Origin of the sequence: Roseovarius sp. (genome assembly GCF_048262375.1) — a bacterium.
In the GTDB taxonomy this organism is placed as follows: Bacteria; Pseudomonadota; Alphaproteobacteria; order Rhodobacterales; family Rhodobacteraceae; genus Roseovarius.
Genome location: NZ_JBLXFE010000013.1, coordinates 1 through 56,390, shown reverse-complemented (window position 1 = coordinate 56,390; position 56,390 = coordinate 1). Strand labels below are relative to the sequence as shown.

At 59.9% G+C, this 56,390-nt stretch carries 56 protein-coding genes and 1 tRNA gene (1 of these 57 running past the window's edge); 31 read left to right on the top strand and 26 right to left on the bottom strand.

The genetic code is table 11. The features are described from left to right. The 10 genes from ACN0SW_RS14260 to eutB form a co-directional block, all read right to left on the bottom strand. Positions 1–1,413 carry the 5' portion of a GMC family oxidoreductase gene (locus ACN0SW_RS14260; protein WP_417728594.1) on the bottom strand. The gene continues 210 nt to the left of window position 1, outside the view, so only the first 1,413 of its 1,623 coding nucleotides appear in the window; its start codon is at positions 1,411–1,413; the stop codon falls past the left edge of the window. A 127-nt stretch (positions 1,414–1,540) separates the two neighbouring features. Then, entirely contained in the window at positions 1,541–2,731 is a 1,191-nt protein-coding gene (locus ACN0SW_RS14255; protein WP_417728593.1) for an ABC transporter permease, read from the bottom strand. 5 nt (positions 2,732–2,736) lie between these two features. Further along, positions 2,737–4,401, bottom strand: a complete 1,665-nt coding sequence (locus tag ACN0SW_RS14250; protein ID WP_417728592.1) for an ABC transporter permease — start codon at positions 4,399–4,401, stop codon at positions 2,737–2,739. Positions 4,402–4,502: 101 nt separating this feature from the next. Then, positions 4,503–5,618 (bottom strand): extracellular solute-binding protein, encoded by a 1,116-nt coding sequence (locus ACN0SW_RS14245; protein WP_417728591.1) that lies wholly within the window; start codon positions 5,616–5,618, stop codon positions 4,503–4,505. A gap of 111 nt (positions 5,619–5,729) precedes the next feature. After that, positions 5,730–6,839 (bottom strand): ABC transporter ATP-binding protein, encoded by a 1,110-nt coding sequence (locus ACN0SW_RS14240; protein WP_417728590.1) that lies wholly within the window; start codon positions 6,837–6,839, stop codon positions 5,730–5,732. A gap of 228 nt (positions 6,840–7,067) precedes the next feature. Beyond that, positions 7,068–8,438, bottom strand: a complete 1,371-nt coding sequence (locus tag ACN0SW_RS14235; protein WP_417728589.1) for an aspartate aminotransferase family protein — start codon at positions 8,436–8,438, stop codon at positions 7,068–7,070. A 79-nt stretch (positions 8,439–8,517) separates the two neighbouring features. Further along, positions 8,518–9,993 carry an NAD-dependent succinate-semialdehyde dehydrogenase gene (locus tag ACN0SW_RS14230; protein ID WP_417728588.1) on the bottom strand — a complete coding sequence of 492 codons (1,476 nt, stop codon included), beginning with the start codon at positions 9,991–9,993 and terminating at the stop codon, positions 8,518–8,520. A 110-nt stretch (positions 9,994–10,103) separates the two neighbouring features. Beyond that, positions 10,104–10,577 carry an Lrp/AsnC family transcriptional regulator gene (locus tag ACN0SW_RS14225; protein WP_417728587.1) on the bottom strand — a complete coding sequence of 158 codons (474 nt, stop codon included), beginning with the start codon at positions 10,575–10,577 and terminating at the stop codon, positions 10,104–10,106. Then, entirely contained in the window at positions 10,574–11,563 is a 990-nt protein-coding gene (locus ACN0SW_RS14220) for a cyclodeaminase (RefSeq protein ID WP_417728586.1), read from the bottom strand. The genes ACN0SW_RS14225 and ACN0SW_RS14220 overlap by 4 nt, the downstream gene beginning before the upstream one ends. Next, a complete protein-coding gene (gene eutB / locus ACN0SW_RS14215; protein WP_417728585.1) occupies positions 11,553–12,554 on the bottom strand; it encodes a hydroxyectoine utilization dehydratase EutB in 1,002 nt (333 codons plus the stop codon). Before eutB ends, ACN0SW_RS14220 begins: the two co-directional genes overlap by 11 nt. Before the next feature lie 166 nt (positions 12,555–12,720). Here eutB and doeA point away from each other — a divergent pair, with 166 nt between their 5' ends. Then, on the top strand, positions 12,721–13,905 hold the full coding sequence (gene doeA, locus ACN0SW_RS14210; RefSeq protein ID WP_417728584.1) for an ectoine hydrolase DoeA: 1,185 nt from the start codon (positions 12,721–12,723) through the stop codon (positions 13,903–13,905). Positions 13,906–13,953: 48 nt separating this feature from the next. Here the strand turns inward: doeA and ACN0SW_RS14205 are convergent, their stop codons facing one another. Together ACN0SW_RS14205 and ACN0SW_RS14200 are read right to left on the bottom strand one after the other, a co-directional pair. Next, complete coding sequence (locus tag ACN0SW_RS14205) at positions 13,954–14,904, bottom strand: MBL fold metallo-hydrolase (RefSeq protein ID WP_417728583.1); 951 nt, start codon at positions 14,902–14,904, stop codon at positions 13,954–13,956. Position 14,905: 1 nt separating this feature from the next. Further along, positions 14,906–15,820, bottom strand: a complete 915-nt coding sequence (locus tag ACN0SW_RS14200) for an MBL fold metallo-hydrolase (RefSeq protein ID WP_417728582.1) — start codon at positions 15,818–15,820, stop codon at positions 14,906–14,908. A 136-nt stretch (positions 15,821–15,956) separates the two neighbouring features. On the opposite strand from ACN0SW_RS14200, the gene ACN0SW_RS14195 reads away from it, so the two are divergent. Then, the gene (locus ACN0SW_RS14195) at positions 15,957–16,847 is read left to right on the top strand and encodes a substrate-binding domain-containing protein (protein WP_417728581.1); all 891 of its coding nucleotides are present in this window, start codon (positions 15,957–15,959) and stop codon (positions 16,845–16,847) included. Positions 16,848–16,865: 18 nt separating this feature from the next. Here the strand turns inward: ACN0SW_RS14195 and ACN0SW_RS14190 are convergent, their stop codons facing one another. The 5 genes from ACN0SW_RS14190 to ACN0SW_RS14170 form a co-directional block, all read right to left on the bottom strand. Then, positions 16,866–17,693 (bottom strand): substrate-binding domain-containing protein, encoded by an 828-nt coding sequence (locus ACN0SW_RS14190; protein ID WP_417728580.1) that lies wholly within the window; start codon positions 17,691–17,693, stop codon positions 16,866–16,868. A 25-nt stretch (positions 17,694–17,718) separates the two neighbouring features. Then, a complete protein-coding gene (locus ACN0SW_RS14185; RefSeq protein ID WP_417728579.1) occupies positions 17,719–18,489 on the bottom strand; it encodes an ATP-binding cassette domain-containing protein in 771 nt (256 codons plus the stop codon). Beyond that, entirely contained in the window at positions 18,482–19,189 is a 708-nt protein-coding gene (locus tag ACN0SW_RS14180) for an ABC transporter permease (RefSeq protein ID WP_417728578.1), read from the bottom strand. Before ACN0SW_RS14180 ends, ACN0SW_RS14185 begins: the two co-directional genes overlap by 8 nt. 73 nt (positions 19,190–19,262) lie before the next feature. Continuing rightward, positions 19,263–19,964 (bottom strand): class I SAM-dependent methyltransferase, encoded by a 702-nt coding sequence (locus ACN0SW_RS14175; protein WP_417728577.1) that lies wholly within the window; start codon positions 19,962–19,964, stop codon positions 19,263–19,265. Next, complete coding sequence (locus ACN0SW_RS14170) at positions 19,957–21,084, bottom strand: CaiB/BaiF CoA transferase family protein (protein ID WP_417728576.1); 1,128 nt, start codon at positions 21,082–21,084, stop codon at positions 19,957–19,959. The genes ACN0SW_RS14175 and ACN0SW_RS14170 overlap by 8 nt, the downstream gene beginning before the upstream one ends. Positions 21,085–21,237: 153 nt before the next feature. On the opposite strand from ACN0SW_RS14170, the gene ACN0SW_RS14165 reads away from it, so the two are divergent. The 12 genes from ACN0SW_RS14165 to ACN0SW_RS14110 all read left to right on the top strand — a co-directional run bounded on the left by ACN0SW_RS14165 (position 21,238) and on the right by ACN0SW_RS14110 (position 34,266). Continuing rightward, complete coding sequence (locus tag ACN0SW_RS14165) at positions 21,238–22,173, top strand: LysR family transcriptional regulator (RefSeq protein WP_417728575.1); 936 nt, start codon at positions 21,238–21,240, stop codon at positions 22,171–22,173. 85 nt (positions 22,174–22,258) lie between these two features. After that, positions 22,259–23,443, top strand: coding sequence for an acyl-CoA dehydrogenase family protein (locus ACN0SW_RS14160; protein WP_417728574.1), 1,185 nt, complete (start codon positions 22,259–22,261; stop codon positions 23,441–23,443). A 9-nt stretch (positions 23,444–23,452) separates the two neighbouring features. Further along, the gene (locus ACN0SW_RS14155; protein ID WP_417728573.1) at positions 23,453–24,271 is read left to right on the top strand and encodes an FAS1-like dehydratase domain-containing protein; all 819 of its coding nucleotides are present in this window, start codon (positions 23,453–23,455) and stop codon (positions 24,269–24,271) included. Positions 24,272–24,311: 40 nt separating this feature from the next. Then, a complete protein-coding gene (locus tag ACN0SW_RS14150; RefSeq protein WP_417728572.1) occupies positions 24,312–24,629 on the top strand; it encodes an ArsR/SmtB family transcription factor in 318 nt (105 codons plus the stop codon). A 46-nt stretch (positions 24,630–24,675) separates the two neighbouring features. After that, positions 24,676–25,725 carry a permease gene (locus ACN0SW_RS14145; protein ID WP_417728571.1) on the top strand — a complete coding sequence of 350 codons (1,050 nt, stop codon included), beginning with the start codon at positions 24,676–24,678 and terminating at the stop codon, positions 25,723–25,725. Beyond that, positions 25,722–26,555: a transglutaminase domain-containing protein gene (locus tag ACN0SW_RS14140; protein ID WP_417728570.1), complete on the top strand. Its 834-nt coding sequence runs from the start codon at positions 25,722–25,724 to the stop codon at positions 26,553–26,555. Before ACN0SW_RS14145 ends, ACN0SW_RS14140 begins: the two co-directional genes overlap by 4 nt. A 149-nt stretch (positions 26,556–26,704) precedes the next feature. Further along, the gene (locus ACN0SW_RS14135; protein ID WP_417728569.1) at positions 26,705–27,733 is read left to right on the top strand and encodes a BMP family protein; all 1,029 of its coding nucleotides are present in this window, start codon (positions 26,705–26,707) and stop codon (positions 27,731–27,733) included. A 1-nt stretch (position 27,734) separates the two neighbouring features. Continuing rightward, on the top strand, positions 27,735–29,282 hold the full coding sequence (locus ACN0SW_RS14130) for an ABC transporter ATP-binding protein (protein WP_417728568.1): 1,548 nt from the start codon (positions 27,735–27,737) through the stop codon (positions 29,280–29,282). After that, positions 29,272–30,321 (top strand): ABC transporter permease, encoded by a 1,050-nt coding sequence (locus ACN0SW_RS14125; protein ID WP_417728567.1) that lies wholly within the window; start codon positions 29,272–29,274, stop codon positions 30,319–30,321. Before ACN0SW_RS14130 ends, ACN0SW_RS14125 begins: the two co-directional genes overlap by 11 nt. A 3-nt stretch (positions 30,322–30,324) precedes the next feature. Next, complete coding sequence (locus tag ACN0SW_RS14120; RefSeq protein WP_417728566.1) at positions 30,325–31,269, top strand: ABC transporter permease; 945 nt, start codon at positions 30,325–30,327, stop codon at positions 31,267–31,269. Beyond that, complete coding sequence (locus ACN0SW_RS14115; protein WP_417728565.1) at positions 31,269–32,546, top strand: amidohydrolase family protein; 1,278 nt, start codon at positions 31,269–31,271, stop codon at positions 32,544–32,546. The genes ACN0SW_RS14120 and ACN0SW_RS14115 overlap by 1 nt, the downstream gene beginning before the upstream one ends. Before the next feature lie 97 nt (positions 32,547–32,643). Then, positions 32,644–34,266, top strand: coding sequence for a mucoidy inhibitor MuiA family protein (locus ACN0SW_RS14110; protein WP_417728564.1), 1,623 nt, complete (start codon positions 32,644–32,646; stop codon positions 34,264–34,266). Positions 34,267–34,269: 3 nt separating this feature from the next. Here ACN0SW_RS14110 and ACN0SW_RS14105 read toward each other — a convergent pair whose 3' ends face one another. After that, entirely contained in the window at positions 34,270–35,091 is an 822-nt protein-coding gene (locus ACN0SW_RS14105) for an ABC transporter permease (protein WP_417728563.1), read from the bottom strand. 134 nt (positions 35,092–35,225) lie between these two features. On the opposite strand from ACN0SW_RS14105, the gene cysQ reads away from it, so the two are divergent. From cysQ to ACN0SW_RS14080, 5 genes are all read left to right on the top strand, one after another. Next, complete coding sequence (gene cysQ / locus ACN0SW_RS14100) at positions 35,226–36,023, top strand: 3'(2'),5'-bisphosphate nucleotidase CysQ (RefSeq protein WP_417728562.1); 798 nt, start codon at positions 35,226–35,228, stop codon at positions 36,021–36,023. Position 36,024: 1 nt separating this feature from the next. After that, entirely contained in the window at positions 36,025–36,825 is an 801-nt protein-coding gene (locus ACN0SW_RS14095; protein ID WP_417728561.1) for a 3-deoxy-manno-octulosonate cytidylyltransferase, read from the top strand. A gap of 194 nt (positions 36,826–37,019) precedes the next feature. Next, positions 37,020–37,913, top strand: coding sequence for a UTP--glucose-1-phosphate uridylyltransferase GalU (galU, locus tag ACN0SW_RS14090; protein WP_417728560.1), 894 nt, complete (start codon positions 37,020–37,022; stop codon positions 37,911–37,913). Between the two features lie 21 nt (positions 37,914–37,934). Beyond that, a complete protein-coding gene (gene galE / locus ACN0SW_RS14085) occupies positions 37,935–38,918 on the top strand; it encodes a UDP-glucose 4-epimerase GalE (protein ID WP_417728559.1) in 984 nt (327 codons plus the stop codon). Positions 38,919–38,954: 36 nt separating this feature from the next. Beyond that, on the top strand, positions 38,955–39,986 hold the full coding sequence (locus tag ACN0SW_RS14080) for a glycosyltransferase family 2 protein (RefSeq protein ID WP_417728558.1): 1,032 nt from the start codon (positions 38,955–38,957) through the stop codon (positions 39,984–39,986). Here the strand turns inward: ACN0SW_RS14080 and ACN0SW_RS14075 are convergent. Together ACN0SW_RS14075 and ACN0SW_RS14070 are read right to left on the bottom strand one after the other, a co-directional pair. Beyond that, positions 39,983–40,576: an HD domain-containing protein gene (locus tag ACN0SW_RS14075; RefSeq protein WP_417728557.1), complete on the bottom strand. Its 594-nt coding sequence runs from the start codon at positions 40,574–40,576 to the stop codon at positions 39,983–39,985. The genes ACN0SW_RS14080 and ACN0SW_RS14075 overlap by 4 nt on opposite strands. A 30-nt stretch (positions 40,577–40,606) precedes the next feature. After that, positions 40,607–41,527, bottom strand: a complete 921-nt coding sequence (locus ACN0SW_RS14070; protein WP_417728556.1) for an FkbM family methyltransferase — start codon at positions 41,525–41,527, stop codon at positions 40,607–40,609. Between the two features lie 155 nt (positions 41,528–41,682). Between ACN0SW_RS14070 and ACN0SW_RS14065 the strand changes: the two genes are divergently transcribed. From ACN0SW_RS14065 to ACN0SW_RS14050, 4 genes are all read left to right on the top strand, one after another. Next, a complete protein-coding gene (locus tag ACN0SW_RS14065) occupies positions 41,683–41,997 on the top strand; it encodes a hypothetical protein (protein WP_417728555.1) in 315 nt (104 codons plus the stop codon). A 69-nt stretch (positions 41,998–42,066) separates the two neighbouring features. Continuing rightward, positions 42,067–43,455: an adenosylhomocysteinase gene (gene ahcY, locus ACN0SW_RS14060; protein WP_417728554.1), complete on the top strand. Its 1,389-nt coding sequence runs from the start codon at positions 42,067–42,069 to the stop codon at positions 43,453–43,455. A gap of 30 nt (positions 43,456–43,485) precedes the next feature. Further along, positions 43,486–43,977 (top strand): DUF922 domain-containing protein, encoded by a 492-nt coding sequence (locus tag ACN0SW_RS14055; protein ID WP_417728553.1) that lies wholly within the window; start codon positions 43,486–43,488, stop codon positions 43,975–43,977. 172 nt (positions 43,978–44,149) lie between these two features. Then, positions 44,150–44,491: a DUF2853 family protein gene (locus ACN0SW_RS14050; protein WP_417728552.1), complete on the top strand. Its 342-nt coding sequence runs from the start codon at positions 44,150–44,152 to the stop codon at positions 44,489–44,491. 59 nt (positions 44,492–44,550) lie between these two features. On the opposite strand, the gene ACN0SW_RS14045 is transcribed toward ACN0SW_RS14050, so the two are convergent. Beyond that, on the bottom strand, positions 44,551–45,027 hold the full coding sequence (locus ACN0SW_RS14045; RefSeq protein ID WP_417728551.1) for a MarR family winged helix-turn-helix transcriptional regulator: 477 nt from the start codon (positions 45,025–45,027) through the stop codon (positions 44,551–44,553). A gap of 247 nt (positions 45,028–45,274) precedes the next feature. Between ACN0SW_RS14045 and ectA the strand changes: the two genes are divergently transcribed. The 4 genes from ectA to ACN0SW_RS14025 are packed head-to-tail and all read left to right on the top strand — an operon-like array spanning position 45,275 to position 49,007. Beyond that, on the top strand, positions 45,275–45,793 hold the full coding sequence (gene ectA, locus ACN0SW_RS14040) for a diaminobutyrate acetyltransferase (RefSeq protein ID WP_417728631.1): 519 nt from the start codon (positions 45,275–45,277) through the stop codon (positions 45,791–45,793). Positions 45,794–45,843: 50 nt separating this feature from the next. Next, complete coding sequence (ectB, locus tag ACN0SW_RS14035) at positions 45,844–47,136, top strand: diaminobutyrate--2-oxoglutarate transaminase (RefSeq protein WP_417728550.1); 1,293 nt, start codon at positions 45,844–45,846, stop codon at positions 47,134–47,136. Between the two features lie 5 nt (positions 47,137–47,141). Beyond that, positions 47,142–47,534, top strand: a complete 393-nt coding sequence (locus tag ACN0SW_RS14030) for an ectoine synthase (protein WP_417728549.1) — start codon at positions 47,142–47,144, stop codon at positions 47,532–47,534. A gap of 36 nt (positions 47,535–47,570) precedes the next feature. After that, positions 47,571–49,007, top strand: a complete 1,437-nt coding sequence (locus ACN0SW_RS14025) for an aspartate kinase (RefSeq protein WP_417728548.1) — start codon at positions 47,571–47,573, stop codon at positions 49,005–49,007. Between the two features lie 218 nt (positions 49,008–49,225). Here the strand turns inward: ACN0SW_RS14025 and ACN0SW_RS14020 are convergent, their stop codons facing one another. Genes ACN0SW_RS14020 through tsaD form a run of 4 tightly spaced genes read right to left on the bottom strand, consistent with a single transcriptional unit; the run spans position 49,226 to position 51,964 of the window. Next, the gene (locus ACN0SW_RS14020; protein ID WP_417728547.1) at positions 49,226–49,645 is read right to left on the bottom strand and encodes an EVE domain-containing protein; all 420 of its coding nucleotides are present in this window, start codon (positions 49,643–49,645) and stop codon (positions 49,226–49,228) included. Next, entirely contained in the window at positions 49,645–49,914 is a 270-nt protein-coding gene (locus ACN0SW_RS14015) for a YciI family protein (protein ID WP_417728630.1), read from the bottom strand. Before ACN0SW_RS14015 ends, ACN0SW_RS14020 begins: the two co-directional genes overlap by 1 nt. After that, positions 49,914–50,870: an NAD(P)H-dependent glycerol-3-phosphate dehydrogenase gene (locus tag ACN0SW_RS14010; RefSeq protein WP_417728546.1), complete on the bottom strand. Its 957-nt coding sequence runs from the start codon at positions 50,868–50,870 to the stop codon at positions 49,914–49,916. The genes ACN0SW_RS14015 and ACN0SW_RS14010 overlap by 1 nt, the downstream gene beginning before the upstream one ends. Then, the gene (gene tsaD / locus ACN0SW_RS14005) at positions 50,867–51,964 is read right to left on the bottom strand and encodes a tRNA (adenosine(37)-N6)-threonylcarbamoyltransferase complex transferase subunit TsaD (RefSeq protein WP_417728629.1); all 1,098 of its coding nucleotides are present in this window, start codon (positions 51,962–51,964) and stop codon (positions 50,867–50,869) included. The genes ACN0SW_RS14010 and tsaD overlap by 4 nt, the downstream gene beginning before the upstream one ends. 73 nt (positions 51,965–52,037) lie before the next feature. Here tsaD and ACN0SW_RS14000 point away from each other — a divergent pair, with 73 nt between their 5' ends. The 4 genes from ACN0SW_RS14000 (at position 52,038) to ACN0SW_RS13985 (ending at position 55,680) form a co-directional block, all read left to right on the top strand. Beyond that, positions 52,038–52,772: a uroporphyrinogen-III synthase gene (locus ACN0SW_RS14000; RefSeq protein ID WP_417728545.1), complete on the top strand. Its 735-nt coding sequence runs from the start codon at positions 52,038–52,040 to the stop codon at positions 52,770–52,772. Positions 52,773–52,820: 48 nt separating this feature from the next. Continuing rightward, positions 52,821–54,068, top strand: a complete 1,248-nt coding sequence (locus tag ACN0SW_RS13995; RefSeq protein WP_417728544.1) for a COG4223 family protein — start codon at positions 52,821–52,823, stop codon at positions 54,066–54,068. Positions 54,069–54,087: 19 nt separating this feature from the next. Then, positions 54,088–55,560: a heme biosynthesis protein HemY gene (locus tag ACN0SW_RS13990; RefSeq protein ID WP_417728543.1), complete on the top strand. Its 1,473-nt coding sequence runs from the start codon at positions 54,088–54,090 to the stop codon at positions 55,558–55,560. A 44-nt stretch (positions 55,561–55,604) separates the two neighbouring features. Next, positions 55,605–55,680, top strand: a tRNA-Thr gene (locus ACN0SW_RS13985). Between the two features lie 302 nt (positions 55,681–55,982). Here ACN0SW_RS13985 and ACN0SW_RS13980 read toward each other — a convergent pair. Continuing rightward, the coding region (locus tag ACN0SW_RS13980) for a DUF2478 domain-containing protein (RefSeq protein WP_417728542.1) at positions 55,983–56,390 on the bottom strand (408 nt) is incomplete at its 5' end.

Sequence of the window (56,390 nt, the reverse complement as noted above, 5' to 3'; positions counted from 1 at the left end):
ATAGATCGTGTCGGCGCGGGCGCGTATATCCGCCTCAAGCGCCGCATCAGACCAGTCATGCGGATGCAGCCGCGTCTTGCGCCACGGATCCAGCGCGGGGGCACGCAGGATCGCATCCATCTGCCGCGCACCACGCATCATCAGTGTCAAGTCGCGATGGTCACTCAGGAACGCAGGATCAATAAGCGGCGCATCTGCGGCTCGTCCGGAACGCAGCGTAACCCGCCCCCGGCTATGGGGACGCAGAACGCAGATGTGACACGAATAGCCCGGTTTGAAATGCAGGGTGCGCAAGTGATTTTCGACAATGCCAATCACGAAATGCAATTGCAGGTCAGGGCGCGTCATGGTGGCAGATGAACGCAGAAACGCGCCCGCCTCGGCATAGGGCGTTGCGAATTGGCCTGTTCCCGTTTTGCGCCATTTCAAGGCCGCCTTGCCCAACTGCCAGATGCCTTTGGGACCGAGGCTGACGACATCATCGCGTTTCGAGGTCTCTGCCAGAATATAATCAAGGTGATCTTGCAGGTTTTTACCCACGCCGGGCAGTTCGTGGACAACGGGAATGGCATGTGCCTGCAGGTCCTCTGCGGGACCAATACCAGAGAGCATAAGGAGCTGCGGCGAGCCAAAGGCGCCGCTGCTGAGAATGACCTCTCGCCGGGCGTGCACCTCTTGCACGCGGCCCCGGTGACGATAGCGCAGGCCGGTGGCGCGCTTGCCCTCGAAGAGCACGCGCTCGGCCATGGCCCGGGTGATCACCGTGAGGTTGCCGCGCTGCATCGCGGGAAAGAGATAGGCGGCGGCGGCGGAACAGCGCTCGCCGCGGTGCGGCCCGTCAAAGAACTGCGTCACCTGATAATGCCCCGCGCCCTCTTGCTGGGTGCCGTTGAAATCTGGGTTGCGTGGGATTTGCAGGCTCTCGCAGGCGGTCACGAACGCCTCAGATATGGCACGCGGCGCGCTCTGTTCCGTGACCTGCAAGGGGCCGGATTGACCGTGCAGATCGCCACCATGCTGCGCATTGCGCTCTGACGCGATGAACCAAGGCAGAACGCTCTGCCAATCCCAGCCGTCACACCCCAGATCTGCCCAGTCGTCGTAATCTCTGGGATGTCCACGCGCATAGAGCATCGCATTGATCGCGCTCGACCCGCCGAGCGCACGACCGCGCGGCTGAAACCCGCAACGTCCGTTTAGTTCGGGTTGCGGCACCGTTTCGAGCGCCCAATTGTTGATTTTTGGACGTCCTGATACCATCGCGGCCACCAGCCCCGGCGCGCGGATGAATATATCTCGTCCGGTCCCGCCTGCTTCGATCAGGCAGACACTCAGGCTTGGGTCTTGGCTCAGCCGGGCGGCCATCACAGCACCCGCCGATCCAGCCCCCACAATGATATAATCATAGGTCATGCTCTGCTGTCCTCCGCCGCCTGAGGCTATGCCAGTGCTACGTCTAAGCCAAAGCGCGACGCTGCGTCAGATGCACAAAGGGCGCCCCGAAAAGGACGCCCTTTGTCATTCGATCCCGTGTCTAAGATCAGCTCGGGCTCATACCGCGCATACGCTCTGACCTGCGACGCAGGTATTCCAGCGTCGAGAGCAAGCCAATGGAGATCACCACAAGGATCGTGGCCACCGCGAGAATGGTCGGGCTGATCTGTTCGCGCAGGCCGGTGAACATGCGCCATGGCAGCGTTTGCTGATTGGCCGACCCGACAAAGAGGACCACAACAACCTCGTCAAACGAGGTGATGAAGGCGAAGAGACCGCCCGAGATCACGCCGGGGAGGATAAGCGGCATCTGAACCCGAAAGAACGTCGTTACAGGGTCTGCGCCCATATTGGCCGCAGCGCGCGTCAAAGAGCGGTCAAACCCCACCAGCGTCGCCGTCACGGTGATGATGACAAAGGGAATACCCAAAGCAGCATGCGCAAGCACCACGCCGAAGTAAGTACCTTGCAACCCGACGCGGCTGTAGAAGAAATACATCCCCGCCGCTGAAATGATCAGTGGCACGATCATTGGTGAGATCAGGACCGCCATGATCGCCCGGCGGAAGGGCACATGTTCTGAGGACAGACCAATTGCCGCCAAGGTGCCAAAGCTGACCGACAGAAGTGTCGCCACCGGCGCAATCGCCAGTGAATTGCGCAGCGCTTGCTGCCAGCCACTGGAGGTGAAGAAATCCTGATAATGCTTGAGGCTATACCCAGCCGGATCAAATCGCAGCATTTCCGGCGTAAAGGTAAAGAAATCCTGCGCGTTGAAGCTGAGCGGCATGACGACCAGAATCGGCGTGATCAAAAAGACAAAGATCGCGCCGCAGATGATGCGGAATGTGTAATGCCAGAGCACCTGACCACTGGTCAGATAGGGTGCGAGATTGGCGCGATACCGCCCCTCGCCGATCCAGAAGACGAACCACGAGAAGAACCAGCCAAAGAGCACCCCGAGCACGAAGCCCGGCGCGCCAGCCATAAACACGCCCGCGATCACAAAAAGCGCGAGGATTCCCCAGCGTGTGACCTTCTCTTGGCCCAGACCAAGGACCGAGAGTGCAATATAGCCCAGCACCATCAGCGCCACGGCACCAATACCAATTCCCATCAGGCCAGAGCCATGTGCGGTGCCCACGAAGAGCCCGACAAAGGCCCCTGCTGCGCCGATGACCGGCAGCGAGAACGAAAGCGGCTTGGTTTCAACGGGTGTCAGCGTAAATCCGTTCATATCTCTTACCCCAGCTTCACGTTGTCGATGCCGACGATCTTGTCATAGGCCCAGTAGAGGATCAGGACCACAGCAAGAAGGATCGTGCCCAGCGCCGCCGCCAGTCCCCAGTTGAGCGAGGACGAAATGTGATAGGCGATCCGGTTCGAGATGAATGTGCCGGTGGTACCACCGACGATCTCGGGCGTGATGTAATACCCAATGGCGAGGATGAACACGAGAATAGAGCCCGCGCCGATGCCCGGCACCGATTGCGGGAAATAGACCCGCCAGAAGGCGGTCCAATTCGTCGCCCCGAGCGATTTGGCGGCCCGCAAATAGGTCTGCGGAATGGTTTGCATCACCGAATACATCGGTAAGATCATAAAGGGCAGCAGGATATGGGTCATCGCAACAATGGTGCCGAATTGGTTGTTGATCATCACCAGACGGCTCTCATCCGCGACAAGGCCCAGCCAGACGAGCACGTCATTGATGACCCCCTGTTGTTGCAACATCACCTTCCATGCGCTGGTGCGCACCAAGAGAGAGGTCCAGAAAGGCAGAAGAACAAGGATCATCAAAAGGTTCGCCGTACGCGCCGGCAGATTCGCCAAGATCCATGCAACCGGATAACCAAGAGCCACGCAGCTAAAGGTGATCATCAGCGACATGAACATCGTGCGCTTGAAAAGGATGCCATAGATCCGCTCATCCTCGCTGCGCAGGGCGATGCCTTGCGGCGTCTTTTCCATGTCTATGGCATTGAGGAAATAGCCAGTGGTGTAGGGCGGCGCGTAGGTCTGAATGGTCTCCCAATTGCTGATTTTGGCCCAATCCTTGTTGGATTCGATAAACGCAGCCTTCATATCAACCGGCGGCAGATCCACAGCGGCGGCGGCCCGCAGCAGGTCAGCACCCGGACCAGAATAAGAGGCGAGTGCCGTCGCTGTCGCAGGATCTTTCAAATCCAGCACAAGCGCAGCATAAACTGCCTCCCAAGGTTCTTCTTTGGTGACGCTCTTGCCATCGACAAAATGCGTAAATGCGGCAAAGGCCGTATATGCGCGTGCCGTGTTTGGCAAAATCTCAGCGATTTGTGCACCTGGGACAAAGCCTATATCACCATTGAAAGTCGTCGCTTCAAGCTGCTCTAGCCGCCCGATCTGATTGGACAGCAGGCGCTTGTTGCCTTCTGCCCCGGCTCCGCCAGACATCATGTCAACCCAGACCGGAGCTTCTAGGAACGCAGGATCAATCTCTTCGAGCGCGTCCTGAAACACCTCACCGATGTTATCGACATCGCGACCAGTGGTGCGAAACATCGAGGAAATCCCGCTTTCCTCATAATTCAGGCGGCTGCCCAGCTTGGTGTGTTCTTTGGCCTCAGCCGCAAGGAAAAGATCAAAAAAGAGCGCCCGGAACACCTGTTCATCCGGCACATCGGCAGCGTCCCAATCGCGCAACTCTTCAACCGTCATGGGCAGGGTGTTGCCCACGATCTGGTTTTCGACAGAGCGAAACAGCATGTCCACGATTGGCGCGATGAACGTCAGAAGCACAAAGATCAACAACGGGGCGATCAACGCAAGCGCCCGCATTTTTTGCGCCCTGAGGGCGCGGCGCAGGCTGCGTTTCAGCGGCGTGCCATCCGCGGCAAGAACCGGGCCGGTCTGGGTGGTATCGCTCATGTCATCCCCGTCGAAGAAATCAGATTATAAAGGCCGGGTCTTGCGCCCGGTCAGAGGAGCGGTGGGGCCGCAACCGGCCCCACCTGTGTTTGTCAGACGAATTACTGAGCCAGCCACGACTGGAACTTGGCGTCCAGATCGTCACGGTTGTCTGCCCACCATTCGTAGTCATAGATATGGACGTTGCCCGCGTTGGCCGGATCGGTCGGCATATGCGGTGCCATCTCGATTCCGAGATCCGCATGCTTGCCTACCAGCGGCGCAGACGAATTGCGGGCCGGACCATAAGAGATATAGGCGGCCTGATCGGCCAGACGCTGGGTGTCGGTTGCGAACTTGAGGAAGTCCATCACGCGTGCCAGACGATCTGCAGGCAGACCGGCCGGTACGATCCAGCCGTCAAGGTCGAACGACTGCATGTCCCACATCATCCCGATCGGCTGATTCTGCTCAGCAATTGCCGAGAACAGACGACCGTTGAAGGTGGAGCCCATGAACACTTCGCCATCGGCCAGAAGCTGGGGCGTTTCGGCGCCAGCAGACCACCACACAACCTGATCCTTGATCGTGCCAAGCTTGGCCAGCGCGCGGTCAACACCTGCGTCGGTGCCCAGAACGTCATAGATCTCGTCCTTGGCGACGCCGTCGCAATAGAGCGCCCATTCCATGTTGTCGATAGGGCGCTTTTGCAGCGCGCGCTTACCCGGATACTTGGCCAGATCGAAGACGTCGCAGACGCTGCTCGGCGGCTCTACCCCGGCAGGCACCATATCAGTACGATAGCCGAATGTGGTCGAATAAACGATCTGCGGAACGAAGCAATCGCTGACGATCAGATCGCCAAAGTCATCGCTGGCAGAGGTGCCATCGGGTGCCGCGGCCAGATCCTTGTCGTGATCAAGCTCCATCGCCAGACCTTCGTCGCACAGACGCATGGCGTCGGATGCAACAACGTCAACCAGATCCCAGGTCACGTTGCCTGCTTCGTTCATGGCGCGCAGCTTGGCCACGGCTTCGGCAGAGCTTTCGTCCCATGTGGCGGTTACACCAGGGTTGTTGGCAAGATAGGGCTGCAGATAGGCCTGATCTTGGCTAACCTGATACGAACCACCCCAGCTGACCAATGTCATGCTGTTGGCCATATCCTGTGCTGTCACAGCTGTACCCGCAGCGACGGTCAGAACCGTGGTCGCGAGCAGGGTTTTAGTGAGTTTCATAAACATACTCCCAGTTTTTTCCCGTTTTTGGATGGTTGAGCCCTGCGCTACGGGCAGAACGTCGAGGGCTTTGCTGAACCCGCACCGATACCGTGACCGGCACGAATATCCTTATACCTGAGGCGCGTCGAGCGCGCGGCAATCATCGGGCAGCCAGCCGATCTCGATCTGCTCGCCCGGTTGCAGGCGGCGTTGATCGGGGGCATTGCGGGTCTTGATGATGAATTCATCCGTACCCGCCACCCGAAGACGCGTGCGGAAGATATCACCCATGTAGATAAATTCCAACACTTCAGCCTTGAGTGTATGGGCATCCGGCTTGAGCCGGTCCCGGTTAAACTCTACCCGCTCGGGGCGGATCGAAATCAATGTACGGTCGCCCGGCTTTTCCACATTGACCGGCTTGGCGTCGATCAGATCGCCATTGTCCAATTGCACAAGCGCGTTGCCGCCCTTGATCTCTTTGACCGTACCCTCAAGCGTGTTGTTCTCGCCGATGAATTGCGCGACAAAGCTGTTCTTGGGGCTTTCGTAGAGTTCATCAGGTGGGGCAATCTGCTGAATGCGGCCATCGTTGAAGACTGCCACCCGGTCCGACATGGTCAGCGCCTCAGTCTGATCATGTGTGACATACACCACGGTGATCCCAAGGTTGTGGGCCAAATGGGTGATCTCGAACTGCATCTTTTCACGCAACTGCTTGTCGAGCGCCCCCAAGGGTTCGTCCATCAGCACAAGCTCTGGCTCAAACACCAACGCGCGCGCCAAGGCGACACGCTGCTGTTGGCCACCCGAGAGTTGCGAGGGGCGGCGGCCGCCAAACGCACCCATTTCCACCATTTCAAGTGCGCGCTTGACCTTGGCCTCACGATCGGACTTGCCGATCTTGCGCACCTCGAGCGGAAAGCTGAGGTTCTCAGAGATTGTCATATGTGGAAACAACGCGTAATTCTGAAACACCATGCCGATCCCGCGCTTGTGCGGTGGAATGTTGTTGATGCTGATCCCATCGAGTTTGATCTCGCCATGGGTGGCTGTCTCGAATCCGGCAAGCATCATAAGGCAGGTGGTCTTGCCAGACCCCGACGGTCCAAGCATGGTCAGAAACTCGCCCTTAGGCATACTCAGGTTCAAATCTTTGACAACCAGATTTTCGCCATCGTAGCTCTTTTGCACGCGTTCAAACGCAACGAACGCATCGTTGTTTCTGTTATCTGCCAAATTCGGCTCCCTATTTGTTGTCGCCGCGGGCGTTTCCCCGCGTTCGGTGAAAACTAAAACGTCAAAGCCTGTTTCATGCAAGCCGATTGCGGCATTTTTTTTCCGAAACCGACCCGCACAGGTCAAATCGCCTGCAAGTCATGCAAGATAAGTCAATTTTCCTGCGGACCGTCGAGGTGCACTCTTCTTTAGAGAGTGCCCCGACGATTGCTTTAAAGAAGAATTGACTTATCCGAGGACTGATTTCACGGCTTTTGTCGTTTTGTGAATCGCCTCGTCAGCCTCGGACTGTGTCAGACAGAAGGGAGGAGCGAAGCCCAGAATATCCCCCTGCGGCATAGCCCGAGCGATAACACCTTCTGCGGCCAGCGCGGCCGAGATTTGCGGCCCCACCTTGTCGGCGGCGTCAAAGAATGTCCGGCTGTCGCGGTCCTTGACGAATTCCACAGCGCAGAGCATCCCCTCGCCGCGCACCTCACCGACATGCGCATGATCACCCAAGGCCTCGGCCATGCCCCGGTTGAGATAGCCCCCCACATCGCGGTTGTTTGCAATGAGGTTGAGATCGTCCAGCAGCTTAAGATTGGCCACGCCCGCAGCCGCCCCGATGGGATGCGCCGAATAGGTCCAACCGTGCCCAATGGGGCCATTCTCATCGGTCCCCTGTTCCAGCACTTTCCACATCTTGTCACTGACGATCGAGCCCGAAAGCGGCGCATAGGCCGAGGTCAACCCCTTGGCAATGGTGATCAGATCCGGTGTCATCCCGTAATGATCCGAGCCGAACATCGTGCCCAGACGACCAAATCCTGTTACCACCTCATCCGCCACCAGCAGGATATCATGTTTGCGCAGCACCTCTTGAATCGCCGCCCAATATCCTACGGGCGGCGGTACGATGCCTCCGGTGCCCAATACAGGCTCGCCAATGAAGGCTGCGATGGTATCCGCGCCTTCACGTTCGATCAGCGCCTCAAGCTCGGCCACACAATGCGCCACGAACTGCGCCTCGGTCTGATCTAGATTGGCACGGCGGAAATAATAGGGAGCTTCGGTGTGGACCACCTGCGCCAGCGGCAGGTCGAATTTCTTGTGAAACAGGTCCAGCCCCGTGAGCGAACCAGTCATCAGGCCAGACCCGTGATAGCCACGCCAACGGCTGATGATCTTTTTCTTTTCGGGCCGCCCAAGGATGTTGTTGTAATACCAGATCAGCTTGATGTTGGTCTCATTGGCGTCACTGCCTGACATGCCGAAATAGACCTTGCTCATCCCCTTGGGCGCGCGATCCATGATCATCTTTGACAAGGTGATCGACGCCTCGGTGCCGTGTCCCACATAGGCGTGGTAATAGGCGAGTTCGCGCGCCTGCGTGGCAATCGCTTCGGCGATCTCTTGGCGCCCATAGCCCACGTTGACACAGTAGAGCCCGGCAAAGGCGTCGAGCAGGCGGTTGCCGTCCCGATCTTCGATATGGCAGCCGCTGCCGCTCTTGATCACCCGGTTGGGTGCCTCGCCGCGCGCGAATTGCGCAAGATGTGTGGAGGGGTGAAAGAAATTCTCGCGATCCCATTGATCGAGTTGGTCGTTGCGCAGCATTGTTTTCCCTTTCGTTTGTGTCTTTGACCCGGAATTTTCAAAAAATTCCGGGTCGAAATCTTTTCAAGATTTCGTCTGCTTATGCCCAATCTCGGCAGACGTATTTGATCTCCATGAATTCCTCCATGCCGCGCCGCGCCCCTTCGCGACCCAGTCCTGATTGCTTGACCCCGCCAAAGGGGATCGGCGCGCCGGTGACCTTGGTGCGGTTCACGGCCACCATGCCGAATTGCAGTGCTCGTGTCATCCGGTAGATGCGGCGCGGATCGTGGCTGTGCAGATAGGCGATGAGACCGTATTCTGTGGCGTTGGCGCGGGCCACCACCTCTGCCTCAGTGTCAAACGGGGTGATCGCCGCCACCGGGCCAAATGTCTCGTCGCGCATGATTGCAGCCCCGTCCGGCACATCTTTCAGCACCGTGGGTTGATAGAAAAGCGGCCCGAGATCATCGCGCTTGCCACCGCAAGCCAGCGTTGCACCATGGCTCAGTGCGTCGGCCACATGTTCTTCCTGCTTTTGGACCGCTGCCTCGTTCATCAACGGGCCGATGTCGGGATCGTCCAAGCCGCGCCCAAGACTCAGTTTTTGCGTCTCTTCGACAAAACGGCGGCAGAAGGCGTCATAAACAGGCCGCTCGACATAAATCCTGTTGGCCCCCAGACAATCCTGTCCAGAGGTGGCAAATTTGGCCTTGATCGCCTCAGTCACTGCCGTTTCCAGATCAGCATTCTTGAACACGATCACCGGCGCGTGTCCGCCCAGCTCCAACACCAGTTTCTTGACCGTCGCGGCACATTGCCGATACAACAGCTGCCCGATGTCGGTAGACCCGGTGAAACTCAACACGCGCACGCGGGCGTCTTGCGTCCAAGGCTCCACCACTGTGGCCGCATCGCCCGTCACCACGTTGAACACCCCTGCCGGAATCCCCGCCCTTTCAGCCAGTTCTGCCAGCGCGAGCGCTGAATAGGGTGTCTCAGCGCTCGGGTGCGCCACCACGGCACACCCAGCCGCCATTGCCGCTGCCGCCTTGCGCGTCAGCATCGCCGCAGGGAAATTCCAGGGCGTGATAAGGGCCGCCACTCCGACCGGCTCCAGCCACAATTCAACCTCTGCATCGGGCAGATGGCTGGTCACGCCCTCGATATTGGGGCGCTTGGATTCCTCGGCGTAATATTCGACAAAACTCGCCGCATAATTGATCTCGCCGCGTGCCTCACTCAGCGGCTTGCCCTGTTCCAGCACCATGATCCGCGCGAGGTCTTCGCGATGCTCGATGATCAGATCGAACCACTGGCGCAGCAGCGCAGAACGGTCCTGCGGCAGGGTCATCGACCAGCGTTCAAACGCCGCCTGTGCCACGTCCACCGCCGCGCGGGCCTGACCGGCGCTGAGGCTTGCCACATCACCCAGCGCGCTGCCATCCGCAGGGTTGGTCACGGCAAAGGTCTCGGCCTCATCACCGCCGACCCATTTGCCGCCCACATAGGAAAAACTGCGCACTAGGCGGGTGTCGGTGATCCCATTTCGGGTCCAGATGGCTGAGTCTGACATGATGGCGCTCCCTTTGCGCCAGAGAATGACCTTTGTCTGCCAATGAGAGAGACTTAAGTTGCAAGAGTTTACAGATTATTCCACTTTGAAAGCGCTAGTTTTCAGATGTTTCATTCAAAAAACAGCTCAAGCGGCGGCAAACGTGGAGCTTTCACCGGCTTGGTCACAATATAAGTGAAATAGCGCGCCAACCCGATCCGTGCCTCCAGCATCTCGTCGATCAGACGCTGATAAGCATCGATATCACGGGCCACGATCTGCATCAGATAATCAAAGCCACCGCCCAAGGCCCAACAGGCCGTGACCTCGCCGTAGCGCTGCATGCTGTCTTCGAAGGCGCGGAAAGAAGCGGGGGTATGATCGGCCAACTCCACTGCGACAAACACCGTCACATGCGATCCCAATTTGCGCAGGCTGATCCGGGCATTATAGCCCTCAATCAGCCCTGCCTCTTCCAATCGCTTTAATCGCTCCCAACAGGGGCTGGCCGAAAGGCCGACGCGCGCAGCCAAGTCGGCCTTGGTGATGCGCCCCTCATCGGCCAGTACCCGCAGAATTTCCAAATCACGCGCATCGAGCTTCATGCTGTTAATACCGTGCCTACATCACGCCCCTTGAGGCGCTCCATTACATGGGTAGCTATCGCGGTATCCTGCACCCCTGTGCCGGTCAGGTCGCAAATCGTAATCTCAGACTCGTCGCGCCGACCGCGCGCGCGACCCCGGATCACGTCCCCCAATTCCGCAGGCGTGCCCTTGCCCCAGAGCCCGGCCTCGATCGCGCTGCGCAATTCCCCCAATTTCTCGACCTGGGATGCGCGGTCGGCCACATAAAGATCGGCCAGAACCAAGGCCTCTGGATCAATCTCATTCTTGCCTGCCTGATCCGACCCCATGGCGGTAATATGCAATTCGGGATGCAACCATTTCGCCTCGATCACCGGGGTCTTTGCCGGGGTTGTGGTGATCACCAATTGGCTGGCCAGCACCAGATCGGCGGGCGTGTCCACCACACGAATATCGCATTTGAGATCCGACAGATCCGCCGCACAGGCGCGGGCCTTGTCGGCATCGCGCCCCCAGATCAGCAGCCGGTCGAACGGGCGCACCAGCCGGGCCGCCCGCGCCTGAAGCCGCGCCTGCACCCCGGTGCCAATTATACCCGCCGTATGCACCACCTCGGGCGCAAGATGCTGTGCGGCAACGGCTCCGGCGGCGGCAGTGCGTAAATCAGTCAGATAGCCATTGTCGAGAAACACCGCCTCGACGAGGCCGGTCTTGGCTGAGAACAGGATCATCAGTCCATTAAGGCTCGGCAATCCCAGCTTGGGGTTGTCAAAAAAACCCGGACTGACCTTGATCGCAAAACCATCAAAACCGGGAATATAGGCGGTTTTCACATCCACTTCGCCATGGACCGCGGCCAGATCCATGGACATCACCGGTGGCATGACCACGCCGCCGTCCGACAGTGCGGCAAAGGCCCGCTCGATCACTTTCACAGCATCCCTGTTCAGACTGACCGCGCCCCGCAACTCCGCCTCTGTTACGATCCGAATATCATGCCCCATAGGATTTTCCCTCAATAATCTTGTCGCCCAAAATCACGTCCTGCCCAGACATGATCCGAGTGAACATCGCCATATCCAGATTGCGCCCGGTGATGATGGTTGCGGTCGGCCCGCTGACCTTTACCTTGCCACTCAGCACCGCCGCGAGCCCCACGACACAGGCCCCTTCCGCTACGATCCGATCCTCGTAATAAAGCACCTGCATCGCGTGATAAATCTCTTCCTCGCTGACGAGGATCACATCATCCAAGAGGTCGCGACACATGGGATAGCTGAGACGGTTCGCCAAACCGATGCCACCCCCAAGGCTATCGGCAAGGCTTGGCAGCTCCTCGACCTCAACGGGGTGACCCGCGCGCATGCTTTCATACATCGCGGCACCACGGTCCATGCTGATGCCGATCACGCGTAGGCTGGGTTTGATCGTCTTGGCCGCAAGCGCCACCCCCGCCGCAAGGCCACCGCCCGACAGCGGCACCAGCAGCGTTTCGACATCCGGGCGCGCCGCCATGATTTCCAGTCCGATGGTACCCTGACCGGCAATGACCCACGGATCATCGAAAGGCGAAATTTCGGTCAGACCCTCCTCGGCGACCAGTCGCTCGACCTCAGCTTGTGCGGCGTCCTGAGAGCGCCCGATGATCCGCACTTCGGCCCCCAATGCGCGGATGCCGTCCACCTTGGCCTGCGGCACCAGTTCAGACATACAGATCACCGCCCGCATGCCGCGTGCCCGCGCCGCATAGGCCACACCGCGCCCATGATTGCCGGTCGAGCAACAGGTGACGCCCGCCGCATCCTTTACCCCCGCCACCGCATTGAGCGCGCCGCGCAGCTTGAAGGCACCGATGGGTTGCATATTCTCCAGCTTCAGCAGGAATTCATGACCCGAAACCCCAGTCATATACGGCGAAGGCACCAGAGGCGTGCGGTCGGCCACCCCGGCAATCACCTGTGCCGCAGCATAGACATCGGCCAGAACTGGCAGCATCGGTCTTTTCCTTTCGTAGATCGCAGCAACTTGCGTCGAGGCGAGCCTAGCGTCAACTCTGCGTAGCGAGATGGCCTGAAAACGACAAAAGGCGGCGTATTTCTTGGGGCGCACCTTGCATAAACTCCCAAGTATGGACCGGACAATCTAGCGACGGACCCCCAACATGATTGAAAAAGACCTGCCATTCTCGGCACAGGAATACCAACGCCGGCTGGACAAGACTCGCGCTGCCATGGCCAAGCGTGACCTTGATGCGCTGTTTGTGACCGATCCTTCGAACCAGCACTGGTTAACCGGCTATGACGGCTGGTCGTTCTATGTGCATCAGGGCGTTCTGGTCTTTCCCGAGGCCGATCCGATCTGGTGGGGCCGCAATCAGGATGCCAATGGCGGCGTGCGCACCGTCTGGATGACCGATGATCGGGTGATCGGCTATGCCGACAATTACGTTCAATCAACCGAGCGCCACCCAATGCAGGATCTGGCAGAGCGGCTCCGGGGCATGGGCTTTGCAGACAAACGCATCGGCGTGGAAATGGATAATTACTATTTCTCCGCCAAGGCGATGCAGGTTTTGCGCGAGGAACTGCCCGACGCAACATTTATCGACGCCACGGCGCTGGTAAACTGGCAGCGCACGGTGAAATCCGAGGAAGAACTGGGGTTCATGCGCAAGGCGGCGCTCATTTCGGAAAAGATCACCGATGGGCTGATGGAACGGGTCGAGCCGGGCATCCCAAAGAATGAAATCGTGGCAGAGATTTTCCGCGACGCGATCCGGGGCGTCGATGGCGCTTGGGGCGATTACCCGGCCATTGTGCCGCTTTTGCCGTCAGGATCAGACGCCGCAGCTCCGCACCTGACGTGGAACGGGCGCGCGTTTGCCACGGGCGAGGCGACATTCTTTGAAATCTCGGGGTGTTATCGCCGCTATCACGCGCCCTTCTGCCGCACGCTGTTTCTGGGCAAACCGCCGCAATTCCTGCTGGATGCCGAAAAGGCGCTTGTCGAAGGGCTGGAGGCAGGGCTGGAAGCCGCGCAGGCGGGCAACCGCGCTTGTGACATCGCCAATGCGCTGGCAGCACCGTTGGAACGTGCGGGTATCGAGCGCGGCGCGCGCTGTGGCTATCCCATCGGTCTGAGCTATCCGCCCGACTGGGGCGAGCGCACGATTTCCCTGCGCTCCGAGGATGAAACCGTGTTGGAGCCGGGCATGACATTCCATTTCATGCCGGGGCTCTGGATGTCCGACTGGGGATTGGAAATCACCGAGTCCATTCTCATCAAGGAAAAAGGCCCGGCAGAAACCTTCTGCAACCGGCCGCGCAAGATGTTCGTGAAGGATTAAACAGAAAGGGCCCCCGCATCGCACGCGGGGGCCTTTTGCAATCTCAGTTTATTCCCATTCCATCTGTTCATAGACCCGGCCCGCATTCTTGGTGGCCAGTTCTTCGAACGTATCAAGGTGGGCATAGGCGGATTGATCGACGTAATAGGCCCCGGCCAGATCGCCGCCTGAATCGATGTGATCGCGAATCTGGGCGCGCAGATGTTCCAGATAACCTTTGGTGTAGCGGCGCACCTGATCCATATTGGTGGGATGTCCGTGACCGGGGATCACGTAGGTCGCTCCAAGTGTCTCGAACTCGGTATCCCAAGTTTCCAGCCAATCCGCCGTGATCGTATCGGGGAAAATCGGTAGCATACGCTCGTGAAAGGCCATATCGCCCGAAATCACGAGGCCCTGCTGCGGCAACCAGACGACGATATCACCGGCGCTATGCGCAGGACCCAGATAGCGTGCCTCAATCCGGAAATCGCCCATTTCAACGATATATTCATCGCTGAAGGTCTCTGTCGGCAGTACCACGCGTGTACCCTCGGAGCGCTCTTTCGTCACGCGCTGCGCCGACTCAAGATCACCGCCACCATGGTTTTCGAACTCAGCCGCCGCCTCTTCATGCGCCACGATGGGAACACTCTGTTCGGCCCAATAGGAATTGCCCAACATCGCATGGCCTTGGCCATTCTCGTTGAACACCAGTTTGACAGGCTGATCGGTGATCGCCTTGATCTCGGCATGCAGGGCGCGGGCGAGACCGTAAGACGCGCCGCCATTGATCACTACCACCCCATCGCCGGTGACGATGAAGCTGAGATTGTTGTTGTGCCCGGCGTTGTCATAGGTGGGCGGCGCGGTGGCCCCGATGGCGGACCAGACATGCGGGATCACCTCGACGGGTTTGGAATAGAGCAGCGAGGCGGGATATTGATCCGGGATATCCTCACTGGCGAGCGCTCCGCTGGGGGAGCAGAGCACAAGAGCGGACAGCATCACGCGCAGCATCTCAGACCTCCATCACGAAACGGTAGGCATCGCCATCACGCTCGACCCTACCTAATCCGCCCTCGGGCAGGTGAAAGCCGACCATGGCCATCTGATCGGTCGCCAACTGGTCCAAGAGGCGCGTTCGCGTGGCGATTCCCAACTCGGCGTCCTGATCCGAACCGCTGACCCAATCGGGCCGCGCAAACGCCAGATGGCCGTTGCCGATTGCATCACCAACCACCAGCGCCGACTCTGATCCCTGACGGATCTCAAACGCGATATGGCCCGGTGTGTGGCCGGGCGTGTCATGTGCCATGATCCCCGGCAGCACCTCTTGGCCACCGCTGATGAACTCCATCTGATCCTCGATCGCCGCCAGACGCCGCGCCGCGCCGACAGCAAAACTGGCCCGCTCGGCGCCGATGGTTTTGACCGTCTCGGGATCCGTCCAGTAGTCCCACTCCGCCTGACCGATCATGTAGCTGGCATTGCTGAACACCGGATCGTCGAAATCATCCAGCACCCCCCAGAGATGGTCCGGGTGGGCATGGGTAAAGAGGATATGGGTGATGTCATCGGCGCTGACGCCAATGCCCTCCAAAGCATCGAGAACTTGTCCGGCGCTCGGCATGAACCCCGATCCGGACCCGGCATCAAACAAAACTGTGCGTTCGCCATCCTGTAACAGAGTCAGATTGCAGGGCGGCTCTATCACGGTGCCCGTGATGCCATATTGCGCCAGAACAGGCGCGGCGTCGGCGGCGGGCAGGTTGCCCAGCAAGAATTCCATTGGCAACACCAGATGGCCATCGCTGACGGTGGTGATCTTGGCACTGCCAAGCATGAGTTCGGTTGCGGCAAAGCTAGGACGCGGCAAGCCAACAAGCGCACCTGCCCCCATGGCTGCCAAAATCTGGCGTCGATTAAAGTGCATGGGTTCCTCTTCCCTATTTATTCGTATTTGTGAATATGATTATCGCCTCTGCCTCAGAATACAAGACAAAACAAGGCCGTGATTGATGCTGATTTTCGCACAGAGATGGGTTAGGAACATAGGATCAGAACCCCTTATGCGTGACACAAAGACTCTCATGGACTACGAAAGCCCCGCTTATCTGACGACCAAAGAGGTCGCCGACCTCTTGCGTGTCAAGGAGCGTAAAGTTTACGACATGGTCGCCACAGGCGAAATTCCGCATCGCAAGATCACCGGCAAGCTCTTGTTTCCACATAATGAACTGGTTTGCTGGATTGAGGGCTCTGGCGTCACCCTGCCCACAGAGCGCCCGGCACTGGTCACGGGATCACACGACCCACTGCTGGATTGGGCGCTGCGTGAGAGTGGCGCGGGTCTGGCAACCCTCTGGAATGGCAGCTGCGACGGGCTCGAGGTCTTTGCCGATGGGCGCGCGGTGCTGGCCGGGCTGCATATCCCCGGTGAGACTGATTGGAACATTCCGGCGCTCGAGGCGCGCGGCCTGCGCGACGCCGTGCTGATCGGCTGGGCCGAACGGATGCGCGGCCTGATTCTGACCCCCGCAGTGGCGGATCTGGTGCAGAGCTTTGGCGATCTGCGCGGACGCCGCGTGATTCTGCGGCAAGAGGGGGCGGGCACCACCGCGCTATTTGACCGGATGATGCAAGAAGCGGGGCTGGTGCCCGGCGACATCCTGACACCCACTAGCCCCGCCCACACCGAGAGCGATGCCGCCGCCGCCGTCGCGGCGGGCGAGGCCGAGGCGACGTTGGGAATTGAATCGATGGCGCGGCAGTTTCGGTTGGTGTTTCGCCCACTGATTCGCGAACGGTTCGATCTTCTCATTGACCGCCGTGCCTATTTCACCGCCCCGGTACAGCAGCTTGTAGAGTTCATGCGCTCTGAAACCATGGTCGCCAAGGCGGCAGCGCTTGGCGGCTATGATCTGAGCGGGCTTGGCAAGGTGCGCTGGATTTCCGCCTGAGCCGCGTTTAGAGCGAACTCAGCCCCCCGCGTTGGGAAAGAACAACTGCTGACCGTCGATCTTATATCCGGCGATGGCCTGCTGACCCACATCGGACAGCACCCAGTCGATGAACGCCTGCCCGGACCTGACCTTGACGTTCGGATGCTTGCCCGGGTTCACGAGGATAATGCCATATTGGTTAAAGAGGCGATTATCGCCCTCAACCGCGATCTGGTAATCACCCTTATTCCCGAAGGAAATCCATGTGGCGCGATCGGTCAGGATATAAGCCCCCATCGCCGTGCCGGTATTGAGCGTGGCCCCCATGCCGGAGCCGGTCTCGCGATACCATGTGCCAGAGGCCGCAGCAGCATCGACACCCGCCTCTTTCCACAGCCGCAATTCGGCCTTGTGGGTGCCGCTGTCATCCCCGCGCGAGGCGAACGGCGCTTCGGTCTCGGCAATCCTGGCCAGCGCGGCAGAAATATCCACCGTCCCGGCAATGCCTGCGGGATCGGCAGGCGAGCCGACGAGAATGAAATCGTTATACATCACGTCCGACCGTTTCAGCCCATGTCCCTCGGCCACGAATTTTTCCTCAGCCGCCTTGGCATGGACAAAGAGCACATCACCATCGCCGTTCTCTGCGTTCTTGATCGCCTGCCCGGTGCCAACCGCCACAACACGCACCTCTATCCCTGTCTCACCCTGAAAGATCGGCAGGATATGATCGAAAAGGCCCGAATTCTGGGTCGAGGTGGTCGATTGCACCACGATGAACTGATCCTGCGCCTGCACCGTGCCTGGCAGAGCCAAGGCAAGCGCCGCACCGGCGGCAAGCGAAAGAAGATGACGTCTGAGCATGAAAAGCCTCCTGTCTTGTTGAATATCAAAAGGTCGGGCTGGTGTAGAGCCGCCCTTGGGTCCAGGCGCGCGCGGCCTCGGAACGGGGGCGGCAAAGAACCTGATCGACCGGACCGCTTTCCGCGACCTGACCCGAATGCAGAAAGATCACCGCATCCCCCATGCGTCGCGCCTGTCCCAGATCATGCGTGACCATCACAATGGTCACGCCCCGCGCATGGGCCGCGTTGATCAGATCCTCGATCCGCTGGGTCGAGGCGGGATCCAGACTGCTGGTGGGTTCGTCCAGAAAAAGAAGGCGCGGCTTGCAGATCAGCGCGCGCGCCAGCGCCAGCCGCTGTTGTTCTCCCCCCGAGAGGATACGCGCTGGCCGCCGCGCAAGATCGGTCAGTCCGGCCATATCGAGCGCGCGCTCTACCTCGGCCGCGCGCCGGGTGCCGCGGATGCCATGCACCGACAGCGCGAAATTGAGATTGGCCAGCACTGATCGCCGCAACATGACCGGACGCTGAAACACCATTGCCTGGGCGCGCCGCGCGGCCCTGTCAGGCGCAGCCCCCTGCCACAAAATCTGCCCGGAAGAGGGCGGCAAGAGCCCGTGCAGGAGCCGCAAGAGCAGGCTCTTGCCCGCGCCATTTGCCCCCATGATCAAGGTGCGCCGACCCTCGGGTATCGCCAACGACACATCCTGGATCAGCCGTTTCCCCCCCGCCTCGAATGACAGGTCGCGCACCTCCAGCAAGCTACTGTTGGCAATGATCTCTGCCGGGGCGATATCCATTACCAGGTCACGCATAGGCTGCCCGCACCGCAGAGGCCCGTAGCGCCATCACCAAAGCATTGACCACAACCGCGATTGCCAACAACACGATGCCCAACGCCAGAGCCAACTGAAGATTGCCCTTCGAGGTCTCAAGCGCGATGGTGGTGGTCATCACCCGTGTGACATGGTTGATGTTGCCACCCACGATCAGCACTGCACCCACCTCGGCCACCGCGCGGCCAAAACCCGCCAGCGCCACGGTCATCAGACTATAGCGCGCATCCCAAAGGAGTGCAGAGACCCTCTGATGCGCCCGCAGGCCGAGCGACGCGAATTGTTCGGCATATTCGCCATGCAGATCCTCGACCACCTGCTTGGTAAGCGCCGCCACAATGGGTGTCACCAGAATAGTCTGCGCGATAATCATTGCCGCAGGCGTATAGAGCAATTGCAACGGAGCAAGCGGCCCCGAGGCCGAGAGCATAAGATAGACAAAGAGCCCGACAACCACAGGCGGCAGGCCCATCAGCGCATTCAGCAACACCGTCAACGTACCGCGTCCCGGAAAACGGAATGCGCCCACCAATGCGCCAAGCGGCAGGCCGATCAGGCAAGACAAGAGCACGGCCGACAACGTCACCCGCAGCGACAGGGCTACAATATTGCTCAGGTTCTGATCCCAGTTCAGGATCAGGGTCAATGCCTGTGCAATGATGTCACCAAAGCTGAACATGTGCGTTTTCTTCCCTCACAGGGAAAAAAAACACAAAAAGACAGAATACACCACCCCTAAGATGACAAAGCTTTCAAATTTCAGCAGGGTGCAGACGCCACAAACGTAGCGGTTGGTTGAGCACAGATCCCTTGGGGCCTTGGCTAAGATGGATATCGAACAGCCTGCCAATCACATCCCGTTTCGACTCGGCCATGCTGCGACGGGCCGGATCGACGCGGGTGAGATAGCTGATGAACGCGTCCAGATCTGCCACCGGCGTCGGCCGCTCATAGGTTACGGTGGCGTGACCTGTGGCATGGCCAGAGGCGACAATCGCATCAATCGCACGGATCGCGGCATGGCGTATCTCTGTCTCATCCTCAACCGGGCGCATTACCTCAAAAAACGCGCCTTCTGCCAATGGCTCAACGATGATCACCTCGCCACCGGGGCGCAGCACGCGCAACGCCTCTCGCAAAGCCGACTGCATCAGCGGCACCGGCACATGATGCAGCGAATTCAGGAAGACACAGGCGTCGAATGTCCTCGCCTCAAACGGCATCGCCTCGGCGCCGCACGCCTCGAACCGGGCCTCTGGCACAGCCAATCGTGCGGCGGCAACCGCCTCAGGCGCGGGATCGATACCAGTCACGGCAAAGCCCGCGCGCACCAGACTTCGGCTCAGCGCCCCTTGGCCACATCCGATATCAAGCACATCACGCGCTCCGATCTCGGAGAGAGCGGCAATGATGCGTGCGCCGGTATCCATTACGTCGGCCCGGGACTCAGTCACCTCCAAACTCCGCGCGCAGAGCCTCTGAATGTTCACCCAGCGCTGGCACTGGTCCCACTTGTATCGGTGCGCCGTCAATCTGCGCACCGGGGGCCAACATTCGCACCGGACCTGAGGGGGTCTCGACTGTGATATGACGGTTTTGCGGATGGCTCACCAGATCCTCCATCTCGCTCACTCGCCCATAGGCGATCCGCGCCGCGCGCAATTTGTCTGCCATATCATCGCGCGTGATGGCGCCAAACACAGACCGGAGTATCGCATCAAGCGCGGGGCGATTGGCAACCCGATTCGAATTACAGTCAAAACGCGGGTCGCGCGCCAGGTCCGGTTGCCCCAAAATCGCATCGCAGAACATCGCCCATTCCCGCTCATTCTGAATGGAAATCAGCACCGCCTTGCCATCGCTTCCCTGATAGACGCCATAGGGCGCGATGGTCGGATGATTGAGGCCCGCGCGAGATGGCACTTTGCCGCCATAGGCATATTGCAGGTAGGGCACATTCATCCAGTCACCCAGCGCATGAAAGAGTGACACCGCGATATGTCGCCCCTCGCCCGTGGTGGCGCGTCCGATGAGCGCCTCCAGAATGGCTTGATAGGCCGTCATTCCCGCTGCAATGTCACAGACAGAGACTCCGGTGCGCGCCGGGCCATGTTCATTGCCGGTGATGGAGGAAAGGCCGGTTTCAGCCTGCACCAAGAGATCATAGGCCTTGAGATCGGCCAGCGGACCTTCTTCGCCATAGCCAGAAATAGAGACCGTGATCAGACGCGGGTAATCCGCGCGCAGGCGCTCAGGCGCAAATCCAAGCCGGTCAATCGCCCCCGGCGCAAGGTTCTGGATGAACACATCCGCACGGGCGAGCATCCGCTCCATCATCGCGCAATCCGCCTCTTGCCGCAGGTCAAGACAGAGCGACTCTTTCCCTCGGTTTAGCCAGACGAAATAGGCGCTCTCGCCGTGGACGAGAGCATCATACCCCCGTGCGAAATCACCTTCAGGGCGCTCGACCTTGATCACTCTTGCGCCTGCCTCGGCCAGACGGCTTGACGCATAGGGGGCGGCAACCGCCTGTTCGACGGAGATTATGAAAAGACCGGCAAGGTCGCTACGCATGAAAGCCTCTTAACGTATGGGTCGCATTTTACCGGAGCATGCCCCATTCCGTTCGATATGAGAAATATCAGTCGCGTTGAACGGGTATAACGCCGGGCTATGGGGCATCATAGGCTTGCACTCTGACCTACCCAATTGATAGATGCTTAACCTATGGATATCCGCCAACTCCGCTATTTCATCGCCATTGCCGAAGCCCCCTCGCTCTCGGCGGCTGCGCATCGGCTAGGCGTCGCCCAACCCTCGCTCTCGCAGCATGTGGCCCGGATGGAAACGGAACTCGGGGTGCGCCTGATCGACCGCTCGCCGCGTGGCTCGATGCTCACGGCCGAAGGTCAGGTTCTCTTGCGCCATGCGCGCGAGATCACCATCGCGATGGAGCGCTGCGTGGACGAAATGCGCGATGCTTCGGGCGCACCGCGCGGCAAGGTGGGTTTTGGCCTGCCGTCCTCGGTCTCGATGGTGTTATCGGTGCCTTTGGCGGAAACCGTGCGGGTAGAACTGCCCGATATCCGTCTGCGCGTGGTAGAAGCGATGAGCGGATACATCAAATCTTGGGTCGGTGATGGCACGGTTGACATGGGCTTTATCTATGACCTGCAAAACGTCGACCATTTCCGCATTACCCATGTGCTCGACGAGCGCCTGCATATCTATTCCGCCCCCGACAACTGGCCGTTTGACACACCCCCCGGCACACCGGTGCCGCTGCGCGCGCTCGAATCGCTGGAAATGATCCTGCCAGAGGCCGCGCATGGCCTGCGCAAGACGATCGAGAGCTATGCTGCGCCGCTTGGCCTGCGCCTCAACGTGCCCATAGAGATGGACGCGATGACCCAGATCAAAGAGCTGGTGGCACGCGGCTCGGGCCATGCCATCTTTTCGCCTTCGGCGGTGCATGACGCGGTGGCACGCGGTGAATTGGTGGGCTCACCAATCACCGCCCCCGACATGGTGCGACCCGTTTATCTGGTGAGCAATCCCTCTTTTCCCACAAGCCGTGCAAGCCGTGCGGTCGAGGCGATCACCCTTGACGTGCTGCGCGATCTGGTGCGGCGTGGAATCTGGCAAGGCGAGTTACGGCTATAAGCGCGCCCAATGGCCGCAAGCGGGCATTGGTATTTCCGTCTTGGCCTAAAACCTGCCACCTATGCGCAAAACGTAAGAGGGTGACATGACGTCTTTTGATCCAACCGTAGACTATAGCGATATTCGGGAGGGTGTGGGCCGGGTCTGCGCGGAATTTCCCGGCAGCTATTGGCGCGACCTTGATGCGCGCCGCGCCTATCCAAAGGATTTTGTCGATGCGCTGATCCGCGAAGGTTATCTCGCGGCGATGATTCCCGAGGAATATGGCGGATCAGGTCTCAATCTGACAGCGGCGGCTGTCATCCTTGAGGAAATACACCGGCAAGGCTGCAACGCTGCCGCCTGTCACGCGCAGATGTATACGATGGGCACGGTCCTGCGCCATGGCTCGGACGCTCAGAAAGCGGCCTATCTGCCCGGTATCGCCGACGGTTCCTTGCGCCTTCAGGCCTTTGGGGTGACCGAACCCACCAGCGGCACCGATACGCTGGCGTTGAAAACCACCGCGCGGCGGGATGGCGATGAGTATGTGATCAATGGTCAGAAAATCTGGACTTCGCGGGTCGAGCATTCCGATCTTATGGTCCTCTTGGCCCGCACAACGCCGCGTGAAGAGGCGAAATCCAAGACCGACGGTCTCTCGGTCTTTCTCATCGACCTGCGCGGCAAGGTGGGACAGGGTATCGACATCCGCCCCATTCGCACCATGATCAACCACGCCACGACAGAGGTGTTTTTTGACAACCTACGCATTCCGGCGGACAGCCTTGTCGGAGAAGAGGGTAAGGGATTTCGCTACATCCTGTCAGGGATGAATTCCGAGCGTATCCTGATTGCTGCCGAATGTATTGGCGATACCAAATGGTTCCTGAAAACCGGGTCGGACTATGCTCGCGAACGGGTGGTGTTTGGCGCGCCGATCGGGGTCAATCAGGGGGTGCAATTCCCGCTGGCCCGCGCGCAGGCGCATCTGATGGCCGCCGAGGCGATCGTCTACCGCGCAGCTGCGATGTATGATGCAGGCCACAATCCGGGCGTCGAGGCTAACACCGCCAAACTGCTCGCCTCCGAGGCCAGCTGGGAGGCGGCAGAGGCCTGCATGCAAACTCATGGCGGCTTTGCCTTTGCCGAGGAATACGATGTCGAGCGCAAATTCCGCGAGGCACGACTTTATCAGATTGCGCCGATTTCGACCAATCTGATCCTGTGCCATATTGCCGAACAGGTGCTAGGCCTGCCAAAATCCTACGGACCCGGACGCGGGCAATAGGAGAACGGAATGAACGATTACGCAGATTGGATCGGACGCAGCTATAGCCGGTCAGAACCGATATCAGAACGGTTGATGCAGGAATATCGCGCGACGCTGGTGGGCACACTGGCAGAGGCCGATGTGCCGGTTGGGCTGCATTGGTGCCTTGCGCCCGATACTGTGACACCCGATCAACTGGGACGCGATTGCCATCCGAGAACCGGGATATTTTTGCCCGCACTCCCGCTGCCGCGTCGCATGTGGGCGGGGGGCGAAATCCAGTTTCACGCCCCCTTTACCTCCGATGATGTGGTCACGCGGGAGACAACGATTGATGATGTGACCTTCAAGGAGGGCCGCAGCGGCAAGCTGGGTTTTGTCACGCAACGCCATGTCTATAGCGTAAATGGCGCGGCCCGCCTGACCGAGCGTCAGGATATTGTGTATCGCGAAGATCCCAAACCCGGACAATCCATCCTGCCCACCGCCGCCGACGACTGGCCGGGGGCCACCACATGGCGGATCACGCCGGATTCGACCCTGCTTTTCCGGTTCTCTGCGCTCACCTTCAACGGTCATCGCATCCATTACGACCATCCCTACGCCACCGGCGTCGAAGGATATGAGGGGCTTGTCGTGCACGGCCCTATGCAAGCGGTGTGGATGATGAATCTGGCGGCGCATATCCTTGGGCGCTTGCCCGATCGGTTTTCCTATCGCGGACTGACACCGCTGATTTGCAACCTGTCCGTGGTGATTGAGGCGCGTGAGCGTGACGGCCATCTCGATCTGCGCGTCCGGCGCGAGGGGGATGGGGTCGCAACCATGGCGGCGCGGACCGAGTAGAATATATTGACATAACTAGAAACATCGTTATATTTGCTGTATGAGCATCACAAGCCCCACCGCCCGCGCCCTTGCCGCCCTCGGCCATGACACCCGTCTTGCGATTTTTCGCCTGCTGGTGCGTGCCGGCGATGCGGGTCTGAACGTTGGTGAAATCGGTCAGCATCTGGATCAGGCACCCTCGACGCTGGCGCATCACCTCTCGGCGCTGGTCGAGGCGGGGCTGGTGGTGCAGGAACGTCAGGGACGCAGTGTGATCAACCGCGTCGATTACGCTGCCATGCGAAGGACGCTGGATTTCCTGACTTCCGAATGCTGCACCGGGGTGAAACTGGCCAAGTCCGAGAATGCCGCCTGAGCGCTCTTTTTGGGCAAAATAAAACGATATTTCTAGGGATATAGACATGATAGACTCGAGCCTCCCGCAACCCCGCGCTTCCGCCTTTCTGCGCCGCCTGTGGAAAGATCATCGGATCTGGATGCTCTCGGCGCTGATCCTGATTGTGCTGACAATCCTTGACGCAACACAGGCACGCGCCACGCTGGTCTTTACCGCCGAGGCTCTCCTCGGCACTGCACCGTTCCTGCTCTTGTCCATCGGCATCGCGGCATGGGCTACGGCCACTGGTGCGGACAATCTGATCGCCCGCGCCTTTACCGGCGCACCGGCCCTGATGATCCTGCTGGCAGCGCTGGCGGGCGGGCTTTCTCCGTTTTGCTCTTGCGGAGTGATCCCGCTCATAGCCGCGCTGTTGGCGATGGGGGTGCCACTCTCGGCGGTCATGGCCTTCTGGCTGGCCTCGCCCGTCATGGACCCCTCGATGTTCATCCTCACCACCGGCGTTCTGGGGCTGGAGTTCGCGATTGCCAAGACGCTCGCCGCCATCGGTCTGGGCCTTATGGGCGGCTGGACCGTGCATCTCATGGGCCGTGCCGGAGGGCTAAGTGATCCGCTGCGTGACGGCATCGGTAACGGTGGCTGTGGCGGCAGCAAAATGCGCGCGCCCAAGCCGGTCGTCTGGCGCTTCTGGTCTGAACCCGAGCGCCGGGCGAAGTTTGGGCGAGAGGCGCTGAATGTGACTCTGTTCTTGCTGAAATGGCTCACTCTGGCCTTTGTCCTAGAGAGCCTTATGCTCGCCTTCATCCCGGCAGAAACCATCACGCAGGCGCTCGGCGGCACCGGTATTGGTCCGATCCTGCTGGGCACTCTGGTCGGTGTGCCTGCCTATCTCAACGGCTATGCCGCCCTGCCGCTGGTCGGCGGGCTGATCGGCCAAGGCATGGCCCCCGGTGCCGGTCTGGCCTTTCTCGTGGCAGGTGGCGTCACCTCCTTGCCCGCCGCAATTGCCGTCTGGGCCTTGGTCAAGCCCCGCGTCTTCGCGCTCTATATCGCGCTGTCGCTGACGGGTGCCTTTGCCGCCGGGTTTCTTTTTCAACTCTGGACCTTCGCATGAGGCAGCTTGCAATCGAGATTGTCGGGCTGGAACCCGGCACACGCCTTCTGGCCCCCTCAGGCATGTGCAGCCGACAAGACGCCGTGACAACGACGACAGTGACCGGCGGACAAATCGCCGCCGTCACGTTTGAGACCGAACTCGGCCTTGCCGCGCTTTGGATTGAGGCGGCGGGCGGTGCCTTGACCCTCACCCATACTCTCGCCCCCACAGCCAATGGCCAAGGTTACCCCGAGGCGATCTACACCGCGCGGGCCACGCCCTACACCAGCGCCGCCGACGATCTGGCAGAGGCCAGCCGCACCATCGCGACCCATGCAGGCGGTGGGCGGACGGGCATCGAGGCATTGGTGGCAGAGGCCGAGGCGCGTTTCACCTATGACCACCCCGAAGTGCGGTTCAACGACGACTCTGACGCGGTACCTTACCTTTCGTGCGGCACGACGCCCGGTTCATGCGTGGATATCAACACCTATCTCGTCGCCAGCCTGCGCGCGGCAGGCTACGAGGCGGGCTATGTCTATGGCTACTTCTTTCCGGAGGAGAAAGGCGGCATCACCCATGACATGCATTGCTGGGTGGTCACCCGTCACGCGGGCGAGGTGCTAGATTGGGACATCGCGCATCACATGAAGGCGGGGCTTGGCCCAACGCGGGCTGGGCTCAATCCACGCCCCGGCTGGCGTGTGGCTCTGGGGCATTCCATGGGGCACAGCTATGCGATGGACGACATCGTGGCCCGGTTCAAACTGTTGGCCGAACCGATGCAGCCGGGACCGAATGGCACATGGCAAAAACTGCCGATCGTCGCCCGCCTGCCCGCAAGCTGACCCTTGCAGCCCTGCCCGCAATTTGAGCATAAACCGCTGGGACTCGGCCTCCCAGCGGTTTAGTTTTGCCCAAAGGTAAATTTCTGTAGAAAAGTGACTGAATAAATTTTACCAATTGGTAAAACCAAAAAAACGACCCACCTGCCAACATGGAGATCAACATGACACGCCTGCCTCTCTCCCGCCGCCGCTTTATGGCCACCTCGGCCGGGGCTGCCCTTATCGCCGGGGCCTCTGGACTGCGTTCGCCTTTGCGCGCCGCTGAGCCCATCAAGACCGCTGGCATCTACACGGTGCCCGTTGAACAGCAATGGGTCAGCCGTATTCACAAGGCGGCTATGACCGCGCAAGAGCGTGGCGATGTCGAATATGTCTATTCCGAGAATGTCTCGAACACAGATTATGCCCGCGTCATGCGCGAATATGCCGAACAGGGCTACAAGCTTATCATCGGCGAGGTGTTCGCAGTGGAACAAGAGGCGCGCGAAGTGGCCGCCGATTATCCCGACATCGCCTTTCTGATGGGATCGAGCTTTAAACAGGATGACGCGCTGCCGAATTTCGCGGTGTTCGACAACTATATTCAGGACGCCTCTTACCTCTCGGGTATTATCGCAGGCGCCATGACCAAGACCGCCAATATCGGCATGGTCGGCGGCTTTCCGATTCCCGAGGTCAACCGCCTGATGCACGCCTTCATGGCCGGTGCCCGCGAAATGAACCCCGAGATCAAGTTTCAGGTGAGCTTTATCGGCTCTTGGTTCGATCCGCCCAAGGCTAAGGAAACCGCCTTTGCCATGATAGAAGGCGGCGCGGATATGCTCTATGCCGAGCGCTTTGGCGTCTCGGACGCCGCGCAGGAAAAGGGTGTGCTGGCCATCGGTAACGTGATCGACACCCAAGCGGATTACCCCGAAACCGTCGTGGCCTCTGCAATCTGGCATTTCGAGCCGACGCTCGACGCCGCCATCGCCGCTGTCAACGCGGGCAACTTCGCCGCGGCCGATTACGGCGTCTATTCCTTCATGAAGGAAGGCGGCTCGTCCCTTGCCCCACTCGGCACCTTCGAAGGCAAGGTGCCAGAGGCGGCATTGACGCTGGTGGCGGAACGCGAGGCAGCGATCAAGGCAGGCACATTCAGCGTCGAGATCAACGACGAAGAGCCGAAATCCTCCTGATATGACAGGCGCAGACGCGGCGCAGGTCGTTCTGCGCCTGGACCGGATTACCAAGCGTTTCGGCGCGCTCACCGCGAATAACGCGGTGAGCCTTGATTTGCACCGTGGCGAGGTTGTGGCCCTCTTGGGTGAAAATGGCGCGGGTAAAACCACGCTGATGAATATCTTGTTTGGCCAATACACGGCAGACGAGGGGCGGGTCGAGGTCATGGGCCGAGACTTGCCCCCCGGCAATCCGCGCGCCGCATTGGAGGCCGGCGTTGGCATGGTGCATCAGCATTTCACGCTGGCAGACAACCTGACAGTTCTGGACAACGTCACATTGGGGACAGAGCCGCTCTGGCGCTGGCGAATGGGCCGCGCTGCGGCCCGCGCCAAGATTGCCAAGCTGTCGGCGGATTTCCATCTGGCAGTCGATCCCGACGCCCGCGTCGGAAGCCTGACCGTAGGCGAGCGGCAGCGCGTCGAAATTCTCAAGGCGCTCTACCGCGAGGCGCGTATTCTCATTCTGGACGAACCAACCGCCGTCCTCACTCCGCAGGAAACCGACGATCTCTTTGCCACCCTGCGCGAGGCGGTGGCGATGGGCCTGTCGATCGTGTTCATCAGCCATAAACTGCACGAGGTGATGGATATCGCCCACCGGGTCGTGATCCTGCGACATGGCAAAGTGGTCGCGGCGATGGACACGGCCGACACTGACCGCCATGCGCTCGCCGCCGCGATGGTCGGCAGCGAAGTCAGCGCACCATCGGTCGCCCCCGGCACGCCGGGCGCGCCGCTCTTGCAGTTAGACGCGGTTACCACCCCCGACCAAGGCAGTGCGCCGGGGCTGAAATCTGTGACGCTCTCCCTGCGCGCAGGCCAGATTACCGGCCTCGCCGGGGTCTCTGGCAACGGGCAGGCGGCGCTTGCGAATCTTATTGGGGGCCTCACCGCACCCGCCTATGGACGGCTTGACCTTGACGGACAGGCCCCAACCGCATGGTCCCCCCGCACTGCCGTCGAACAGGGCATCGCCCGCATTCCCGAAGACAGACATAAAACCGGCACCATCTCCGATTTTTCGTTGACGGAAAACGCCATTCTCGAATCCTATCACAAGCCCCCGATGAGCAGGTCTGGCTGGATGAACTGGCACCGCGCAGAGGCTGAGACACTGGAAATCATCAAAGGATATGATGTGCGTTGTCCGGGGCCCGATACCCGCATCCGCCTGCTCTCGGGCGGCAATATGCAAAAGCTGATCCTTGGTCGTGTGCTTGAGGCGTCCCCCCGCATTATCCTTGCCAACCAACCTGTGCGCGGGCTGGACATTGGCGCGGTCAACTATGTGCATGAACAACTGCTCAAGGCGCGCGACCGGGGCGCAGCAGTCCTGCTCATTTCTGAGGATCTGGATGAGATTATGGCGCTCTCGGACGTGATCCATGTGATGTCCGAGGGGCGGCTTTCGCCCGAGTTTTCGCGCGGCAGCATGACCCCCGCCGAACTGGGCGTCTGGATGGCGGGGCATGGGTTTGACGAGGGGATGGCGCATGCGTCTTGAACCAATAGCCAACCCCAGCCTCGCGCGCAGCACCTTGCCGCCGGTCTTAGCGATTGTCACGACCGTTGTCGTTGCATCGCTTCTTGCGATGCTTGCCGGGGCTAACCCCTTTGCCGTGCTGGGGCTGATCCTCAAGGGGGCGGCAGGCTCGAAATTCGCCGTGTTAGAGACACTCAACCGCGCTACCCCGCTTATTTTTACCGGGCTTGCCGTCGCTGTCGCTTTTCGTGCCCGGCTCTGGAATATTGGGGCCGAGGCGCAACTCTATGCAGGCGCGTTGATGACGGTGGTGCTGGGCACCGGGGCGTTGCAATGGCACGCCGCAGCCCTCCTGCCCACGCTGGCCCTTGTATCAATGTTGGCAGGCGCATTGGTGCTGCTAGTTCCCGCCCTCCTCAAGGTACGGTTTGGCGTCGACGAAGTTGTCACAACGCTACTGTTCAACTTCATCTTCCTGCTGTTCATCTCGCTCTTGCTCGAAGGGCCGCTCAAAGACCCGATGGGCATGGGCTGGCCCAAATCTGAGCGCCTGATCACCGAGGCCCGTTTGCCCCGTATCGTCGAAGGGCTGCGCCTGCATTGGGGCTTTGCGCTTGCGCTGATCGCCGCCAGTCTTGTGTGGGTGGTCGAGCGGCGCACCACGCTGGGGTTTGAGATGCGCGCCGTCGGGCTCAACCGCGAGGCGGCGCGTTTTGCGGGCATCCCGGTCACTGCGGTTCTGATCAAGACAGCACTCCTTTCGGGCGGGCTGGCAGCCCTTGCAGGTTTTTCCGAGGTGGCGGGGGTAAAAGGCAGTCTGACTCTCGATCTCAGCCCCGGATTTGGCTACACCGGCATCATTGTGGCAATGCTGGCACTGCTCAATCCGCTGGGCGTCATCGCCGCCGCTCTCTTTGTAGCGGGTATTTTCGTGGGCGCTGACAGCATGAGCCGCGCGGTGGGCGTGCCGACATATCTCGCTGATATCATGCTGGCCACGGCCCTGCTCCTGATGGTGCTGGCGATCCTGCTCACGCGGTTCCGGGTGGTGAGGGAATAGCACATGGATATTCTCGATATTCTCTTCTCCGCCAGCTTCTGGGCCGCCGCGATCCGCATTGCCAGCCCGCTGATCTTTGCCACTCTGGGCGAGCTCATTTGCGAACGCGCAGGCGTGCTCAACCTCGGGATTGAGGGGATCATGGTGGCGGGCGCCTTTGCCGGGTGGATGGCGGTCTATTCCGGTCTGGGCCTTTGGCCCGGTGTGGCTGTGGCGATGGTGGTGGGCATGGGCTTTGGCGCGGTGCATAGCCTGCTGACCGTGCCCTTCGGCCTGTCGCAGCATGTGGTGGGGCTGGGGGTGACGCTATTGGCTACGTCCTCGACCTATTACGCTTACCGTCTTGCCCTGCCAGAGGTGACAAGCCCGCCCAAGATCGCAGCCTTCAAACCATGGGAAATCCCGGTTCTGTCCGAGATTCCCCTGATCGGCCCGGCGCTCTTTTCACAAACTCCGCTGACCTATCTGGCCTTTATCCTAGTGGTCGTGGTCAGCCTCATTCTCTATCGCACACCCCTTGGTCTTGCTCTGCGCGCGGCGGGTGAGAACCCGGCGGCGGTCGCGGCACAGGGGCTGTCGGTCACCGGTCTGCGTATGGGAGCGGTGATCGTCGGATCGGGGCTGATGGCTGTAGGTGGCGCGTTCCTGACCATGTCGGCGTTTGATTCCTTCTTCTTTGAGATGGTCAACGGGCGTGGCTGGATCTGCATCGCGCTTGTCGTGTTTGGCGCGTGGAAGCCGGGCAAGGCGCTGTTGGGCGCGGTGCTCTTTGCCGCCTTTGACGCGCTGCAGATCCGGGTGCAACAGACACCATTGGGGGCGGATATACCCTATCAGATCTTCCTGATGACGCCTTATGTCCTCTCGATCCTCGCCCTTATCGTCATGTCGCGCCGCGCAGAGGTGCCCGCTGCGCTGATGGTGCCATTCAACAAGGGAGAACGCTGATGTTCGATCTCATCGTCAAGGGCGGCACGCAGCCCGATGGCACCGTGGCCGATATCGGCATCAAAGGCGATCGGGTCACGGCGATAGGCCAACTCGGCGGGGCCGAGGCCGGGGAAGTGATCGACGCCACCGGCGATCTTGTGAGCCCTCCCTTTGTCGATCCGCATTTCCACCTTGATGCGACGCTCAGCTACGGCTTGCCGCGTATCAACGCCTCGGGCACGCTCTTGGAGGGGATCGGTCTCTGGGGCGAACTCAAGCAGATCGTGACGCAAGACGAGATGGTCGCCCGCGCGCTGACCTATTGCGATTGGGCCGCCTCGATGGGCCTCTTGGCAATCCGTAGCCATGTCGACACCTGCGACAACAGTCTCAAGGGTGTGGCGGCAATGCTGGAGGTACGCGACAAGGTCAAAGACTATATCGACCTGCAACTCGTTGCCTTTCCGCAGGACGGGTTCTATCGCGATCCCACCGCCCGCGCCAACACGCTGCGCGCCCTTGATATGGGCGTCGATGTGGTGGGTGGCATCCCGCATTTTGAACGCACCATGGCCGACGGTGCGGCCTCGGTCCGCGAACTCTGCGAGATTGCGGCGGCGCGTGGTCTGATGGTGGACATGCACTGTGACGAGAGCGACGATCCGATGAGCCGCCATATTGAAACGCTGGCCTGTGAGGCACAGCGCCTCGGACTTCAAGGGCGGGTGGCCGGATCACACCTGACCTCAATGCATTCGATGGACAATTACTACGTTTCCAAACTCCTGCCGCTGATGGCCGAGGCAGGTGTCGCAGCGATCCCTAATCCGCTGATCAACATCATGCTGCAAGGGCGGCACGATACCTTTCCGAAACGGCGCGGGCTAACGCGGGTCAAGGAAATGCAGGCACATGGCATCACCGTTGGTTGGGGTCAGGATTGCGTGCGTGATCCGTGGTATAGCCTTGGCACCGCTGACATGCTCGACGTCGCCTTCATGGGCCTGCATGTGGCCCAGATGAGTAGCCCCGAAGAGATGCGGCGCTGCTTCGACATGGTGACCCAGCAGAATGCAAGCATCCTTGGGCTGGACGGATATGGCCTGCACGTTGGCGCTATGGCCTCGCTCGTGGTGTTAGACGCAGGTGACCCAATCGAGGCGTTGCGCCTGCGCGCGGCCCGTCTTGCGGTGGTGTCAAAGGGGCGCATCATCGCCCACACACCGCGCGGTGATGCCACGCTCCGCCTGCCGGGGCGGCCGGGATCGGTGCGGCGGCGGCACCCAGTCGCATAGGCGCATCCCGGCCTATCGCACCCGATGACCACGCGGTAGGCTTGCACCTTGGGCACTAAGGCGGGAACATCGACCAAACCGTTCAGGAGTGTTTCGCATGCGTGCCCTTTTCCTACCTCTGACCTGCCTCGCCCTGCCTGCCATGGCCGATGACATCGCCCTCTCCAGCAGCGTCAGCGCCGTCACCCTCTATCCGCAAGGCGCGACGGTGACCCGCGAGGTGACCTTTAGCGCCCCAGCCGGACAACATGACCTCATCCTCGCCGATCTGCCACAGGGCACGCCGCTGGCTTCGGTGCGGGTTGCAATCAACGGCGCGCGCATGGGCGGTGTGACAACCCGCAGCGATTATGTGCCGCCGCGCGATGCCCCCGACAGCGCCGCACTAATCGACGCCCGCGCCGAGGTGGAGCGGCTCGAAGACGCGTTGCGGCGGGCCCGTGAAGACATCGCAGACATCGAGCTTGAGGCCGAGGCCGCCCGCGCGCGCATCACCTTTCTCGGACAAATCGGACAGGGTGAGGGGACCGCGACGATGACGCCGGATCAGTTGCGCGATCTGAGCAATGTGATCGGCAGCGAAACCCTAGAGGCCCGCAAAGCCGAAACCACCGCCACCCGCCGCGCCGAAGCCGCCAAACGTGCCCTCAAGGACCAGATCAAGGCGCGCGACGCGGCGAGGCAGGCGCTTAACGCACTCGTCCCCGAGGATGAGGCCCGCGCCATGCTCGCCGTGGCGATCACCACTGATACAGAGACCCAAGGCACGCTCACCGTGATCTATACCATTCCTGATGCGGGCTGGCAGCCGCTCTATGATCTGCATCTGGCGCGCGACAGCGGCGCATTGCGAGTAGAGCGGGGTGCCTTTGTGCAGCAATCCACGGGCGAAAACTGGCATGACATCGCACTTACTCTTTCAACCCTGCGCCCCTCTGAACAGACCGAACCGGGACAAATCTGGCCTTGGGTGCCGCGCATTGAGGATCCACAGGAGATCCAACCCATGGCACGCGGCAAGGCCGAATCCGCATTCATGACGCTGGCCGCGCCGATGGCAGGGGCACCCGCCGCCGACATGGCAACCGCCAGCTTTGACGGGCTTTCCGTCACCTACAGCTACCCCGCGCCCGTCAGTGTCACCACTGGCGCTGACCGTGTCCGCCTGATGCTGGCCCCGCTGCAAACTGAAGCCGAAATCGTAGCACAGGCGGTGCCGATGCGTGATCCAACAGCCTTTCTCGTGGCGCGGTTGACCAATGACACCGGCGAATTGCTCCTGCCCACTGCAGAGGCGCGGTTTTATCTGGATGGTCGCTATGTCGGGCAACGTTGGCTCGACCTGATCGCGGACGGGGCCGAAGCGGACATATCATTTGGTCCCATAGAGGGCCTGCGCCTGACCCGGCTGGTGACGGATCGCAACGAGGGCGACAGGGGCATTCTCTCCAAATCCAACCAACAGACAGAAGCCGTCGAGATCACCGTCGAAAACCTGACCGGCATAGCTTGGCCGCTGCGCGTGATCGACCGCGTTCCCGTCTCAGAGCAAGAGGATCTCGAAATCACTTGGACGGCTGATCCAATGCCCTCTGAACGCGATATCGACGGCGCACGCGGCATTCTGGCCTGGACTTTTGATCTGCCCGCCAGCCAGATGCGCAAAATAACCTTGAACACCAGCCTCAGATGGCCAGACGGCAAGGTGCTGCGCCAGTGATGCCTAGCGCCGCGCTTCCCAGCTGCTGGATGCGTATTGGCGCGTGTAGAACTCGCCCATCAACCCTATCATCAACAGGCTAAGCCCGACATAGATCGGATATTCAAGAGAGGTTCTGTGCGGGAAGTAATTTATGAAAACAAAGCCACGAGTTTGGTCGATGATGTGAAACAATGGATTCCAGTCGAACATGTTCATCATGAACGTGGGCAGGGTGTTGACCACGAACATCTTGCCCGAGGCAATCATGTTGGCGCGTTGATAAATCGACGAGAAAATCGTTACAAAACCGGGTGACCACGGCTTGATCGCCACGAGGACGAGCCCGACAGCAACGCCCGTGAACCAAGCCGCAAGCAGCATTCCAAAAGCCTGAATGGGTTGATGGATAGATATTGGCACAAAGCCCACATGATAAACAAACAGCACCACAAACAGAGACAAAACCTGAATATAGAGCGAGCTGAGCGCGGCAGACGAAATCGCAATGATCGTATTCATCGGCGCGTGCTGCATCATCGGTGATGACGGTCCCTCTGCACCAACGACCGCACTCAACGCCTTGATGTGGGTTATGTACATGAAAATGCCAGACATCATGAACAACAGAAAGTCGCCACGCAACTTAGTTCCCTTGAGGCCCAGCACGCTAAACATCAGGTAGAAGGCCAGAACCATGATAACAACGGTCATGATATTCTTGGCCAGAGCGACAATCGCATTTCCATCGCTTTTGCGGACATCCCGAACCGCTGCATAATAAATCAACTCAGCAATCACGATTGCTGAGTGCAGCCTTGAACGTGGACGCGTGGTTTTGAACATTGGAAAGTACCGCTGGCCTATGCTTTTGTGGTCCGGGTTTCTTGCTGTCCCGGTCCGATGATATCATAAGGGTATACGGGTAATCCATCGTTTAACGGCGCAAAGTGGCGCCTTGACGGCAAAGGAGCGGCGATTTGGAGTATGAACGGTTGATCTCGGTGATGCGCAAACTGGCGCTTGAGGCCGGTGAGCGGATCATGGAGATCTATGAGGCGGACGATTTCGCGGTGAAAGTGAAGTCAGATGCAAGCCCTGTGACCGAGGCAGACGAGGCGGCGGATGCGATCATCTCTGCCGGGCTGCGCAGCGAGTTTCCGCATGTGCCACTGGTGACCGAGGAACAAGCAGCTTCGCATGGCGAAACAGCAATGACGTTCCTGATCGTCGATCCGCTTGACGGAACCAAGGAATTCATCAACCGGCGCGGTGATTTTACGGTCAACATCGCCTATGTCGAGGCCGGCGTGCCCACGCGCGGCGTAGTTTATGCACCGGCCAAAGGGCGGATGTTCTACACGCTGTCGGATGGGTCATCCGTCGAAGAGGACGGCCCGTTTGACATGGATGTGCCCGGCAGGGTGCGGGCCGTTCGCGTTTCGGAACCTGACAATGCGGCGTTAATGGTTGTGGCAAGCAAGTCCCACCGCGATCAGGCAACAGATGACTATATCGGGAAATATGCGGTCAAAGACATGACAAGTGCTGGCTCATCGCTCAAGTTCTGTCTGGTGGCGACCGGCGAGGCCGATCTCTATCCCCGTTTGGGCCGGACGATGGAGTGGGACACAGCGGCAGGTCATGCCGTTCTGAGCGGTGCCGGGGGGCAGGTGGTGCGCTTTGAGGATCATCAGCCGCTGACCTATGGCAAGTCAGACTTTGCCAATCCATTCTTTATCGCACTTGCACCCGGCGTGGCATTGAAAGGAGCCTGACATGAGCGTGTTGATCGTCATTCCGGCGCGCTATGCCTCGACCCGCTATCCGGGCAAGCCATTGGTCACATTGACAGGGGCAACGGGCGAGGCCAAGAGCCTGATCCAGCGCTCTTGGGAGGCCGCACGTCAAGTGCAGGGCGTAGACCGTGTGGTCGTTGCCACCGATGATGACCGAATTCGGCTCGCATCCGAAGCGTTCGGCGCCGAGGTTGTAATGACCTCAGAGACCTGTGGAAATGGTACAGAGCGCTGCGCCGAGGCGCTCGAGGTCATGGGCGGTGAATTTGACATCGTCGTCAATCTGCAAGGCGATGCGCCGCTAACGCCGCATTGGTTCGTCGAGGATCTTGTGGCTGGACTGCGCGCGGATGCGGGGGCCGAGGTGGCGACGCCCGTGTTGCGCTGTGACGGGCGTGCGCTAAACGGATTTCTCGAGGACCGGGCCAATGGTCGGGTTGGCGGGACCACGGCAGTCTTTGGAGAGGGTGCGCGCGGGCTTTATTTCTCAAAGGAAGTGATCCCCTACACCGCAAAGCGCTATGAGCCGGAAGAGGCAACACCGGTTTTTCACCATGTAGGTGTCTATGCCTATCGCCCGCAGGCTCTGCGTGATTACGCGACATGGCCTTGCGGGCCGCTGGAGCAACTGGAAGGTCTGGAGCAGCTTCGATTTCTGGAACGAGGGCGCGCAGTGCTCTGCGTCGAGGTCGCGGCGCGAGGGCGTCAATTCTGGGAACTGAACAACCCCGAGGATGTGCCCCGGATCGAGGCAATGATGCGAGAGATGGGCATGGCCTGATCCTTGGGGGGAAACGACCGACATCCTTGGATGTCTTCGCAGAATGTGTAGATAAAGACAAACGACACTCAATTTTCTTGCAGCATCGCGGTGAGTTCGCGAATTAGCAACAATTCGCGGATTCCACTCTTAACACGATGCAAAGCTCCTTGCTGTTGTGTAAACTGAACTGAGAAACGAGATAGGATCAGGTGATGCGTACGAAGGTTACCAAGGCAATTTTTCCTGTCGCTGGACTTGGGACAAGGTTCCTTCCAGCAACGAAATCCGTACCCAAGGAAATCATGACACTGGTCGACCGCCCACTGGTGCAATACGCCATAGACGAGGCGCGCGCCGCTGGGATCAAGGAATTCATCTTTATCACCTCGCGCGGCAAGGGAGCACTGGAGGATTATTTCGACTACGCTCCCCAGCTTGAGGCCGAATTGCGCCGCAAGGGCAAAGACGATCTGCTCGAAATTCTGAAATCCACCAATATGGACAGTGGTGAGGTGGCCTATATGCGCCAGCACAAGCCGCTGGGTCTGGGGCATGCGGTCTGGTGCGCACGGCGGTTAATCTCGAACGAACCCTTTGCTGTTATTTTGCCGGACGACGTCATTGCGGCCGACAAACCGTGTCTTGCGCAGATGGTCGAGGCCTTTGAAGAGACACAAAGCAATATCGTAGCAGCTATGGAAGTACCTGATTCCATGACGAAATCCTACGGCATCCTTGATGTGAAAGAGGACATGGGCAGCATCGTGTCGACCAAGGGCATGGTGGAAAAACCCGAGGCTGGCACCGCCCCATCCAATCTGGCGGTGATCGGCCGCTATATTTTGACCCCCACCGTGTTGCAAAAACTTAACCGCAAACAAACCGGGGCCGGTGGCGAAATCCAATTGACCGATGCCATTGATGCGGCCCGCGAAGAGGGTGAAGAGGTTTACGGTTTCCGCTTTCAGGGGCAGCGGTTCGACTGTGGGTCCAAAGCGGGCTTCCTACAGGCGACTGTTGCCTTTGCTCTGGCGCGCGACGACCTGCGGGATGATCTGTGGAATTACATTTCGGACATGGTGCACTCTGAACAAGCTGCTCAGTAACAAACTGCGAAGGGACCGGCGGTGACGAATATTTTGGTCACAGGCGGAGCGGGCTATATCGGCAGCCATGCCTGCAAGACATTGGCGGCGGCTGGCTATACGCCCATCACCTATGACAATCTGAGCACCGGCTGGCAGGAGGCCGTTAAATTTGGCCCCTTTGAGCAAGGTGATCTGACTGATCGCACTCGGCTCGACCAGATATTTGCCGCCTATCAGCCAGTTGCAGTGATGCATTTCGCCGCCCTCAGCCAAGTCGGCGAGAGCATGAGTAATCCGGGTCTATACTGGCACAACAACGTTGCCGGATCGCTCTGCCTGATGCAGGCGGCTGTGGCCGCAGGGTGTCTGGACCTTGTGTTTTCTTCCACCTGCGCCACCTATGGGAATCAGGACAATGTGGTTCTGGATGAATCCTGTGCACAGCACCCAATCAACGCCTATGGGGCGAGCAAGCGCGCAATTGAGGACATTCTGCGCGATTTCGAGGCCGCACATGGGCTCCGGCATGTGATATTTCGCTATTTCAACGTGGCCGGAGCCGACCCAGCGGCCGAGATTGGTGAATTTCACCAACCAGAGACTCATCTCATCCCACTGATCTTGGATGCGATTGAAGGCAAGCGCGATGCGCTGACGATCTTTGGCACCGATTACGATACACCTGATGGCACTTGCATCCGCGATTATGTGCATGTTTGTGACTTGGTGGACGCGCATCTTTTAGGTTTGAAGTGGCTGGAAGAGAGCAAGGGCAGCCGGGCGTTCAATCTGGGGACTGGAACGGGATTTTCGGTGCGTGAGGTGATTGATCAATCTGCGACGGTAAGCAACCGCACGGTGCCTGTAATAGAGGGGCCGAGGCGGGCCGGTGACTGTACAAGGCTGGTGTCAGGCTCGACTCGCGCTACGAAAGAGCTTGGCTGGCAGCCCAAACGCTCGACCTTGCGGCAGATGATCGGCGACGCCCTGCGCTGGCATCAAACTGGACATTACGACAAATAACGCTGACGCAATCGCTTGAGGGATCACGGAGACCACATGGGCAAAGGCGAGGGGATCAGCGATCTGGCGATGGCCTATCGTCTGCGGTGGAAACGGCGGCGCTTGCTCTGGCGCAGTTTTCGCAAAAGGCATCAATTGCGCTGTGTTAGAGACAATACAGCACGAATTACCCCCGATGATGTCCTATGTTTCAGCACGGTGCGCAACGAGGCGCTGCGCCTGCCCTATTTCCTTGACCATCATCGGCGTTTGGGGGTCCGGCATTTCCTCATGGTTGAAAACGCGAGTGATGATGGCACACGGGAGTATTTGGCGGCACAGGCGGATATCTCGCTCTGGACGACGCAGCAGAGCTATAAGCTCTCAAGATTTGGGGTCGATTGGCTGACAGTCTTGCAGATGCGGTATGGCCATGGGCACTGGTGCCTGACGCTTGATGCGGATGAGTGTCTGATCTATCCCTATCATGACACACGGCCCCTCCCCGCACTCTGCACATGGCTGGAGGATCAGAATCTTCGGTCCTTTGGTACGCTCATGCTGGATATGTATCCACAAGGACGACTGTCAGAATACCGCTATGAGGCTGGATTAGACCCTTTTCAGGCGCTTTGTTGGTTCGATTCCGGCAATTACGCGATACGGCGTAAGCTGGATTTGCAAAACCTGTGGATTCAAGGAGGTCCGCGGGCGAGGATGTTTTTTGCGGACGATCCGCGTCGTGCGCCCACCATGGGAAAAGTGCCGTTGGTGAAATGGAACCGGCGCTATGCTTATGTAAGTTCGGCGCATTCGCTGCTGCCCCGTCACCTCAATCATGTCTATGACAGTGTCGGGGGTGAGATGACCTCGGGCATCCTCTTGCATAGTAAATTTATGAACACGGTGGTCGAGCGCGCCGTCGAAGAAAAACAGCGGCAGGAGCATTTCGCCAATAGTAGTCTCTATACTGGCTATTATGACGCCTTGCGGAGCGATCCGGACCTATGGTGTGAGAGCTCGACGCGATTCACCGGGTGGCGGCAACTCGAAGCGATGGGCCTCATGTCGCGCGGCGGCTGGATTTAGTTCATTTCAGCCATAAGATATTGATATTGCGAGGTATAATCCTGCCGCGTCTCGACCGGAGGACGCAGTGTGATACCGAGCCCTTGCATCATCACCGGGTCGGGTTTGCCAAAGAAGCGATCAGCCTCGGCAACGGTAAAACCCGCGATTTCCGTAGCTTCCATCCAAGCGCTGATTTTGTCGGCTTTCTTGATTTGCTTCTTGACCTCTGCCGGGATCGTGGCGGGCAGGCCAAAACGGATATGAATGGCCGCCGCGAGACGTTTGTCGAGATCGTCATAGCCGGGTCCGACCGCGTTCTTGACCGGGGAAATCATGTCTCCGATCACATACTCGGGCGCGTCATGCAGGAGGGCCGCAAGCCGCCATTTGGCGGGCGCGGATGGATTTAGGCGGGAATAGAGCCTTTCTACAAGCAAGGAATGCTCTGCCACGGAGTAAGCAAAATCGCCAAGAGTCTGTCCATTCCAACGGGCAACAAAGCTGAGGCCGTGGGCAATATCCTCAATCTCGATGTCCACCGGGGTGGGATCGAGCAGGTCGAGCCTGCGACCCGAGAGCATCTTTTGCCAAGCGCGAGGTTTGGACATGGGGCCTCCGGCAGTGTTGAACAATCCTGATTAGCGCGGCTGATCCGGTTTTGCAAAGCCCTGTGCAATCCGGGCCAGCAAAGGAGAGTCCGCGCGGGCGGCGAGAAAGTTGTAGCCCTTGAAAGGATCGGTCTTGAGCGCACGGATCGTCGTGATGTCAGGCATGGGAATCAGGCCATTTTCAGCTGAATAGAGACACATTCCGGGCTGTGCCAACAAATGCGCGCTGACCGCGCAGGCCGGATCGTTGCCGTGATCCTCGTAGATCAGAACGGACCCTTGGGCGAGGGCACGGGCAGCGCCGGTGATGGCGGACACCTCGGCACCTTCCACGTCAAGCTTGATCAGGGCCGGGGTGCCGGGGGGAACAAGATCGTCGATGGCGAGCGTTGCCACGCTCTCGGTCCGGTCGTCTGTGCCTGCCGGGACGTCCCCCATCAACCGGGCGGAGGCGTGGCTAAGGTGGGTGTTGACGAAGGTCAGCACCTCGCCGGAGGTGGCGTGAATAGCGGCGTGATGCAGAGTGACTCCGTACAGTTGTGCGGCGTTACCGTACAACCGTTCGTAGGTCTGGGCCGATGCCTCAACCGCGATCACCTGTTCGAAAAGCGGCGCGGCGCGGGTGGTCCAATAGCCCATGTTGGCCCCCAAATCGCAAAACAGCGGCGTGGCCCCGGCGGCGGCGCGCAAGACCGCGTCAACTTCGGGTTCATAGGGCGCGCGGTAGAGAGCGAAGCGGGTCCAGTATCCGTCATTGAGGGCGATGCGGTAGGGGGCGGCGTCGGCGGCATGCAGGGTAACCGAATTCTCGGGGGCAAAAATTCGCCCGAGACCGCGAGCAAACCGGCCATAGAGGCCGCGCGTGACGGCCAGCCGGAAGAGACCCATCAGGAGAATATATTGCACCCGCGCGGCGGGGCTGGAGAAGGTGAGGCGATCTGGTGCTGTCATGAGGCAGAGGTAGGCAAAGCGCGCCCTGGGCGCAAACCCTAAACACATGCGCCACACGCGCTTGTGCTCTGAATTTTAGTGCAACGGGGAGGATGGCTTCCCAAATTGGCATCATGGAAACCGGCGCAGATGCGCCAAGCCAGAGGAGAGTAGCCATGTTCAAACGTCTTTTTTCAGCCGCTGTCATCTTTGGTGCTGCCGCGCTTGCGCCACCAGAGGCTGCGCAAGCGCAAGCGATGACCTGTTTGCCCCGTGTCGATCTGATTGAGCGGCTGGCGGGGCGCTATAACGAACATCTGACCGGCGGAGGAATGCAGAGCCCTCAGCAATTGCTGGAGGTCTGGGCGTCGGATCAGACGGGGAGTTTTACCGTCTTTGTGACCCGGCCTGACGGGGTCAGTTGTGTCGTGGCCACGGGACAGCATTGGCACGATGCCACGCCACGGGTGGCTGAGGGGGTGGCGGGCTAATCGCGCATTGCCCAAAGGGGGGGTGAGTGCTATCTGCCTTGCAAATTCTTATGCAAGGAGCCACCTCAGATGGCAAAAGATTACATCGTCAAGGACATCAGCCTCGCCGCTTATGGGCGCAAAGAACTGGATATTGCGGAGACCGAAATGCCCGGGCTGATGGCGCTGCGCAAGGAATACGGCGAAGCCAAGCCGCTCCGGGATGCGCGGATCGTTGGCAGTCTGCACATGACCATTCAGACGGCCGTGCTGATCGAAACGCTGGTTGAACTGGGGGCCGATGTGCGCTGGGCGTCCTGCAACATCTTTTCCACGCAGGACCATGCGGCGGCGGCGATTGCCGCAGGCGGCACGCCAGTGTTTGCGATCAAGGGTCAGACGCTGGAAGAGCATTGGGACTACCTCGACAAATCGTTCATGTTCGAGGATGGCCCGAACATGATCCTCGACGATGGCGGCGATGCGACGCTCTATGTGCTGCTTGGCGCGCGGGCCGAAGCGGGTGAGGACATCATCCCGGTTCCCGCCTCGGAAGAGGAAGAGGTGATCAAGGCGCAGATTGCCAAGCGGATGAAGGCCAGCCCCGGTTGGTTCACCAAGGTCCGCGATCAGATCAAGGGTGTGTCCGAGGAAACGACGACCGGCGTGCACCGTCTCTATGATCTGCACAAGAAAGGGCAGTTGCCGTTCCCGGCGATCAACGTCAATGACTCTGTCACCAAATCGAAGTTCGACAACAAATACGGCTGTAAAGAGAGCCTTGTGGACGGTATCCGTCGCGCCACCGACACGATGATGGCGGGCAAGGTGGCCGTGGTCTGTGGTTATGGCGATGTGGGCAAGGGATCGGCAGCGTCACTGCGCGGTGCCGGTGCGCGCGTCAAGGTGACAGAGGTCGATCCGATTTGCGCGTTGCAGGCGGCAATGGATGGATTCGAGGTGGTCGTGCTGGAAGATGTGGTGGAAAGCGCCGACATTTTCATCACCACCACCGGCAACAAGGACGTGATCCGCATCGAGCATATGCGCGCGATGAAAGATATGGCGATTGTTGGGAATATCGGCCATTTCGACAATGAAATTCAGGTGGCAACCCTGAAGAACCACAAATGGACCAACATCAAGGATCAGGTGGACATGATCGAGATGCCCTCGGGCAACCGGATCATTCTGCTGTCCGAGGGGCGCCTGTTGAACCTCGGCAATGCCACCGGGCACCCGAGCTTTGTGATGTCCGCCAGCTTTACCAATCAGGTACTGGCGCAAATCGAGCTCTGGACCAAGGGCGATCAGTACGGCAACGAGGTCTATGTGCTGCCCAAACATCTTGACGAAAAAGTTGCCCGTCTGCATCTTGATCGCATTGGGGTCAAGCTGACCCAATTGCGTCAGGATCAGGCGGATTATATCGGCGTTGACACCGATGGTCCGTTCAAGCCCGAGCATTATCGTTATTGAGCATTTCGGTTATTGGATAGGAGACCGATATTGAAACTACCCGTTTTTAATGTCGGCCTCCTGGCCATTGGCCTGATGTTTGGGATTGCTGATGGATCGCCTGCTCAGGCCAAGCCGAAAGTGACCGAAACTATCAAAACCTATGCGGTTTCGGCCACGTCCCTCAAGGGGCTGTTGTCGGAAATGGACAAGAAGGGTCCCAAGGGTCACTGGGGCTATACCGACTGGTATGTGAAATGGACCGGGGATTGCAAACTTAGTGTTACGGTGGACATTACCGTGCCGAAGCACAAGAACCCTGCGAAGATGCCCGCAGATCTGCGCCAGAAATTCGACGCCATGGTTGCCGCGCTGACAGCGCATGAGCGCCAACACGGCCGCCATGGTATCGAGGCCGCAGAAGAGATCGAGCGCGCCGGTTGTGCGGGGGGCGACGGTATCATCAAGAAGTACAACGCAAAAGACATCAAGTTCGACAAGACCACCGACCATGGTCGAACGGAGGGCGTGGTGCTGAACTAAGTCTTGGGCCGCGCCTCATCGGCTGATCTTGGCGAGCTTTCGTCCGAGGGGAGCGTTGCGCAATATTTCCCTTTGTAAGCGAAAAAACCCCGGCTATCGTGCGCAGAGCGTCATTTGTGAGGCTTTGTGAAACGATATGCCGGTCGCTTGCCGGGAAAAAGGGAGAGAATTGATGGGAAAGCGTGACGACCTGATCGCGAAATACGCCGACGACCTGCGTAACAAATGCGGGATGGAACCGGATATGGACCTGTTGACCAAGGTGACGATTGGCTGCGGTCCGGCGATTTACAATGCAGATGCCTCGACCGTTGCGGGTGGTCAGCCTGCGGAACTGGAAACGGTCAAGGTGAATTTCCTCGTCAAGAAACTCGGGCTGGCGGATAGCCCCGCGCTGATGGATGCGATCAATCAGGTGATTGAGACCTATGGAAAGTCCGAGCGCAACAAATATCGCGCGGTTGTCTATTATATGCTGACCAAGCATTTCGGCAAGGAAGCGGTCTACGGCTGAAGTCGTACCCCATCACAGACATGAGCGCCCGCCAATCTGGCGGGTGTTTTGTTTGTGGGTCAGGAATGCGTGCGAAAATCGCCGGTGTCGAGCACTGGCGCTGCATCAATATCCTCAGCGTCGAGCAGGGTGGCCACACGTTCGAGAGAGGCCACAAGCTGTGCCTGCTCCCAATCCGCGAGCGACTCGAATTTGCGCACATAGCGCTGTTGCAGGGCGTCGGGGGCGTGGAGGATGGTCTCGCGCCCGGCCTTAGTGATCACGATGTCGGTCTGGCGGCGGTCGGTCTGGGATTTCTCGCGCTGGACCATGCCATGTTTCACCAATTTATCGACCAAGGCGGTTATGGTCGCCTGTGACACGCGCATCTGCTGAGCGATCTGGGTCGCAGTGCAAGTGCCGCGCTCTGCCACGATCTGAAGCACCCGAAACTGCACCGCCGTCAGCCCGGCAGCGGTGGCAAGTTTACGCCCATACATTTCGGTTGCGCGCAGAATGCGGCGCAGGGCGATCAGGCTTTGGTCTGTGCGGTCCATTCGAGTCCCCCTGATGATGGCTGTAATGGTCGCAAAGCTGTCGCTCAATTGCAAATTCATTCCTCCTGAGGCAATTATTTTAGTTCGCTAAATAAATATATAGGGAATTCCATCAGGAAAATAAGGGATTTATAGGTTAAATTTCTCGATTGTCGTTATTTTCGCTAGGAAGGTTGATTTCCGAGCATTGGTATTATATTTAGCTATACGAAGCAATTAGAGAGGTCACGCCCCAATGCGACATGCGATGGAAATGTTTCGGAAAGCCATGCCAAGCCTGCGCAAGCCCTCATCCGAGGATGGCGCGGCGATCTGGGATCTGATTCAGGCCTGCAAGCCGCTGGATGAAAATTCGATGTATTGCAACCTGATCCAATGCGATCATTTCCGCGATACCTGTATTGTGGCCGAATTGAACGACGAGATCGTCGGCTGGGTGTCGGCCTATATCCTGCCCGATGATCCCGAGACTCTGTTTGTCTGGCAGGTGGCCGTGTCGGAGAAGGCACGGGGTACGGGTTTGGGCACGCTCATGCTGCGTGGTCTTCTGTCGCGCGAGGCCTGCACTGGCGTCACGCGTCTGCAAACCACGATCACGCGCGACAATGCCGCAAGTTGGGCGCTGTTCCGCAAGTTCTCTGATCTGAATGATGGCGCGTTGTCGAGCACGCCGTATTTCTCGAAGTCGTTGCATTTCAATGATCTGCACGACACTGAATACATGGTTACGATCACCATGAAAGAGCGGATGAAGAAGGCGGCCTGATCCTCTGGCCGCCTGCCCGCCCTATCCCCCAATCACATGAAGGACACGTTATGACGACTGACAAGTCAGCCGACCTGAGTATTTTTGACCGCCGCGAAAGCGAAGCGCGCAGCTATTGCCGCAGCTTTCCCACCTCTTTTGTCAAGGCGCAGGGATCGCAGATGACCGATGCGGCGGGCCGGACCTATATCGACTTTCTCGCCGGGTGTTCGTCGCTCAACTATGGCCACAATGACCCGGATATGAAGGCGGCGCTGATCGCGCATATTACTGCCGATGGGATCACCCATGGTCTTGATATGCACACTGACGCCAAGGCCGATTTCCTGCGGGCGTTTGAGGATATCATCCTGAAACCGCGCGCTATGGCCCACAAGGTGATGATGACCGGGCCGACCGGCACCAACGCGGTCGAGGCTGCGATGAAGCTGGCGCGCAAGGTCACGGGGCGGCGCAATATCATCGCCTTCACCAATGGCTTTCACGGAATGACCATGGGCGCGCTGGCGGCTACGGGCAACGTAGGCAAGCGTGCGGGTGCGGGCTCTGTCTCGCTCAATGATGTGGTGCACATGCCCTATGAGGGCGCATTTGGACCGGATGTGGACAGCCTCAGCATCATCGAGAAAATGCTGGGCAACCCGTCAAGCGGGGTCGATGCCCCTGCCGCGTTCATCATCGAACCGGTGCAGGGTGAAGGCGGGCTGAATGCGGCCTCTACCGCGTTCATGCAGGGCATTGCCCGGCTGGCGAAAGAGCATGGCGCGCTGCTGATCGTCGATGATATTCAGGCAGGGTGCGGGCGCACCGGCAGCTTCTTTAGCTTTGAGGCGATGGGGATTGAACCGGATCTCATCCCGATGGCCAAGAGCTTTTCCGGGATGGGCCTGCCGTTTGCCGCGCTTTTGATCAAGCCCGAGTATGATATCTGGGGACCAGCCGAGCATAACGGCACGTTCCGGGGCAATACCCATGCCTTTGTCACCGCGCGCGTGGCGCTGGAGAAGTTCTGGAAAGACGATGCGTTCCAGAAATCGATCCGAGCCAAGGCTGAAATCCTGCGTGAGGCGCTCACGCAGATTGCGGATCAGATTCCCAGTGCCAGCCTCAAGGGGCGTGGCATGATGCAGGGGGTCGATGTCGGCAACGGCGCTCTTGCCAGCGAGATTTGCGCGCGCGCCTTTGAAAAAGGGCTTATCATCGAGACTTCGGGTGCGCATGATGAGGTGGTCAAGGTTCTGGCCGCGTTGACGACGCCCGAGGCCACGTTTCGAAAAGGGCTGAGCCTGCTTGCGGAGGCCGCCCGTGATGTCACGCAAACACATAAAATTGCAGCGGAGTAACATGAATGATTGTCAGAGATTTCAACAAGATCATCGAGGAAGACCGCAGCCGCGTCGTGTCGGATGCGCAGTGGTCGAGCGTGCGGATGCTTCTCGCGGATGACGGAATGGGGTTTTCGTTCCACATCACGTTTCTGGAGCCGGGATCGGAACATATGTTCGAATACAAGAACCACTTTGAGAGCGTCTATTGCATGCAAGGCAAGGGTTCGATCACCGATGTCGCCACCGGCGAGACGCATGAGATCAAACCCGGTGTGATGTATGCGCTAGACCAGCATGATCGCCACATTCTGCGGGCCGAGGAAGAACTGGTTATGGCCTGCTGTTTCAATCCGCCGGTGACCGGCAAAGAGGTGCATCAGGCCGATGGCTCTTACGCGCTGGAAAGCGCCTGACAAAAAGGACCCAGGCACAGGCCCGGGTAAAAAATTATGACATTTCCGGACCATACCGTCGAGAAAATCGGCGGCACATCCATGAGTCGCGTGGCCGAGTTGCTGGACACGCTCTTTATTGGCGCGCGGACGGGTACCGCGCTCTATCACCGTGTTTTCGTGGTTTCGGCGTTTGGCGGGATCACCAACACGCTGTTGGAGCACAAGAAATCCGGCACGCCGGGGGTTTATGCGCTGTTTGCCAACGGGGACGACGATCATGGATGGCTGGATGCGCTGACCGAGGTGGGGCGCGCGATGCGCGAGGCGCATGGCAGTATTCTGGAGCATCCGGGCGACCGCAACATGGCGGATGAGTTTGTCCGGGAGCGGATCGAAGGCGCGCGATCATGCCTGTTTGATCTGCAGCGGCTGTGTTCCTATGGGCATTTCCGACTGAGTGATCACATGCTGGTCATTCGAGAGCTGCTGTCGGGGCTGGGCGAATCCCATTCGGCGTTTGTTACCACGCTCTTGTTGCAGCGGGCTGGGGTGAATGCGCGGTTCATCGACCTGAGTGGCTGGCGCGATGAGAGTGAACATTCCTTATCCGAGCGGATAGCGGCGGGGTTGCGCGACGTCGATCTGACCAGCGAAATGCCAATTGTTACCGGCTATGCCCAATGCGCCGAGGGCCTGATGCGCGAGTTTGACCGGGGGTATTCTGAGGTGACCTTCGCCAATATTGCCGCCTATACGGGGGCGAAAGAGGCGATTATTCACAAGGAATTTCACCTGTCCTCGGCCGATCCCAAGCTGGTGGGAGAGGATGCTGTGCGCAAGTTGGGCCACACGAATTATGACGTGGCAGATCAGCTCTCGAACCTCGGGATGGAGGCGATTCACCCCAAGGCTGCCAAGACATTACGGCAGGCGGATGTGGCGCTGCGGGTCACGAATGCGTTTGATCCGGGCGATCCGGGGACGTTGATCGACGATCAGCCGACGGACCAACCGAGCGTGGAGATTGTAACGGGTTTGAAGGTCGTGGCGCTGGAGCTCTTCGAGCAGGATATGGTCGGGGTCAAAGGCTATGACACAGCCATTCTGGAGGCGCTCAAGCGGCATAATGTCTGGATCGTGTCCAAATCCTCCAACGCCAATACGATCACGCATTATGTGCATGCCTCGCTCAAGGTGGTGCGGCGCGTGGCGCGGGATCTGGAGGAGCTGTACCCTTCGGCAGATGTATCGGCGCGCACGCTGTCGGTGGTGTCACCGATCGGGCGGGATCTGAGCGGTTTGCGGGTGCTGAGCCGGGGTCTGGCGGCGCTGGAAGAGGCCGGAATCGAGGTGGTCGCCGCGCATCAGACGCCGCGCAGTGTGGATGTGCAATTTGTCCTTGGGTCCAAGGATATGGAGGCGGGGATTGCCGCGCTGCACCGCGTGCTGATCGAAGGCGAGGTGGCGCAGGTCCCGAGGAAAGCCGCCTGAACGCGCCCCCTCAATTCGACCTGTCCTTAAATTGAAATGAATGCGCGGCATTCGCCATTTGGCGGGGCCGCGCATTTGTCGTAGGGTGGATGTATTCGCGCCAGTATGGCCGAGACCTGATCAAGTTACACGTGTGGTGCGTAGGGAGCACGTGGGTGACGGAGGGTGTCGGCATCTGCTGGCATCCTCCGTTTGGTTTTTGGCGGGCAAGTGCCCGTTTACGCGCTTAGCCCCGCCATGTCGCAGATGATGCGCCATTCCTCTGCCGTCACCGGCTGCACCGAGAGGCGGGAATTTTTCACGAGGATCATATCGGTCAAGCGCGGATCGGATTTGATGGTGTCGAGCGTGACCGGCGTCTGAGCAGTCTCAATCGCCTTGATGTTCACACATTCCCAGCGGGGATCGTCCGATTTGCTGTCAGGATGCGCCGTGGCGATCACCTCAACGGTGCCGACCACGGCCTTTTCCGTCTGGCTGTGGTAGAAGAAGCCACGATCACCCAAGGCCATCTCGCGCATGAAATTGCGGGCCTGATAATTGCGCACACCGTCCCATTCCTCGCCCGTGTCGCCCTTGGCCAGCTGGTCCTGCCAGCCCCAGGTCGAGGGTTCGGATTTGAACAGCCAATAGCGCATCAGATCACCTTTTTCCACGGGATCAGTTCGACATTGGCGAAGAGCCCGGCCTTGGCATAGGGATCCCCCGCCGCCCAATCCTGCGCGGCCTGCATATCCGCTACATCAAGGATCACGAGCGAGCCGATCATCTGGCCTGCATCATCGAGCAGCGGACCGGCCTGAGAGACAACGCTGGTCTTTTTGAGATAGGCAACATGCGCGTCGCGGGTATCGAGGCGGGTTTGCAGGGCACCGGGTTTGTCGCGGGCTATGAGAGCAATAAGCATCATTCTTCCTTTAATGGGCGTGAGAGCAGCATATCCATCGCCTGCGCCACGTGCAATTCGCCTGTGACAAGGGCGGTAACGGCATGGGTGATGGGCATATCGAGGGCAAGGGCCTGTGCACGGGTCAGAACGGCACGGGCGGTGGCCGCGCCTTCGACTGTGATCGAGGGGTCGAAACCTGCGCCCTCTGCGATGCTCTGACCATAGCGGTAGTTGCGCGATTGGGCCGACGTGCAGGTGAGCACCAGATCACCGAAACCTGAAAGGCCGGCGAGGGTCTGGGGCTCTGCGCCAAGCGCGCGGGCGAGGCGGTTCATTTCGGCAAAGCCACGGGTCATCAACGCCGCGCGCGCGCTCTCACCGAGACCAGCGCCCATCACCGCGCCACAGGCGATGGCGATCACGTTCTTGAGCGCGCCGCCGAGTTCCGCGCCGAGCGTGTCGGTGGTGCGATACAGGCGTAGCGTTGGCGTGGTGAGGGCGCGTTGCAAGGCTTGCCCCCAGCAGTCATCGGCGCAGGCCAGCGTGAGCGCGGTGGGCAGACCAAAGGCGATGTCACGGGCAAAGCTGGGGCCGGTCAGAATGGCCGGGGTCGCCTGCGGGCAGATCCGGGCGATAAGAGCGGTGGGGCCGAGGCCAGTGCCGAGGTCCATGCCCTTGCAGCAGGCGACGAGGGGGCGGATGGCTAACGCCGTCTGATGCTCTGACAGGAACGCGCCCAATGTCTGCATCGGCATGGCGAGGAGGCAGGGCGATGTGCCGCCGGGCAACGGGCCGCTGATGACGGTCACATTGTCCGGCAGGCGAATGTCTGACAGGCGTCTAGCATTTTGGCGACCTGTCTGCATCTCTGCCGCGTGATCCGCGTCACGTGCCCAGAGCGTCACAGGGCCGGTTTGCGCCAATGTCACGGCGAGGGCCGTGCCGAATGCGCCTGCGCCACAGATGAGGATCATGCCTTGGCTCCCTTTTTGCCACTGCCCAACATCGCGGGGCTGGTTTGATCCAAGGGCCAGCGGGGGCGGGCGGCGAGGGTCATGTCATCGCGATGGCCATTGGCAAAAAGCTCGGCCCCGGCATAGGCGATCATCGCGGCATTGTCGGTGCAAAGCGCCATAGGCGGGGCGTTGAATGCCGCGCCCATTTCGGCCGCGACAGTCTCTAACCCGGCGCGGATCGCGGTATTGGCGGCAACACCCCCGGCGACGGCGATGACCGGCTGTTCGGGGTTGTCGGCGAGATAGATCGTCAGCGCGCGGCGGGTTTTCTCAGCCAGCACATCGCGCACGGCGGCCTGAAACCCGGCGCAGAGGTCGGCGCGGTCCTGGAGAGTCAGCCCGGATTTTTCAGTTACAATCTGATCGCGGGTGCGCAAGAGGGCGGTCTTGAGGCCGGAAAAGGACATGTCACATCCGGGGCGATCCAAAAGTGGCCGGGGAAAGCGGAAGCGGTTGGGGTCCCCTTGGATCGCCTCGCGTTCGACATGCGGGCCACCGGGTTGAGGCAGTCCCAAGAGGCGGGCCGTTTTGTCAAAGGCCTCGCCGGGGGCGTCGTCGATGGTGCCGCCAAGGCGGGTGAAATCATCCGCGCCGCGCACGATGAGAAATTGGCAATGCCCCCCCGAGACCAGCAGCATGAGATAGGGATAGGCAATGCCATGCGTGAGGCGCGGGGTCAGCGCATGGCCCGCGAGGTGATTGACGCCAATGAGCGGCAGGCCCGCGCCCACCGCTATGCCCTTGGCGCACATGACCCCGGCGATCACCCCGCCGATGAGGCCGGGACCGGACGTGACCGCAATCGCGGACACGTCGTGCAGGGTCAGATGCGCCTGCGCCAGCGCCTCGCGCACGCAGATGTCTAGCTTCTCGGTATGGGCGCGCGCCGCAATTTCAGGCACGACACCGCCAAAATCGGCATGGAGCGCGGTTTGGCCATGCACGACGGAGGACAGGATTTCGGGCGTTCCATCGGCACCAATGCGCAGCAGGGCGGCTGCGGTATCGTCGCAGCTGCTCTCAAGTCCCAGAAGGATCAAAGGCTCTGTCATCGCGCCCATGCGTTGCGTCAAAGGTGCAAGGCAGGTAACACCGAATGAGGCAGGCAACAACTCTGGATGGACCATGACCGTCACGATCCTGATCACGCGGCCCGAACCCGAGGCCAGCCGCTTGGCCGAGCGGCTGCAAGCGGTGTTGGGCGCGCAGGTCAGCATCGTTGTCTCACCGTTGATGCGGATTGAATATGGCGGGGCATTGCCGGATCTGACCGGGAACGCGGTGCTGATCTTTACCTCGCGGCATGGCGTCGAAGGGTTTTGCCGTCTGAGCACTCGGCGGGATTTTACCTGTTATGCCGTTGGCGATGCCACGGCAGAGGCGGCGCGCGCGCATGGGATGACGGCGATTTCCGCAGCCGGAGATGCGACAGCGCTGCTCAACAGGATTGCAGCGGAGGGCGTGCACGGCCCATTCGTGCATCTGCGCGGGGCGCATGTGGCGGCGGATGTGGCGGAGGTCCTGCGCGCCGCAGGCCATGATGCGTGCGACGTGGTGGTTTACGATCAGGTCGAGGCAGAAATGAGCGCGACGGCACGAGCCGCCTTACGAGGAAATGGCAGCGTGATTCTGCCGTTGTTGTCGCCACGCTCTGCGCGGATTTTTTTTGCTCAGGCGGGTCCGATCACGGCCCAGTTGTGCATCGCGGCCATAAGCCGCAAGGTGGCCGCTGTGGTGCCCGAAGGCACGAAAAGCGTGGTCGATATTGCGCAAACGCCGGATTTGCCGGGCATCCTCGCGGTCTTGCAAGAGCAGGTGGGCATGGCCAAGCGGCTTGAGGGTGGGAAACGACCACAGTAGGGTCAAGTTGACAACGACGGATGCTGAGATTCGAAAGGGTGGCGCAAGGTGGCCGATAAAAAGAAAGCTGCAAACAAGCCGGCTGAGGCAGACGGATTATCCGAAGCCGTTGAACCAGTCGCGGAGGCAGCGCCTGCGACAGAGCCAGACGGGGAGACGCGTGATAACCCTGCAACCGAGGCGGCGGCAGAAGATACCGATCGTCCCGACGCGGCGGAGGAGGATTTGTCAGACCTTCCAGCTGATGCGGCAGAAGATATCCCGTCCGAGATGCCCCCCGATAGCGACGACGGCAGAACTGCTGTTCCCGGTGCGATTTTTGTCGGCACACAAGAGCCGGAGGCCCAGACTGCGGCGGTGGTGAAAACCGAACAGGTGATCGTGCGGCAAGGTGGATTCTGGTCGATGCTGCTGGGCGGTGTGGTGGCGGCGGGTGTGGGCGTGGCGGCGGCACCCTATGTCTTGCCCCCGGCATGGTTTTCGCCCGCAGATGACGGCGTTGCTGTCGCGCTGACGGCGCAGAATGCACGGCTGGCGGCGCTGAGTTCCGAGCTGGAAGGGTTGCAGAGCCCGCCCGATCTGAGTGACGAAATGCAAGGGCTGAGCGAGACATTGACGGCGTTGACCGGTCAGATTGCGGATCTGGAAGGGCGTATTGGAGCGCTTGAGGATCGCCCGACAGTGCAAAGCGGCGGCGGTGTGCCTGCGGCAGAGATCGAAAACTTGCGCGCAGCCCTTGAGGCGCAGGCAACAGAGGTTGAGGCGCTGCGTGCGGCAGCAGATGAGCGGCAGACGGCAGAACGCGACAGTGCCTTGGCCACGCTGCGGCGGGCCGCGCTGACGCGCGTGATGACAGCGCTGGACAGCGGTAGCGATTTTACCCAAGCGCTGACTGATCTGCGCGACAGCGGGGTTGAGGTGCCCGATGCCCTGGCCGATCAGGCAAAAACCGGAGTGATCACACAGACCGCGCTGATCGAGAGGTTTCCCGAAGCTGCGCGCGCGGCGCTGGCCACGGCACGCGCCGAAAGCGGCGATGCGGTGGCGGGTGTAGGAGGGTTCCTCAAGAGCCAGCTTGGCATCCGGTCATTGAGCCCACAAGAAGGCGATGATCCCGACGCGGTATTGTCACGGGCCGAGGCGGCGCTGATCGAGGGACGCCTGAGCCATGCGCTGACCGAGATAGAGACCCTGTCCGAAGCGGCGCGCAGGCCATTGAGCGATTGGGTCGCAGAGGCCACACGCCGCCAAGAGGCGCTGGCCGCCGCAGAGGCCATGGCCGGAACATTGAATTGAGTTAGAAAAGGCGAGCGTCATGCTTTGGTCGATTATCAAGATTGCGGTTTTCATTGCCCTCGTGGCGGGCACGACCCTTGGCGCGAGCGCGTTGCTCGAGCTGGAGGGGGGGGTGCGGATCGTGATGGCCGGGATCGAGATCAACCTGACCCCGATCAAGGCGGTGATCGCGCTCGGGGTATTGGTCTTTGCGATCTGGCTCTTGATGAAACTGACCGGGCTGGTCGTGGCCTCGCTCCGGTTCATCAACGGCGATGAAACCGCGCTGTCGCGGTATTTCGACCGCAGCCGTCAAGACAAGGGGTATCGCGCGCTCTCGGAGGGGATGCTGGCACTCGCCTCGGGTGAGGGCGAGGTGGCGATGGCACAGGCCGCCAAAGCCGAGAAATATCTGCGCAAACCGGCGCTGACCAATCTGATCACCGCGCAGGCCGCTGAGATGTCGGGCAATCGGCGCAAGGCAGAAGAGGTCTATAAGCAGCTTTTGACCAATGAAAAGACCCGGTTTGTCGGGGTGCGTGGTATTCTGCGGCAGAAACTGGCGGAGGGTGACACCGAGACCGCGCTGAAACTGGCCAAGACCGCCTTTGCGCTCAAGCCGCGCCATACCGAGGTGCAAGACGCGCTGCTCGACTTGCAGGCCAAGACATCGGACTGGAAAGGTGCGCGCGAGACGTTGAATGCCAAGCTGAAATACGGCAGCCTGCCGCGCGATGTGCACAAGCGGCGCGATGCGGTTCTGGCGCTGTCGGAGGCGCGCGATGTGCTCGATGAGGGCAAGACTATTGAGGCGCGCGAGGCCGCGATTGAGGCCAATCGGCTCTCGCCGGATCTGATCCCGGCGGCGGTTCTGGCGGCTCGCGGCTATATTGACCAAGGCAATTCACGCAATGCGCTGCGCGTGATCAACAAGGCATGGTTGGTGCGGCCGCATCCCGATCTGGCGGCGGTTTTTGCCGCGATGGAGCCGGGCGAGACCCCCACCGAGCGGCTCAAGCGGTTTGCCAAACTGTTGAAAGTACACCCCGATCACCGCGAAACGCGGCTACTGGCGGCAGAACTGAACCTGGCCGCCGAGGATTTTCCCGCTGCACGCCGGGCGCTGGGCACTCTCGCCGAGGTCGAGCCGGACGCGCGCGCCCTGACCATCATGGCCGCCATCGAGCGGGGCGAAGGGGCACCGGATGCCGTGGTTAAGGGCTGGCTGGCGCGCGCCTTGTCTGCACCGCGCGGACCGCAATGGGTGTGTGACAAATGCCAGCATATTCATGCCGAATGGGCCCCTGCCTGTGAGAATTGCAATTCCTTTGATACGCTGAGCTGGCGCGCGCCGCCCAATAGCCCGATTGCCACGCCCACCGGGCTGGAAATGCTGCCGCTGATCGTTGGGGCGCTTGATGAGCCCCACATCGAGACCGCAAAAGAGGTGGACGATTCAGTTGACGACGCCGAGATTGTGATGGAAGAGGATGGGGTTAAAGCCGAAAAATAGGGCTTTTCCCGTCTGATACGCGGTGCTATAGCGCCGCCACCGGGGCCGCTGTAGCTCAGCTGGTAGAGCACGTCATTCGTAATGATGGGGTCGGGGGTTCGAGTCCCTTCAGCGGCACCACTTAGTAAGTAAATATATATTAAAATCAATTACTTGATATATTTATTCACTCCGCAATCCACCTTTTCATCCACCTTGGCGGGCGCTTTTCCCGAGCGATGAGCAGTTTGGGCAATGGGTTCGTGTGTCACAACTTGATACAGCAGATCGCATGGACCGCGCCAACACCAAAGGCGGGTCAGCCGGAAAGCTGCGAATATCGAACCATGTGAAGCGCGTTCCGTCGGCGTTGCACTTATTGCCCCAGCTTAGGCCTTGTGCACCCTGCCGGATCAACGCGGCCCGAACTACGTTAAGGTCGATCAGGTACCAACTCTCAACCGTCGTCTGCCCGCCGCGACCTGCGTCGCCTCTTCCTGCATGATCACCGCATCGGCCCCTTGGGGCAGCGCCGCTCCGGTCAAAACCCGGATCGCGGTCCCTGGCGGCAGCGCACGAGGCGCATCGCCCGCCGCCAAATCACCTGCGCGCGGCAGGCTCCACGGGCCGGGACCATCAAGCGCCGCCGTATTCACCGCGTAGCCGTCCATCGCGCAAGCGTTGAACGGCGGGCCATCGGCACCGGCCAGAACCGGCACGCCGCGCTCCAGCGCGGAGACGATCACGGGGTGAAACCCGTGGCCCGTCGCCTCCTGCTTGCCAAAGCGGTTGAGCATCATCAGGTCGGGGGCGACTTTGGCCCCGGCCAGCCCGTTCGCCACCACCATCGC

Coding starts and splice junctions, on each gene's coding strand:
- doeA (WP_417728584.1), top strand. CDS start 12,721: ATGATTGAAAAAGACCTGCCATTCTCGGCACAGGAATACCAACGCCGG.
- ACN0SW_RS14135 (WP_417728569.1), top strand. CDS start 26,705: ATGGAGATCAACATGACACGCCTGCCTCTCTCCCGCCGCCGCTTTATG.
- ACN0SW_RS13990 (WP_417728543.1), top strand. CDS start 54,088: ATGCTTTGGTCGATTATCAAGATTGCGGTTTTCATTGCCCTCGTGGCG.
- eutB (WP_417728585.1), bottom strand. CDS start 12,554: ATGCTGCCAGTTCTGGCCGATGTCTATGCTGCGGCACAGGTGATTGCC.
- ACN0SW_RS14165 (WP_417728575.1), top strand. CDS start 21,238: ATGGATATCCGCCAACTCCGCTATTTCATCGCCATTGCCGAAGCCCCC.
- ACN0SW_RS14125 (WP_417728567.1), top strand. CDS start 29,272: ATGCGTCTTGAACCAATAGCCAACCCCAGCCTCGCGCGCAGCACCTTG.
- ACN0SW_RS14205 (WP_417728583.1), bottom strand. CDS start 14,904: ATGCTGCGCGTGATGCTGTCCGCTCTTGTGCTCTGCTCCCCCAGCGGA.
- ACN0SW_RS14235 (WP_417728589.1), bottom strand. CDS start 8,438: ATGCTGCGCAACGACCAACTCGATCAATGGGATCGCGAGAATTTCTTT.
- ACN0SW_RS14200 (WP_417728582.1), bottom strand. CDS start 15,820: ATGCACTTTAATCGACGCCAGATTTTGGCAGCCATGGGGGCAGGTGCG.
- ACN0SW_RS14120 (WP_417728566.1), top strand. CDS start 30,325: ATGGATATTCTCGATATTCTCTTCTCCGCCAGCTTCTGGGCCGCCGCG.
- ACN0SW_RS14230 (WP_417728588.1), bottom strand. CDS start 9,993: ATGTCAGACTCAGCCATCTGGACCCGAAATGGGATCACCGACACCCGC.
- ACN0SW_RS14195 (WP_417728581.1), top strand. CDS start 15,957: ATGCGTGACACAAAGACTCTCATGGACTACGAAAGCCCCGCTTATCTG.
- ACN0SW_RS14025 (WP_417728548.1), top strand. CDS start 47,571: ATGACATTTCCGGACCATACCGTCGAGAAAATCGGCGGCACATCCATG.
- ACN0SW_RS14080 (WP_417728558.1), top strand. CDS start 38,955: ATGGGCAAAGGCGAGGGGATCAGCGATCTGGCGATGGCCTATCGTCTG.
- ACN0SW_RS14065 (WP_417728555.1), top strand. CDS start 41,683: ATGTTCAAACGTCTTTTTTCAGCCGCTGTCATCTTTGGTGCTGCCGCG.
- ACN0SW_RS14010 (WP_417728546.1), bottom strand. CDS start 50,870: ATGATCCTCATCTGTGGCGCAGGCGCATTCGGCACGGCCCTCGCCGTG.
- tsaD (WP_417728629.1), bottom strand. CDS start 51,964: ATGACAGAGCCTTTGATCCTTCTGGGACTTGAGAGCAGCTGCGACGAT.
- ACN0SW_RS14020 (WP_417728547.1), bottom strand. CDS start 49,645: ATGCGCTATTGGCTGTTCAAATCCGAACCCTCGACCTGGGGCTGGCAG.
- galU (WP_417728560.1), top strand. CDS start 37,020: ATGCGTACGAAGGTTACCAAGGCAATTTTTCCTGTCGCTGGACTTGGG.
- ACN0SW_RS14075 (WP_417728557.1), bottom strand. CDS start 40,576: ATGTCCAAACCTCGCGCTTGGCAAAAGATGCTCTCGGGTCGCAGGCTC.
- ACN0SW_RS14180 (WP_417728578.1), bottom strand. CDS start 19,189: ATGTTCAGCTTTGGTGACATCATTGCACAGGCATTGACCCTGATCCTG.
- ACN0SW_RS14155 (WP_417728573.1), top strand. CDS start 23,453: ATGAACGATTACGCAGATTGGATCGGACGCAGCTATAGCCGGTCAGAA.
- ACN0SW_RS14050 (WP_417728552.1), top strand. CDS start 44,150: ATGGGAAAGCGTGACGACCTGATCGCGAAATACGCCGACGACCTGCGT.
- ACN0SW_RS14110 (WP_417728564.1), top strand. CDS start 32,644: ATGCGTGCCCTTTTCCTACCTCTGACCTGCCTCGCCCTGCCTGCCATG.
- ACN0SW_RS14185 (WP_417728579.1), bottom strand. CDS start 18,489: ATGCGTGACCTGGTAATGGATATCGCCCCGGCAGAGATCATTGCCAAC.
- ACN0SW_RS14000 (WP_417728545.1), top strand. CDS start 52,038: ATGACCGTCACGATCCTGATCACGCGGCCCGAACCCGAGGCCAGCCGC.
- ACN0SW_RS14115 (WP_417728565.1), top strand. CDS start 31,269: ATGTTCGATCTCATCGTCAAGGGCGGCACGCAGCCCGATGGCACCGTG.
- ACN0SW_RS14160 (WP_417728574.1), top strand. CDS start 22,259: ATGACGTCTTTTGATCCAACCGTAGACTATAGCGATATTCGGGAGGGT.
- ACN0SW_RS14105 (WP_417728563.1), bottom strand. CDS start 35,091: ATGTTCAAAACCACGCGTCCACGTTCAAGGCTGCACTCAGCAATCGTG.
- ACN0SW_RS14150 (WP_417728572.1), top strand. CDS start 24,312: ATGAGCATCACAAGCCCCACCGCCCGCGCCCTTGCCGCCCTCGGCCAT.
- ACN0SW_RS14255 (WP_417728593.1), bottom strand. CDS start 2,731: ATGAACGGATTTACGCTGACACCCGTTGAAACCAAGCCGCTTTCGTTC.
- ahcY (WP_417728554.1), top strand. CDS start 42,067: ATGGCAAAAGATTACATCGTCAAGGACATCAGCCTCGCCGCTTATGGG.
- ACN0SW_RS14140 (WP_417728570.1), top strand. CDS start 25,722: ATGAGGCAGCTTGCAATCGAGATTGTCGGGCTGGAACCCGGCACACGC.
- ACN0SW_RS14220 (WP_417728586.1), bottom strand. CDS start 11,563: ATGGGGCATGATATTCGGATCGTAACAGAGGCGGAGTTGCGGGGCGCG.
- ectA (WP_417728631.1), top strand. CDS start 45,275: ATGGAAATGTTTCGGAAAGCCATGCCAAGCCTGCGCAAGCCCTCATCC.
- ACN0SW_RS14245 (WP_417728591.1), bottom strand. CDS start 5,618: ATGAAACTCACTAAAACCCTGCTCGCGACCACGGTTCTGACCGTCGCT.
- ACN0SW_RS14145 (WP_417728571.1), top strand. CDS start 24,676: ATGATAGACTCGAGCCTCCCGCAACCCCGCGCTTCCGCCTTTCTGCGC.
- ACN0SW_RS14030 (WP_417728549.1), top strand. CDS start 47,142: ATGATTGTCAGAGATTTCAACAAGATCATCGAGGAAGACCGCAGCCGC.
- ACN0SW_RS14190 (WP_417728580.1), bottom strand. CDS start 17,693: ATGCTCAGACGTCATCTTCTTTCGCTTGCCGCCGGTGCGGCGCTTGCC.
- ectB (WP_417728550.1), top strand. CDS start 45,844: ATGACGACTGACAAGTCAGCCGACCTGAGTATTTTTGACCGCCGCGAA.
- ACN0SW_RS14170 (WP_417728576.1), bottom strand. CDS start 21,084: ATGCGTAGCGACCTTGCCGGTCTTTTCATAATCTCCGTCGAACAGGCG.
- ACN0SW_RS14095 (WP_417728561.1), top strand. CDS start 36,025: ATGAGCGTGTTGATCGTCATTCCGGCGCGCTATGCCTCGACCCGCTAT.
- ACN0SW_RS14070 (WP_417728556.1), bottom strand. CDS start 41,527: ATGACAGCACCAGATCGCCTCACCTTCTCCAGCCCCGCCGCGCGGGTG.
- ACN0SW_RS14045 (WP_417728551.1), bottom strand. CDS start 45,027: ATGGACCGCACAGACCAAAGCCTGATCGCCCTGCGCCGCATTCTGCGC.
- ACN0SW_RS14130 (WP_417728568.1), top strand. CDS start 27,735: ATGACAGGCGCAGACGCGGCGCAGGTCGTTCTGCGCCTGGACCGGATT.
- ACN0SW_RS14250 (WP_417728592.1), bottom strand. CDS start 4,401: ATGAGCGATACCACCCAGACCGGCCCGGTTCTTGCCGCGGATGGCACG.
- ACN0SW_RS14225 (WP_417728587.1), bottom strand. CDS start 10,577: ATGAAGCTCGATGCGCGTGATTTGGAAATTCTGCGGGTACTGGCCGAT.
- ACN0SW_RS14015 (WP_417728630.1), bottom strand. CDS start 49,914: ATGCTTATTGCTCTCATAGCCCGCGACAAACCCGGTGCCCTGCAAACC.